This is a genomic window from Paenalcaligenes hominis (assembly GCF_041359055.1).
GTDB classification, from domain to species: domain Bacteria; phylum Pseudomonadota; class Gammaproteobacteria; order Burkholderiales; family Burkholderiaceae_B; genus Paenalcaligenes; species Paenalcaligenes hominis_A.
In genome coordinates, this window is the sequence record NZ_JBGJKZ010000002.1 from 460828 (window position 1) to 518498 (window position 57671).

The window sequence follows — 57671 nt, forward strand, 5'->3', positions numbered from 1 at the left end:
ATAAACCCTCACGTATAGCACTAGCAGGCACCACCAATTGGAAACGAAGCGCCTCTAGGGCCGCTAAAACCGCAGAAGCATTCAGTAGCTGATTCACACCACGCAATGCGGGGTAAGCCAACGCAGAGCGACGTTGCTCCCGACCTGCAAACCCCCATTGCTGCGCATCGCCCGAGTAATTAAAATCCACCCCAAATTGCCATAGGTCGGCACTAATTTGTTGAGCATATTGTTGAATGCTAGCAGGTGGCACTGGATCGGCACAGATAGCTGGTTTATTAGAACGAAAGATATGGGCTTTCTCCCAAGCAATCTGTTCACGATCATTACCTAGATACTCAATATGATCTATGTCTACGCTTGTAATGATACTGCAATCCGCATCTACTATATTGACTGCATCTAGCCGCCCCCCCAGACCCACCTCTAGCACCATCACATCCACTCTTGCGTCAGCAAATGCCAATAGAGCCGCTAAGGTAGAAAACTCAAAATAACTTAGGCTGATAGATCCGCGCGCGGCTTCAATACGGGCAAACTGCTGCGTGATGGTAGTGTCTTGTGCATTTGCACCATTGATACGAATACGTTCGTTGTAGCGCAATAAGTGGGGCGAAGTGTATAAACCCACTTTATAACCTGCAGCCAATAAAATTGCCTCTAGCATAGCGCAGGTAGAGCCTTTACCATTGGTACCACCCACAACAATTTTAATTCCTGGCAAAGCATCTAGATTCAAGCGGGCCGCTACAGCCTGCACACGATCAAGACCCAGATCAATTTCTTGTGGATGTAAAGCCTCTAAATGGCTAAGCCATTGAGCCAGACTGCAGTGTTGGTCTAAGACAAGTTGAGTCATAATATCGAAGTAAACAAAAAAAAGCGGTAGGCGCTCATAATAGCACCTACCGCACAGAATAAAACCACTTAACGCTATTTACGTCGAGCAGGAGGTATGTCAGTACATGCACCTAATGACGCCGCAGCGGCCATTCCGACGGATTCACCCAGTGTTGGATGCGGATGAATCGTGCTGGCAATATCAACTTGATCAGCACCCATCTCAATTGCCAAAGCAATTTCACTGATTAAGTCACCAGCCCCTACACCAACAATACCGCCACCCAAAATACGCTTGGTTTCGGCATCAAAGAGCAATTTTGTAAAACCTTCATCACGATTATTTGCAATCGCACGACCTGAGGCTTGCCAAGGGAATAGACCTTTTTCAATGGCTATGCCTTGTTTTTTGGCTTCGTCTTCGGTCAGACCTACCCACGCCACCTCTGGGTCGGTGTAGGCGACTGATGGAATAACACGTGCATCAAAGAAAGATTTTTGACCCGCAATAACTTCTGCCGCTACGTGAGCCTCATGAACCGCTTTATGCGCAAGCATAGGCTGACCGACAATATCACCAATGGCATAAATATGCGGTACGTTAGTACGCATTTGATTATCCACGGCAATAAACCCGCGCTCATCTACTTGTACACCTGCGGCATCCGCGCCAATTTTTTTGCCATTTGGAATACGCCCTACGGCTTGAAGCACTAAGTCGTAACGTTGTGGCTCTGTAGGTGCGCCCTCGCCTTCGAACTGAACCCAGATACCGTCCTCTTTAGCTTCGGCGGATACCGTTTTGGTATTTAGCATAATGGCATCAAAACGATGTTTATTCATGTTTTGCCAAACGCGAACCAGATCTCGGTCAGCACCTTGCATCAAACCGGGCTGCATTTCCACTACATCCAAGCGTGCGCCTAAACCAGAATACACTGTACCCATTTCTAGACCAATAATGCCACCACCAATAAGAAGCATACGCTCTGGTACGGCTTTTAACTCTAGCGCACCCGTGGAATCGACAATACGCTCATCCTCGGGTAAAAAGGGCAAATGCACGGCTTGGCTACCGGCTGCAATAATGGCTGACTTAAAGCTAAGCTCGGTCGCACCGTCACTGCTTTCAACACGTAATTGATGGGGGCTAGTAAAACGCCCTACACCAGTCACCACGTCCACCTTACGAGCTTTAGCCATACCTGCTAGGCCTGTTGTTAGCTTGCCGATGACTTTGTCTTTGTAGCCGCGCAATTGCTCTAAATCTACACTGGCATCACCAAAATGAATGCCTTGCTCTTTTAAGCTTTGCGCTGCTTCATAAACGCCAACCGTATGCAGTAATGCTTTAGAAGGAATACATCCCACATTTAAACACACACCGCCCAAAGTGCCATAACGCTCCACCAAAGCCACTCTTAGCCCTAGATCGGCAGCTCTAAAAGCTGCAGAGTAGCCGCCTGGGCCCGACCCTAGCACCACCACATCGTAAGCATCACTAGGGACATCCGCCGTAGCGGCTGTAGTACTAGCCGCTACGGGTGTGGCAGCACTGGTTTCAGCAGCTGCTTTGGGTTCGGATTTAGGTGTGGCCTCCGTTGCACTGCTTTCAAGGCGAACAATTACTGATCCTTCAGTAACGTGATCGCCAACGTTCACTAATACTTCTTTGACCGTACCCGCATGAGAGGATGGGATCTCCATTGAGGCCTTGTCAGACTCAACGGTAATTAAGCTTTGATCCACTGCTACCTCATCGCCCACCTGAACCAGCACCTCAATCACATCGACCTGATCGAAGTCACCAATGTTGGGTATCACAATATCTTGTGCACTCATAGTCTGCTCCTTTATAGGACGATGCGACGGAAATCAGCAAGCAATTGCCCTAGATAGGCGTTAAAACGTGCTGCTGCCGCTCCATCAATAACGCGATGGTCATAAGACAGAGACAAAGGCAACATTAAACGTGGCTCAAAGTCTTTACCATTCCAAATAGGCTGCATGCTAGAACGGGATACACCTAAAATAGCCACCTCGGGCGCATTAATAATAGGAGTAAAGTCCGTGCCACCTATACCCCCCAAGGAGGAAATAGTGAAGCACCCACCCTGCATTTGCGCAGCGGATAACTTACCATCACGAGCTAGTGCGGCAAGCTCGCCGGTTTCTTGGGCAATATCCATAATGCCTTTTTTATCCGCATCCTTAATAACAGGTACCACCAACCCATTAGGAGTATCGGCTGCAAAACCAATATGAAAGTATTTTTTCAGAACGAGATTATCGCCATCTAAAGAGGCATTGAACTCGGGGTATTTTTTTAGCGCGGCTACACATGCTTTGATAATAAATGCCAGCATGGTTAAGCGCGTTGCTGCACCCGACTTTTTCCCTTCTGCATTAAGTTGTTGGCGGAAGGCCTCTAAATCTGTGATATCTGCCAAATCGTTATTAGTAACATGAGGAATCATGACCCAATTACGATGCAAATTAGCACCAGAAATTTTCTTAATGCGGGATAAAGGCTGAGTTTCTACTTCGCCAAAGCGACTGAAATCAACCTTGGGCCATGGCAACACCTGAAAATCGCCAGAGACCGTTGCAGCGGCTGAGCTACTTGTGGCGGCTGCGCCACCTGCTAAAGCTTGTTTAACAAAGTTGCGCACGTCCTCGGGCTTAATACGCCCTTTGCTACCTGTACCCGATACCAGATTTAAATCTACCCCTAATTCACGGGCAAATTTACGCACTGATGGCGAAGCATGCGGCAAATTGCGTAAAGGCACATTTGCATCAGCAAATGACGAGGTGGGTGATTGACGTTGAGGTGGCACAGATGCCATTTCACCTGCAGTAGTGCTAACCACAGCAGGCGCTGCGGTCTTTGCTGTCTCGGCAGGTTTAGACTCAGTAGAGGCAGGCTCAGCTGTTTTAGACTCTGGAGCGGCAGCCGCTTTTGTGTCTGGGCTTGCAGCCTTGCCTGCCGCTGCGCTTATGGTCAGCTCAAGCAAATCTGCACCTTGTGATACCTTATCGCCCACCTTCACCAAGACTTTTTGTACTGTACCGGCGTGAGTGGAGGGAACCTCCATGGACGCTTTTTCGGTTTCAAGGGTAATAATGCTTTGGTCCACATCAATGTGATCACCAGTCTCTACCAGCACCTCGATCACATCCACATCGTGCGCATCGCCAATATCAGGCACTTGTACCACTATAGTCTGAGAGGATGCTTCAGTAGAGTCAGGCTCTTTAGGCTCAGGCGCTGCTGCCGCAGCCGGAGCAGCACCTTCTTCGGCCGATGCTTCTGTTGGGGCAGTACCGGCTGTAGCCGCCGCGCCTAGCTCAAGAATTAAGGAGCCTTCACGTACCTTGTCACCCAGCTTTACTTTAATGGATTGCACCACTCCAGCGTGAGAAGAGGGAATTTCCATTGAGGCTTTATCTGACTCAACGGTAATTAAGCTTTGATCGACCTCAACGCTGTCTCCCTCTTGGACTAGGATTTCAATAACATCTACATCCTCATCACTACCGATATCGGGAACAATGACTTGAATCGTTTCACTCATGATTATCTCCCCAATTAAACGTGATGTGGGTTGGGTTTATTTGGATCAATTCCGTATTTTTCCATGGCCTGGATGACTTTATCCATCTCGATCTTGCCCTCATCCGCCAACGCCCGTAACGCACCCAGCACCACAAAGTGACGATCTACCTCGAAGTGAGAACGTAGCTTGGAGCGGAAATCTGAACGACCATAGCCATCGGTACCCAATACACGATAAGTGCGACCCTCTGGCACAAAAGCACGAATTTGGTCGGCAAAGGTCTTGATGTAGTCTGTAGACGCCACAATAGGACCTTCAGTTTGCTGCAACTGCTGGGTTACGTATGGCACAGGGATATCTTTAGCTGTTGGATTCAATAGCGCATAGCGTTCGCAATCTAAGCCTTCTCGACGTAGCTCGGTAAAGCTCGTAACGCTCCAGACGTCGGAACCAATACCCCAGTCTTTGACTAGCAAGTCTTGCGCCGCAATCACTTCACGCAAAATCGTACCTGAGCCCATTAATTGAACGCGGTGCTCACCTTCGGTCGATTTAAATTTGTACATACCACGCAAGATGCCTTCCTCGTCTCCGTCTTTAAGACCTGGCTGTGCGTAGTTTTCATTCATCAGCGTTAGGTAAAAATACACATCCTCTTGGTTTTCAACCATGCGACGTAAGCCGTCACGCAAAATCACTGCGACCTCATGGGCAAAAGTAGGATCGTAGGATACGCAATTAGGTATAACGGAGGCTTGAATGTGACTTTGACCGTCTTCGTGCTGCAGCCCTTCACCATTTAATGTCGTACGACCCGCAGTGCCACCCAAGACAAAACCACGCGCTTGCATATCACCCGCTGCCCATGCTAGGTCGCCAAAACGCTGGAAACCAAACATGGAGTAGTAAATGAAAAACGGGATCATGATTCGATTGTTGCTGGAGTACGAGGTTGCTGCCGCAATCCATGAACTAAATGCACCTAATTCGTTAATGCCTTCTTGGAGCAATTGTCCATTTTCAACTTCGCGATAGTACATGACCTGATCTTTATCTACAGGTGTGTACTTCTGACCTTCGGGAGCATAAATACCAATTTGGCGGAATAAGCCCTCCATACCGAAAGTACGCGATTCATCGGCCAAAATAGGCACAACACGTGGACCAAGCTGCTTGTCACGCAACAATTGGTTAAGGAAACGGACAAAAGCCTGGGTGGTAGAGATTTCACGGCCTTCTGCTGTGGGTTCTAATATAGCTTTAAACGCGCCTAATTCGGGGGTTGGCAAATGCTCATCCGCTTTAACACGACGTTTTGGTAAATATCCCCCTAATGCTAAACGGTGCTCGTGCAAGTATTTCATCTCGGGAGAGTCTGGTGCGGGCTTAAAGTAAGGCACCTCTTCGAGACGATCGTCAGGAATAGGAATATTAAAACGATCGCGAAACTCGCGAATGGACTCCACATCTAGACTCTTTTGCTGATGTGTGGGGTTTTTTGCTTGTCCTACATGGCCCATACCGTAGCCTTTAATGGTCTTGGCTAAAATAACGGTAGGCTGGCCTTTGTGCTTGGTTGCGGAATCAAACGCAGCATACACCTTATAGGGATCATGACCGCCACGATTGAGACGCCAGATGTCTTCATCGCTCATACGACTGACCATCTCTAGCAATTTGGGGTGTTTACCAAAGAAATGTTCGCGCACATACGCCCCATCGTTGGCTTTGTAGGCTTGGTACTCGCCATCGATGGTGTCTTCCATGACCTGACGCAAAATACCTTCTTTATCGCGTGCTAAAAGTGGATCCCAATACCCACCCCAGATTAGCTTGATGACGTTCCAGCCACCACCGCGGAATACTCCCTCGAGTTCTTGAATGATCTTGCCATTACCACGCACAGGACCATCCAGACGTTGTAGGTTACAGTTCACTACAAAAATGAGGTTATCCAGGTTTTCACGCGCAGCTAAGCCGATGGCACCTAAAGACTCGGGCTCATCCATTTCGCCATCGCCTAAAAAAACCCACACTTTGCGATGAGAGGTATCAGCAATACCGCGCGCATGAATGTATTTTAAAAAGCGTGCTTGATAAATGCCCATCAAGGGGCCTAAGCCCATTGAAACAGTAGGAAACTGCCAAAAATCTGGCATTAATTTAGGATGTGGGTACGACGATAAGCCTTTGCCGTCGACTTCTTGACGGAAATTATCTAGTTGCTCTTCGTTAAGGCGGCCTTCTAGGTAGGCACGCGCATACATACCAGGTGAGGTATGACCTTGGAAATACACCAGATCACCGCCCTCGCCGTTTGCATCTGCTTTCCAGAAGTGGTTTTGACCACATTCAATCATAGTCGCTAATGATGCAAATGAAGCGATATGACCACCCAGTGAACCGCCATCGGGTGGTGTGACTTGGTTGGCTTTAACCACCATAGCCATGGCGTTCCAACGAATATAAGAACGAATGCGCTCCTCTACTACCGGATCCCCTGGGTATTTGGGTTCTAAACCCACAGGAATCGTGTTCACATAAGCGGTATAAGGAGAATAAGGAATTCTAGAGCCTGAGCGTCGCGCAATATCGGTCAAACGCTCAATAAGATAATGGGCTCGGGCTGGACCTTCACGGTCTAAGACTGCTTCTAAAGCCTCTAACCACTCTTGGGTTTCTAGGGCTTCATCATGACTTTCATTTGCCGAGTTGGGTGCTTGATCTAGAGAGGACATAAAGCGTGTCTCCATGAGAATGAATATGAAGTCCGTATCAACAAGTCTTAACTGATTATTTTCACTATACCTTGTTATGCGCCACGAACCGCAAAACACAAAACCACTAGCAGGATTATGTTTCAGTTATTCTAAGAAAGAAAACCTAAAGGCTCAAGCAAATTTTCATTTTATGATACGTGTTTTCATAATGTGAAAAAAACGTGGTAACCATTTAGCTCTAATTCCGCTTACAATACGTCTTGGTCTTTATTTATGCTGCTATGCCTAATCATTCTAAAAAGTCGTTAATTCCGACCACCTTCTACGAGCAAGCTCGACAAAGCCGGCGGGGCTTTTATTGGTTAACGCCAGTCATCGTACTCATCCTATACCTCTGTGTGATGGGTGCTTTTTTTTGGCTCCAGCGTTTACAAAATGACAGTGTCATGTTTGTCACCATCGATCAAGAAATACGACAGCAACGACTGTTCTTGGTGGTATTAGCACTGTCACTAGTAATTATTTTCAGTTTACTTGCGCTCTGGCGTTACACCCGATTTCGCTCTCACGCCGAAGCCGCACTTATTGCAGAAACAGGGTTTAGGCGCGCGATGGAAAACTCCATGTCCACAGGGATGCGCGTCTTTGATATGTATGGCCGTATTGCCTATGTTAACCCGGCCTTTTGTCGCATGATCGGCTGGAATGAAGCCGACTTAATTGGCCGTACCGCTCCTTTTCCTTATTGGCTAGCGGGTCGACATCAGCAACACGAAGACATTCTCGAATTGCTTATGTCGGGGCGCACGCCAAGCAGCGGACTCGAACTCGAGGCTCAACGCCGTGATGGTTCACGTTTTACGGCTCGTATGTATGTGTCCCCCCTACGCGCGCCCAATGGTGAGCAAATTGGCTGGATGACTTCCATGACCGATATCACCGAGCCCAAACGCATTCGCGAAGCGCTTACGGCTGCGCATGAGCGCTTTATGACAGTGCTAGAAGGTCTAGACGATGCCATTTCCGTGGTAGCTGACACCCCCGAAGGCTTAGAACTATTATTTGCAAATCGTACCTATAGACGCATATTTGGTGCTCAGGCAAACGGCCACGCCGAGCTAATGGGCGGACGTCTGGGACGATTTACTGACGAAACAGTAGAGCTTTTTTCCTTATCAGCACAACGTTGGTTTGAAGTACACCACCGTATGCTGGCATGGACCGATGGCCGCCGTGTTCGTCTTCAAGTTGCCCGCGACATTACCGAGCGGCGTGAACATGAAGAGGCTTCACGCATTCAACAAGAAAAAGCTCAACTAACCAGCCGTCTTACTACGATGGGTGAGATGGCCTCGTCTTTAGCGCACGAACTAAATCAACCGCTTACTGCTATTAGCAATTACAGTATGGGTGCAGTCGCTATGATAAAATCAGGACGTTACAATCCTGAAACACTGGTAGAGGCGTTAGAAAAAGCCGCTCATCAGGCCGAACGCGCAGGCAAAATCATCAGCCGAATCCGAGAATTCGTTAAACGCAGTGAACCGCGACGTCAACAGGTTCCATTCTTGCCTATTTTAGAAAATGCCGTTGCTTTTGCTGACATTGATGCCCGAAAACGCCAAATTAGTTTAGAGCTCAGCCTTCCTGACCCACTGCCTGATGTATTTGCTGACCCAATACTTATAGAGCAAGTATTACTAAACTTACTTAAAAACGGGATTGAAGCCATGGAAGACAGCGACTATCCTATTTTACACGTTTATGTTACTCCCCAAGAAGGTAACATTGTGGAGATAGCAGTGGTTGACCGTGGCTATGGCTTAAAAGATCCAGAGCGTCTTTTTGAGCCCTTTTACAGTACAAAAAGCGAAGGTTTAGGTATGGGGCTAAATATTTGTAGAACCATTATCGAGTCACATCATGGCCGATTATGGGCTACCGATAATCCAGAGGGTGGGACGGTTTTCCGTTTTACTCTCCCTTGCGCAAAGCCCGCAGACCCAAGCCATCTCACTACTCACAACGAGGAGATTTAAGCATGAGCAGTACCCAATTAGCTTGTACTATTTTTATCGTAGATGATGATGAGGCCGTCCGTGACTCCTTGCGCTGGTTGCTCGAGGCCAACGGCTACCGAGTGAAATGTTTTTCTTCGGCAGAGGAGTTCTTACAGCACTACGATTCCGACCAGATCGGTGTGCTTATTGTGGATGTGCGCATGCCAGGAATGAGCGGTCTTGAACTTCAAGAAACGCTCATTGCTCGTAAATCTACCCTACCCATGGTGTTTATTACAGGTCACGGCGATGTGCCCATGGCGGTCACCACAATGAAAAAAGGTGCCGTTGATTTCCTTGAAAAACCATTTAACGAAGCCGACTTACGTGCCATTGTGGCCCGCATGACCGAACAGGCCATTGAGCAAGCCTCACAAGCCGCTCAGTTACGTAACCACGAAGCTGTTTTATCTCGACTCACCGCTCGTGAACAGCAAGTACTAGAACGCATTGTTGCGGGCCGACTAAACAAACAAATCGCTGGTGATTTAAACATCAGTATCAAAACGGTCGAAGCCCATCGCGCCAATATTATGGAAAAACTCGAGGTCACCACGGTGGCCGATCTTATGAAAATAGCTTTAGCTAAAACTGGAGAAAACTAATATGAGTTCTAGCAGTGCGCGCCTAATTGATGGCAAAGCCTTAGCGCAGCGCGTTCGATCCGAAGTCGCCGAGCGTGTCACAAAACTCAAAGACCAAGGCATCACACCCGGCCTAACTGTCGTCCTAGTGGGCGATGATCCTGCCTCGCATGTATATGTGCGTAATAAAGCCCTTGCATGCGAGCAAGCCGGAATGAACTCGAACGTTATCCGCTTAGCGGCTGACACCACACAGGCAGACTTGCTCGAACTCATCACCCAGCTCAATCATGACACCACCGTGCATGGCATTTTGGTTCAACTGCCTCTACCAGCTGGACTCGATGAACACGCTGTAATTGAAGCCATTGATGCTAACAAAGATGTTGATGGTTTTCATATTAGCAATGCGGGCTTATTGCTTACCGGCAAACCGCTATTTCGGCCTTGCACGCCCTATGGCGTAATGAAAATGCTTGAAGACGAACAGGTCACGCTTCGAGGTGCCGAAGCAGTAGTTGTAGGTGCTAGCAATATTGTCGGCAAACCTATGGCACTGCTCTTACAAGCCGAAGGTGCCACTGTTACCCTCTGCAATAGCAAAACCAAAGACCTGCGTGCTCATACCTCACGTGCTGACATCCTTGTTGTTGCAGTAGGTCGTCCCCATATGATTACTGGGGACATGATTAAACCTGGTGCTACAGTTATTGATGTAGGCATTAATCGCCTGGAAACAGGCAAGCTAGCCGGGGATGTGGACTTCGAGTCAGCCTTGCCGGTAGCTGGTGCTATTACGCCAGTGCCTGGTGGTGTCGGCCCCATGACTATAGCCATGCTTTTGGTAAATACCGTCGAAGCGGCTGAGCGTCTTTTAACCCATTAAATTCAAACGAGTTGTAGATTATGACTAACCCCTTGTTAGCTCCTATTGACCAATTAATTGATTATGCTGCTATTGATGCTGCTCATATTGAACCGGCTATTAAACAATTGCTGGCACAAGCTCGCAGCGCCGTCGATACCATTGCACACCAATCAACGGCCACATGGGAGTCAACTGTACCGGCTCTGCACGATGCAACAGAACAGTTGTGGCGCGCTTGGACCATTGTTGGTCATCTCAACTCCGTTATTAACAGCCCAGCGTTACGCGAAGCCAAAACGCAATGCTTGCCATTAATCACCGAATTTTCAACGTGGTTAGGGCAGCATCACGGGCTATATCAACAGTACCTCTCTTTAGCCCAAGCCCCTGTTTTTGCTCAATACAATGCCGAACAAAAACGCACCATCGAGCTGGCTTTGCTCGATTTCCGTCTGGGCGGTGTAGAGCTACAAGGCCAAGATCGTGCACGGTACGGTGATATTTCCGAACAACAAGCTCAGGCCTCTCAACGCTTTTCTGAAAATGTGCTCGACAGTATGGATCAGTGGGCGCTCTATATTACCGATCCCGCACAACTGTCTGGTATTCCTAATGATGTACTTTCCGCTTTCGCTGAAGCTGCCGCCGCAGATAAAAAAGAAGGTTGGAAAATTACTCTAAAAATGCCCAGCTATTTACCGGTAATGCAATACGCTGACAACCGAGAGCTACGACATACCGTCTACAAAGCGTATGCCACTATTGCTTCCGATCAAGCTGACAAACCCGAGCTAGACAACTCCAGCGTCATTGAAAACCTCTTAGCGTTGCGTGCCGAAGAAGCCCAGCTTTTAGGCTACAACAGCTTTGCAGAGCTACGACTCGAAACTCGCATGGCAGATAATGCAGATGAGGTAGTCCACTTTTTACACGACTTGGCTCAACGGGCTTTGCCTTTTGCGCGTAAAGACCTAGAGCAACTCAGGACCTACGCCCAGACCCTTGGCATCCATTCCTTTGAACCGTGGGATGCTGCTTATGTGTCAGAAAAATTGCGTCAAGCTCAATACAACTACTCAGAAGACGAAATCAAGCAATACTTTACTGAGCCCCAAGTTTTAACCGGCCTCTTTGAGGTAGCTCACACCTTGTTTGGCGTACGTATTAAAGCGGCCAACCTTTCTACTTGGCACCCCGATGTACGTGCTTACGAAGTATTTAATGATCAAGAGCAGTGCATTGGCTATTTATACATAGATTTATATGCCCGAGCGGGCAAACAGGGCGGAGCTTGGGTAAATAGCGAGCGTAGCCGTCGTCGTACTGCTACCGGTTTGCACTTACCTGTCACCTATTTGATTTGTAACTTTAGCTCTCCCCAGGACAACAAGCCTGCTTTGCTAACGCACGACGATGTCATCACCCTATTCCATGAAAGCGGCCATGCTCTGCATAACTTACTCTCTACTGTGGATGAACCAGACGTATCCGCTTTTGCGGCCGTTGAGTGGGATGCCATCGAGTTACCGTCTCAATTTATGGAGAACTTCTGCTGGGAGTTCCCCGTATTAACTACGCTTTCCTCGCATATAGACACACACGAGTCATTGCCTTTTGAGCTTTACCAAAAACTATTAGCAGCCAAAAACTTCCAAAGCGGTATGCAAATGGTGCGTCAGGTTGAGTTTGCCTTATTCGATATGCTGGTACATCACCAAACTCAAGGCCTCACCATTACGCAAGTGCTTGCTACGCTGGATCAAGTACGCAGCGAAGTCGCAGTAATCTTACCCCCGACATGGCACCGTTTCCCACACGCCTTCTCTCATTTATTTGCCGGCGGTTACGGCGCAGGTTATTACAGCTATAAATGGGCCGAGGTCTTGTCAGCAGATGCGTATGCCGCTTTTGAGGAAAACGCCTCCACTCTAGAAGACGGCAGCCGCAACACCCTAGACAAAGCCACAGGGCGTTTATTTAGGGATCAGGTTTTGGCTATCGGAGGGGTGCGCCCTGCTGCTGAAAGCTTTTATGCATTCAGAGGTCGCCAGCCGTCACCTGATGCGCTCTTACGTCACAGTGGCCTAATTGAAACCGCCGCTTAACGATTATGAAACGCTTATTTGCTTCTATTTTTCTTTTAATCGGACTGGGCTTAGCTCAATTAAGTGTGGCGAGCTCTCAGATTCATACCGTGCGTGGCTTTATGCCCGATCTCAAGTTCAACTTGATTTCGGCGCATAAACCCGAGTTCACTGAAAAAGACGTGCGCGGTAAAGTGGTATTAATGTTCTTTGGTTACGCAAACTGCCCTGACATTTGCCCCACCTCTATGGCACAGCTTGCCGATGTAATGGAAAAATTAGGGGACGATGCAGAAAAAGTACGTATTTTATTTGTTAGCGTAGACCCACATCGTGATACCGCCCCTATGCTTCAAGAATACGTAGAAAATTTTGATGATCGCTATGCGGTGGGCTTAACGGGTACACCTCAACATATTGCCGAGCTGGCGCGGCGTTATCGGGTTGCCTATCAAATAGAAAAGCCACGGGGGCATAACCCAAACGCCTACGAGGTCTCACACAGCCGGGGCGTGTATTTCTTCGATGCTAAAGGCAAAGCTCGCTATTTGGCTTCAGACTCCGAAGAGGTAGAAGCCTTGGTAGAAAAAGTTCGTACTTTGCTTTAGGTTTTGCTCTGGGCTACATCACGCAATGCTGTGCGTAGCCCTTCTTCAATTACCGGATGGTAAAAAGGCATAGCTATCATTTGCTGAATGGTTAGCTCCATTTGCAAACACCATGCCAATAAATGCGCTAGGTGCTCGGCCGCTGGCCCCACCATTTCCGCCCCCAAAAAGCGATTGTTTTGTTTGTCCGCATAAACACGTAGCAAGCCTGAGTTTTTCAACATAATACGTGACCGCCCCTGATTGGCGAAGTCCACCGCACCAATTTGTATTTGCTCTGGATCAAGCTCGGCATAAGCTTGCCCTACTTTTAATATCTGCGGTTCGCTAAACACAATGGATAAAGGCGCACGCCGAGCAACAGCTTTAGGTGTCTGAGGCCAATGGGCCGCATTGGCTCCAGCCTGATAACCATCGTCTGTCGCTTCATGCAATAACGGATGCAAAGCATTTGCATCACCCGCGAAGAACAAAGGCGTATGGGAAATATGCAACGTACTTTTATCAAATTGCGGCATGCCTTTTTTATCAAGCTGTGCCGAAGTATTCTCTAAGCCTAAATTTGCCACATTAGGCCTGCGCCCTGCAGCACTTAGTACAAAATCAGCATGCACTTGGTGCGCTTGCCCTTTTTGCGTGTAATGCACAATGACTTGGTTGTTTTTAATCTCTGTGCCGGTTACCTGAGCATCAAATTCAAGCTGTACCGTCTGCCCAAAAACCTGCTGTGCATAGCTAAGCACTTTAGGGTCGCTAATACCTGCCATGCGCTGACCTCGGTTTAAGATCACTACCTCAACACCCAAATGCTGTAAGGCAATGCCTAATTCAAGACCTATCACACCCGCCCCTACCACCACAATACGTTTTGGTAAGTCTTGCCAGTAAAACACATCATCCGTTTGAATCAGCCTATCGCCCGCATTCAGAAGCTCATCAGGAACAAACGAAGATGAGCCAGTCGCCAAAACCACACTATTTGTGGTGATGCGAGTGTGATTGTCGACTTGCACAGTATGGTCATCAAGTAGCTTGGCCCAGCCTCGAATTTTGTCTGCAGCAGGAATAGAGTCGATGTCTTTAAGTACAAAGCCTACAAAACGATCACGCTCATCGCGCACGCGCTGCATTACCGCTTTACCATCAATATGCACCGATTTCACATTCACCCCAAACTCATGGCTTTGCGCAACTGCAGCGGCTGCGTTTGCAGCAGCAATAAGTAGTTTTGACGGCATGCACCCCACGCGAGCGCATGTTGTGCCGTAATGATCGGACTCAATCAGTACTACCTGTTTATCGGCTTTTTTAGCTGCCTTATAAGCCGTCATGCCTGCCGTGCCTGCACCAATAACGACGACATCTACCTCGCGTTGTTGCATATGCTTTACCTCGCTTGAGTTTGGGTCTATGGATTAGGTATTAAGCCAACTGCGGGTTAAAACCAGCCGCTTGCAGCTTCATCATGACTTCTTGTGCTTCGACTTTCTCTGCTTCCACCGTTAACCAATGAGTGGCCGTATCCGCGGTCACTTTAGCTTGGGGAGAGAACGCGTGAATGGCTTCAGTAATCGTTTTGACACAATGCCCACATGTCATATCAGGCACGATAAACTCTTTTTTCATTCTGGTATTTCCTTAATAAACGGGTAAATAAATAAACGTCTATATGGCTACGTCTTGGCGATTTTCATTTAGTCGTTTACTCTAGCCTAACATAACCATGTTTACTCGCCTCTATTCTAGAGACAACAAAAACCGTTAAATCGTAATTAATTGATAAAAATCATGAGCACCTATAGCATCAGTCAGGCAGCCGCTCATAGTGGCCTAAGCAATAAACAAATTCGTGACTACGAGAGCAAAGGCTTATTGCATGCCGCGCCACGGACTGATAATGGCTACCGCATTTATAATGAACAGGATTTACATACCTTGTTTTTTATTGCTCAAGCACGCAAACTTGGTTTTTCCTTAGAGCAAATCCGTAATTTATTAGCCTTGTGGCAAGACCACCATCGCTCTAGCGCTCATGTCAAACAACTGGCAGAGCAACATATTCACGAACTGGAGTCCAAAGCCTTACAACTTCAACAAATGGCAGCTATATTACGCGAGCTGACGCAGCAATGTCACGGCGATGATCGCCCTGAGTGCCCAATATTAAAGGGGCTCGAAAGCCCCTGATTACATATTAAACGTTAGGTTCCCAGACCGAAACATGGTCTGAGACGGCAGGTCGCTCTTTAGGCTTGAGCGGTTCCGACAAACTACCTATCACCACAAAACCCAAAAATTCGTATTCCAGCGCATCAAAACCCAATGCTTGGGGCACACCATGAGTATAGGTACCAATTCCGGTACTCCAGAAGGCTCCGTAACCCAACGCATGCACGGCATTCAAGATATTCATAACTGCAGCCCCAGTGGCTAACATACGTTCGTGCTGGGGGATGCGGTCATTGCTGTGATCCACATACGAAGCCACTGCTAGCACCAATGGTGCACGGCCTAGCCAGTCGCGCATCGTTTTTTCTTTAGTGGGATTCAGCGGCTTAGACTCTGCCTCTAAGGTTTTAACTGCCAACTCAGCCAATTGCGCAATGGCCTCGCCTTGGATGCGTTTAAAACGCCATGGGCGTAAACGACCATGATCGGGCGCGCACATTGCAGTAGCTAAAATCTGCTGAATTTCCTCTTCGGATGGACCCGGCCCTTGGATGAGCTTTGTCGAGCTACGGCTTAATAAAGTAGATAAAACAGACATAGCACCTCTTAGTAAGTGGCAGAGCGAATTAATGCTTTCATATCGCGGACGGCTTTATCCCAGCCATCGAAGATGGCCTGTGCAACCACCGCATGCCCAATATTGAGCTCAGCAACACCAGGAATGGCCGCAACAGCTTGTACATTGCCATAATGCAAGCCATGACCCGCATTAACACGCAAGCCCAGCTTTACACCGTGTGCAGCACCTGTTCGAATACGCTCCAATTCGTGTTGTGCGGTGGCCTCGTCTTTGGCATCAGCATAAGCACCAGTATGCAATTCAATAACTGTTGCACCCGCGCGGTGTGCGGCTTCGATTTGCTCTACACACGCATCGATAAATAATGAAACACGAATACCGTGCGCTTGCAGTTTTTTTACGGCTGCATGCACAGAGTCAAAATGTGTTATGACATCCAGCCCCCCTTCAGTGGTGAGCTCGTTACGTTTTTCAGGCACCAAACACACATCTTCGGGTTTAACATCGCATGCAATAGCAAGCATTTCGTCTGTAATGGCACACTCAAGATTCATACGTGTGCGAATGGCTTTACGCATAGCGTATACATCCGCATCTTGGATATGACGTCGGTCTTCGCGTAAATGTAATGTGATTAAATCCGCACCCGACTCCTCGGCACGCACTGCAGCCAGAATGGGATCAGGATAAGAAGTTAAACGTTGTTGCCTCAAGGTTGCAACATGATCGATATTGACACCTAATTCAATCATTAAAAGTCCTATTCAATACTATCCAATTGCCAACCGCCCCCAAGGGCTTTATACAACATAACACGGTTTAACAAAGATTCCATGCCGGTCTGCACAAATCGCTGTTGGGCAGCGTACAGATTGATCTCAGCTGTTTGGACTTGCAAGAAGCTATCTATGCCCGTTTCATAACGCAGGTTAGCTAAACGAACTGTTTCTGCCGCCGCTTTTTCTGTAGCACGTAATGCATTCAACTGCTCGGCATAGGTCTGCTCGCCTGCCAACGCATCAGCCACTTCTTTAAAAGCCGTTTGAATGGTCTTTTCGTAAGTGGAGACGGCAATGGATTGACGTGCTTTGGCTAAGTCTAAATTGCCGCGCAGGGCTCCCCCTGCAAAGATAGGCGTAGTGATTTGTGGAGAATACTGCCAAAACGTGCGGCCCGAATCAAATAAAGCACCGAGTGAAGGGCTAGCAAAACCTAGCATGCCAGTGATGGAGATGTTAGGAAAAAAAGCAGCCCGAGCCGCGCCAATATTCGCATACGCCGCTTTGAGCTGATGCTCAGCAGCTAAAATATCTGGGCGACGCTCCAGCAAGCTAGACGGCAAACCTACGGGAATATCTGCCACAACCTGCTCTCTACCAAATGCAGTGCCAGCTGGCAAATCGTCAGGAATAGGCGTACCAACTAATAACGTTAATGCATTAAAGGCTTGTTTTTGGGCTCGTTGCATTTGTTGCGCATCGGCCTTGGCGCTTTCTAGCTGCATTACCGCCTGATTAAGCTCTAAGTCAGATGCGCTGCCTACGTCATAACGCAATTTCACCAACTTGTAAGAACGCTCGCGACTGGCAAAAGTGGATTGCGTTAAGTCATACAGTTGCTCTGCCGTGCGCATACGAAAATAGGCTTCTGCTAACTGCGCAATAAGATTAATACGTACCGTACGCTGAGCTTGTTCTGTAGCCAAGTATTGCTCGTAAGCTGCTTCGCTAAGATTGCGTACACGCCCAAAAAAATCAAACTCAAACGAAGTCACCCCTACCCCTGCTTGGAAGTAACGACTAATCGCAGGAGAATCCGGCCCACCTTGGCGTAAATCAGCAGGGTTTCGTGTCACTTGCGCGTTTGCCCCCGCCCCAATGGACGGGAAACGCTCGCTTTGTACCACCCCAAACTGGGCTTGTGCTTCGCTAATACGATCTACCGCAATGCGCAAATCACGATTGTTAACCAAAGCCAATTGAATTAAGGCATGCAACTGGGGGTCGGTAAAAAAGGTTTGCCACCCTAACTGATCTAAAGCCGAGCTATCTGCCACGGGTGTGCTGGCATCAAACTGCTCAGCAACGGGTGCGGCAGGCCGCTCATACACAGGGGCAAATGAACACCCTGCTAACACCAACGCAGCAGGCAAAGCCGTCAAACTGGTTTTAATGCCTAAACTCATGCTTTATCTCCTGTGGACTCAAACTCTTTAGCTTGTGCTCCTAGTAATCGAGGCTTGGTTTTAAATACTTTAATCACCGCCACAAAGAATGCGGGCACAAACATCACTGCCAAAGGTGTTGCAGCAAGCATCCCGCCCACTACGCCCAATCCGACTGCGTTCTGACTAGCAGCCCCTGCCCCGGTTGAAAGCGCTAAGGGGGTTACGCCTAAGATAAATGCAAATGAGGTCATAATAATTGGACGGAAACGCATACGGGCTGCCTCGATGGTTGATTCAATTAAATCCCCACCACGCGCCACAGCGTCTTTAGCAAACTCAATAATCAAAATAGCGTTTTTAGCTGATAGACCAATAACGGTGACCATACCGACTTGGAAATACACGTCGTTAGCCATACCCATTGCAGACACTAACAACACCGCACCCAACATACCGAGCGGCACAGCCAGCATGACCCCCAATGGAATTGCCCAGCTCTCGTAGAGCGCGGAAAGCAGCATAAACACCACCAAGATAGCCAAACCCATCAGGATTAAGCTTTGGCCGGAGGCTTGAATTTCTTGATAAGACAAACCAGTCCAATCGTAACCAAACCCATCTGGCAGCTGCGCTACTAGACGCTCCATTTCCGCCATGGCTTCACCGGTGGTGTAACCAGGAGCCGCAGAACCGCCAATACGGATCGACTCATAGCTGTTGTAGCGTACCACTTGGACAGGAGCCAACTCGGACTGAGCCGTCACAAAAGTGCTTAGCGGAACCATTTCCCCTTGGTTGTTTTTTGCGTTGAGCTTTAAAACATCCTCGATATTCATGCGGAACCGGTCTTCGGCCTGCACCCAAATATTTTCTACCCAGCCTGCATTCGTGTATTTACCAATATAAGCACCACCTAATGCAGTAGATATAAGGTTGGCAGCCTCGTCAAAGTTAACCCCTTGTGCCGCGGCTTTTTCACGATCAATGGTAAGACTCCATTGACGGCCTGGGCTGAGTCCTGTAATACGAGTTTGTGTTAACACAGGACTTTGGGCAGCCAGCTGCAACAATTGTTGTGAAGCTTCAAGTAATTGAGCTTGACCTAAGCTTGCTCGGTCTTCGAGGCGCATATCAAAACCAGCAGCATTACCCAAAGAGCTAATTGCTGGAGGCACCAGAGCAAACACCATGGAGTCAGGCAAGCCATATAGCAGATTTTGCATGGCTTTATTGCCTATTGCTCCTGCGGAGTCATCTGCTCCTCGACGCTCACTAAAGTCTTTAAGTGTCACAAAAGCAATAGCCGAGTTCAGACCGTTACCGTTAAAGCTAAAGCCTTGAACCGCCACAATGTCTTTAACCTGTGGTTGATCTTTAAAGTATTGCTCGACGTGCTCAATGATCTCTACGGTTCGGTTTGCGGTAGAGCCGGCAGGCAATTCGATGTTAGCCAACACAAAACCCTGATCCTCTTCGGGCAAGAAAGCCGTGGGCATACGCATATAAGCCCAGCCCAATAGCACCACTAGAAGCAGGTACACCAACATCATGCGACCAACGCCTTTTAAGCTAACGCCTACAAAGCGCATGTAACCGTGCGTGATTTTGCCAAAAAAACGATTAAACAACCCGAAAAACCCACGCTTTTCTGCACCATGCTGCCCTTTAGGAATGGGTTTTAAAATAGTTACACATAAAGCTGGAGTAAAGGCCAGAGCTAAAAAGCCCGAAAACATAATAGAGACCGCCATAGCCACGGCAAACTGACGGTAAATAACCCCCACTGAGCCAGACATAAACGCCAGCGGCAAGAACACAACCGACAAAACCAAAGTAATACCAACAATAGCACCACTAATTTGTGGCATGGCTTTGATGGTTGCCTCTTTGGGACTGAGCCCCTCTTCGGCCATGATGCGCTCGACGTTTTCCACCACCACAATCGCATCATCCACCAAAATACCAATCGCTAATACCATAGCGAACATAGTCAGTACGTTAATGGAAAAGCCCAAAGCGTTCATTACAGCCAAAGCACCTAAAATAGCAACTGGTACGACTAAGGCTGGAATGACGGTGTAACGGATGTTTTGTAAAAACACATACATCACAATAAACACCAACACCAACGCTTCAATTAAGGTATGAACAACCTGTTCAATGGAGGTTTCAATATAAGGAGAGGTGTCGTAGGGAATATCGTAACGAATACCAGCAGGGAAGAATTCAGATAGCTCTTCCATTTTGGCTTGAATGCCTTTAGCTGTGGATAAGGCATTGGCATCAGGTGCTAAGGACACAGCAAACGCCGCAGTGGTGTGACCATTTAAACGCGCACCGAACTGATAGTTATCGGCACCCACCTCTACGCGCGCCACGTCTTTAAGGCGCACTGAGGAACCGTCTGGATTGGCACGCAAAACCACGTTACCAAACTCTTCTGCGGTACGTAACTGACCATTAACCACAATAGGTGCCGTAACACGTTGTGAGTTAGGGTTTGGAGGGGAGCCTAAGATACCTGCAGAGACCAATACGTTTTGTTGCGCTAAAGCGGCATTGATTTCAGCCATGCTGAGGTTATAGCTAACGAGCTGCTCGGGATCAACCCACACACGCATCGCACGCCCAGCAGCAAACAGTTGAAATTTACCTACGCCTGGTACACGAGATATGGCGTTTTGCACATTACGCTTAATGTAATCGGCCAACTCCGTTTGATCTAAAGTGCCGTCAGTCGAAGACACAGCCACTACCAGCAAAAAGCCAGTGTTACTTTTCTCGATTTTTAGACCCTGCTGCACCACTGCCGCAGGTAATGTTGACGTAATATTAGCCACGCGGTTTTGTACATCAACCTGAGCCATATCAGGATCTGTACCAGGCTCAAAAGTGGCAAGAATATTGGTCTGACCATATGAATCACTAACAGACTCGTAGTACAAAAGACCAGGGGAACCGTTTAGTTCATTTTCAATTACACTGGCTACGCTACTGGCAACGTCTTCAGCAGATGCGCCTGGGTAAGTGGCGGTAATGGAAATAGTCGGGGGTGCTACCTCGGGATACTGCGATATAGGCATATTGGGCAAGGATAACAAGCCCAATAAGCTGATGCCCAAAGCAACGACCCACGCAAAAATGGGACGATCAATAAAAAACTGTGGCATAAAATTTATCCGTTATCAGCAGTGGTAGAAGCCGCGGGTGTTTCTGAGTCAGCCCCGTCCTGCCATGGCATCGGTTGCACTGGTGCGCCAGGACGAATTTTTTGGAAACCCGCCACAATAACAGTCGCCCCTGGCTCTAGCCCTTCGGTCACCATAATACGACCGTCGACTTGGTTACCTAGTTTGACAGGTACAGCTTTAACCACCCCTTCTTCAACCACCATGAGTGAGGTGGCACCATTAGTCGCATATTGCACGGCCTGTGTTGGCACCAATAATGCATTCTCGCTAATTGCTTGCTCTAGGCGCACACGCACAAACATACCTGGCAGCAAGTCGTGATTGGGATTGGGGAACAAAGCACGCATGTTTAGCTGACCGGTTGATGGGTCGACGGCAACCCCAGAAAACAGCAGTTTGCCCTGCTCTGAGTACTCGCTGCGATCATCGAAAATTGCTTTAACAGGGGCTTGGCCTTGATCATCGGCTTTGAGTTTGCCCTCTGCTATGGCTTTACGTATGGCAAGCACTTCGCCAACGGGACGACTAATATCCACATATAGCTCGTCAATGCGTTGGATGGTTGCTAAATGGGTAGCTTGGGTAGCACTAACCAACGCGCCCTTAGTGATTTCAGCTTTACCTATACGACCACTGATTGGGGCTGTCACTTTGGTATAGCCCAAATTAATGTCTGCCGTTTTCAAGCCAGCTTTAGCTAATTCAATATTGGCCCGACTTTGTTGCACTTCAGCCATAGCATTGTCGTATTCTTGGCGGCTGATGGCGTTTTCGTTAATTAATTTGCCATAGCGCTGCGCTAAGGAGTTAGCTGTTTTGGCCGCTGCCTCTGCGTTTCTTACTTGTGCTAACGCTTGGTCTCGTGCAGCCACATACGGAGCAGAGTCAATAGTAAAGAGCAAATCACCTTCTTTGACTTCGGCACCTTGTTCAAAGTTAATGGCCTCTACCACCCCGTTAACACGGGCACGCACCTGGGCTTCCTCGATGGCTTCTACACGGCCTGGTAACTCGACAAAAATAGGAGTGACCTCAGGTTGTACCTGCACCACATTTACAGGTATTTTCATGCCCGCCATATCTTGCTGTTGTGGTTTTTCACCACACGCGGCCACTAAAAGCGTGGCCGAAATCAGAACTACGCGTAGCGGGTGCCACGCCACACGGCGAACATTAGACATGGATTAACTCCTGAGGTTTAGGTAAAACAACATAGTAATAACTTGAACACATACCCAAACTTGTTAATTAAAATTAATAACGCAGAAAAACATCGGCGCCGTTAAGGCGCCGATGCGAGTGGTAAGCAATTAACCGAGCAATAAAGCATCATCGGTAATTGTTTCCCCCCTCACTTTTTCAAACATAGCCAGTAAATCGGGGACTTGCAGTCCTTGGCGCTCGGGGCCGCTGACATCAAGAACAACCTGTCCTTGATGCAACATAACAGTTCGGTCACCCACTTCAAGGGCCTGCTTCATGCTATGAGTCACCATCATCGTGGTAAGTTGACCTTCGGTTACTATACGCTCAGTCAGCTCAAGTACAAAGTCGGCTGTGCGTGGATCTAGCGCAGCGGTATGTTCATCTAGCAGTAATATACGCGAAGGTCTTAGGGCCGCCATCAATAAACTAACGGCTTGACGCTGCCCACCTGATAATAACCCAATTCGATCTGTTAGACGATTTTCTAAGCCAAGTCCTAATATTTCCAAACGCTCGCGGAATTCGTCGCGCATAGAAATTTTGACTGCTCCGCTAAGACGCCTTGGGATGCCTCGGCATGATGCTAAGGCCATATTTTCTTCGATGGTGAGGTCTTCGCACGTTCCCGCCATGGGGTCTTGGAATACCCGCGCCACATACTGAGCCCGATTCCAAACAGGCATAGATGTTACATCTATATCATCAATTAGAATCTTACCCGAATCCACTTCCTGATCGCCAGATACCGCATTCAAAAATGTGGATTTTCCAGCGCCATTTGAACCAATCACTGTTACAAATTGACCACTCGGGATGTCTAAACTCATTCCACGCAAGGCTTTGGTCTCGATCGGGGTATCTGGATTAAACGTGAGTTTTAAATTTTGTGCGCTAAGCATGATTTTTATCCTTTTTTACCCGTACGTAAGCGTTTTTTCAGCAGAGGGATAACCAAAGCAATAGTGACCAATATAGCCGTAACCAAGTTGAGATCTTGAGCTTTTAAGCCAATAAAGTCTGCATTGAGCGCCAACGCAATAAAAAATCGATACAGCACTGCGCCAATAATTACCGCTAAGGTGGCATACACCAAACGACGTGAAGGTAAGATGCTTTCCCCTACAATTACAGCGGCCAAGCCAATTACAATCGTGCCGATCCCCATAGAGATATCAGCCCCTCCTTGGGATTGAGCAAATAATGCACCCGCTAAAGCTACCAACGCATTAGATATCGCCATGCCTAATAAGATCATGCTGCCCGTTGCTACGCCTTGTGAGCGAGCCATACGTGCATTGGACCCGGTGGCGCGCATAGCCAAGCCTTTTTGCGTACCAAAAAACCAATCTAAACCGAACTTAGCAATGATAACTACCACCAGTAAAATAAGCGGTCGCGCAATATAATCGCTAAGAGCATCCGGCTGTAATATGGAAAATACCGTGGGCTCCATGATGAGTGGCACATTTGGTTTACCCATGATGCGTAAATTGATGGAGTACAACGCAATCATCATCAAAATACTGGCCAATAAATCCATAATTTTCAAGCGCACGTTTAACCAACCGGTAACCATACCCGCACATGCACCAATCAAGGTAGCAATTGCAGTAGCGCTAAAAGGATCAAAGCCTTGGGTAATTAATGTGGCTGCAACAGCGCCGCCTAGTGGGAAGCTACCGTCAACCGTTAAATCAGGAAAACGCAATATACGAAACGAAATCAGCACACCTAATGCAACCAGGCCAAAAATCAACCCAATTTCTAGTGCACCCCAAATAGAATAGATGGACATTTTGTGTCAGCTCATAAAGAAACAGGCGAGCCCTGCATAAGGGTCGCCTGTGAAGCACATGCTTTTAATTACTCAATGATTTTAGTGGCGGATTGAATAAAGGCTTCATCTAAGGTTACGCCTTGCTTTGCCGCTGCACTGGGGTTCACAAATAACTCGAGCTGATCGCTGGTTTCCGAAGCGATATCACCTGGTTTTTCGCCTTTAAGAACGCGAACTACCATCTTGCCTGTTTGCACACCTAGGTCGTAATAGTTAACGCCTAATGCCGCAATAGCACCACGGCCTACACTGTCGGTATCCGAAGCAATAATAGGAATTTTAGAATCGTTACCTACCTTCACCAAAGCTTCAAATGCAGAAACCACATTGTTATCGGTATTGGTGTAGAACACATCTGCTTTGCCCACGAGGCTGCGAGCTGCTGCCCCCACATCTACTGTACGCGCTGCCGTGGCCTCGACTAAATTCATGTCATTAGCAGAAAGCAGTTCGCGCAGGCGCTCTACCACAACGACCGAATTGGCCTCGCCAGGGTTATAAACCATGCCTACCGTTTTCGCATCGGGGGCTACCTTTTTAATGAGATCGAGTTGCTTTTCAAGCACCAGCATGTCTGAGACACCGCTGACATTCGTTTTTGAAGGTTCCCAGGAAGGAACAAGTTGAGCAGCCACCGGGTCGGTTACCCCTGAATAAAGCACGGGAATGCTTTTGGTTGCAGCCACTACAGCCTGTGCAGAAGGCGTAGAAATAGCTACGATAACGTCCGACTTGTCTCCTACAAACTTACGTGCAATTTGAGAGGCAATAGCTGTATTGCCCTGTGCAGTTTGAAACTGCCACTTCAACCCCTTGTCTTCTGTGTAGCCAGCATCTGCTAAGGCTTGTTTTACACCATCACGAATTGAGTCCAATGCAGGGTGCTCAACAATAGAAGAAACGGACACCACCTGCGCTAATGCAGTGGTAGAGGCCAATATACTGGCACTCAAGGCCAAGCCCACTAAGGATTTAAGTGTTTTGTTGCGTTTCATAGTGAAGCTCCTAAACAATTTTGGGATGCAATAAATACAATTGCGGTCAAGTCTACCTGCTTTTCTATCGAGTAGCCTCGGGTAATAACCCTGTTACGCCAGCAAAGAGTCGCCATTATTAAATACATTTGGACTCAAGCGCTAAAATTGTATCTTTCACTGGCAAAATTATCACCTACTTTATTTAGGTTGAGCGGCAAGTATGGCTTTGGCCCACTGACGCGCAGGAATTTTATAAGCACTTTGAACCTGCTCTGCTTTTTGCATCAGTGAGGCAGCCGTGGTGTGGGCTAAGTGCCCTCCCTTAAAAGCTAAGGCAACGATATTGCCCTCATCTATTTCTGGCAACAACAATACCTGCCCATCAAACGCTGCCATAATATGGTCTATATTTTCATCATAGCTGTGATGCGCACCAAATAAATTGACGCTCATTATGCCGCGCTCAGCCAACACAGCATAACAATGCTGATAAAAGGCTAATGAAGAACACACAGGCCCTTGCGCATGCGCATCGTATAAGTCCACCATCAGCGCGGCATAACGCCCTTGATGTTCTGGTGCACACACCCACTGGGCCGCATCAGCGTGATAAATCGTCGAGCGAGCATGATCCGGCAAGCGAAAAAAGGTTTTACACATCGCTGTTACTCGCGGATTTAACTCCACGGTATGCAGACGCGACGGGGTGTATTTCATACAAAAACGTAACAGCGAGGCCGCCCCTAAGCCCAATATTGCTAAATCGTCTTGGGGTTCGGCATCTTGGAACATCAACCATGCCATCATTTGCTGCGTATACGTCAGCACTAAATCGTGGGGGCGGCTCATGCGCATAGCGCCTTGAATCCACTCCGTGCCAAAATGCAAATAACGAACGCCCTCTTCTTCAGACAGGGTCACATCATTATCATCAATCACAGAATTAGGCATGGCGTTAACAAGCTCCTTGTAGGCATATTTAAATACGTATTGTACTGAGCACAAAACAAAACGCGCAGGCTAAATGCCTGCGCGCTTATGTGTATGAAGACAAAAAACTTAGCTTTTGGCTGTTTTTTTGTTTTCCTGCTCTTGTTCATCAAGCTCGACACGCTCTTCTTGAGTAGCGCGTGCATCGGGTGCAACCCAGTTAAGGGGTTCAATTTCCAATTGCTGGCGACGACGTGTTGGTCGTTTTGTGGCCATGAAACACCTCCTGCTAAAAAATTAAGGGGGTAAGCCCTTTTACCCCCAGCAATAATCATTATAACCGAAATCAATTAAAAAAACCAATCGATACAATAGTTTAGATAAATATGAGCAATGATTCCTCTATATCAAATGCCATCAATAAGCCCTGCTAACTCGATATCGGTTATGATTTAGGTGCAGTTTTTTAACTATGAGTGTGTATTTTTAATAGGGCTTTAGCAGTGAAATTTGCAACATGGAATGTGAACTCTTTACGTGTACGACTCCCCCAAGTACTTGATTGGCTGACAACGCATCCTGTTGATGTACTGTGCCTGCAGGAACTTAAATTGCCCCAAGACAAATTTCCTCTCGAGGCCTTTGCAGAACTAGGCTACCAAGCCCAATGGGCGGGCCAGCCCACCTATAATGGAGTGGCACTAATTAGCAAACAAGCAGGGAGCGATATACAACGCAATATCCCCGGGTTCGAGGATCACCAACAACGTATTATTGCAGCGACCTATCCCAGCTCAGCGGGCCCGATACGGGTAATTAGTGCTTATTGCCCTAATGGTCAAGACCTTGAAAGCGATAAATACGTTTACAAACTAAACTGGTTTGCCGCCTTGCACGACTGGTTACAAGAACAACTTGAACTTTATCCCCTGCTTGCCATTTTAGGCGATTATAATGTGGCCCCAACCGATTTAGATGTGCATGATCCTAAAAAATGGGAAGGCAAGGTGCATGTATCTGCTCCAGAACGAGCTGCTTGGCAAAAACTGATCGACTTAGGTCTTCATGATGCGTATCGATTATTTGACCAAGAGTCCCCAGGTTTTTCTTGGTGGGACTATCGCCGTGGGGCATTTAGACGCGATGCGGGGTTACGTATTGACCATGCTTTGGTATCCAATGCGCTTAAACCACATAGCCAAGCATGCTATGTAGACAAAAACCCGCGTTCAAACGAGCAGCCTTCTGACCACACTCCGGTTATTGTGCAATTTAATTTATAACTACTACCAACGCCCACTACGCGGAGGCCTTATGAGCCCAACCAACCACCTTATTGCTACCTTTGATGAAGGCGCTGTACTTAACCTTTACTTAGACAACTGCCCTGTGCAAGCTTACGTGGTCGTTAGCGAGCCTAACATTGATCTTGTAGCTGACATCGTCCCCAAAGAACGTTTTGAAGCAGATGGCGACATTCATGTGATGGCAGTAGGTCAACCCCAAGACGCAGCAGCCATGATCGAAGATGTCAGCCAAAACATCAATCCGGATGATACGGTTGTTTTTTTATGCTTAGACAAAGCCACTAAAGATGAGGTTTTGGCACAGTTTGGTATTACTCCTGGGCATACCCAGCATCACTAAAGGATTGTTATGTCCACCACTTCTACCGGCCATATTTACCTCGTTGCAGCCCCAAGCGGTGCAGGAAAGTCCAGCTTGGTTAATGCGTTATTAGCAACCGATCCAGATATTATGCTGTCTATCTCTTGCACCACGCGCCCTATGCGCCCAGGCGAAGAAAATGGCAAGCATTACCACTTTATTTCTGTGGATGAGTATCACCGCTTGCGCGACAGCAACAACTTACTTGAGTCAGCCGAGGTGCATGGCAATTTTTACGGCACCCCAGCTCAGCCCGTGCAGCAAGCCTTACAAAACGGGCGTGATGTGTTGCTCGAAATTGACTGGCAAGGTGCCCGCCAAGTTCGTAAACACTTTCCAGAGGCAATTGGTATTTTTATCATACCGCCCTCTATCGAGGCCCTTGAGGAACGCTTACGTAAACGCGGACAAGACGAGGACAAAGTCATTGCACGCCGCTTATTGGCTGCGGGGGGCGAGATGGCACATGTGGGCGAGTTCCAATATGCTATTATCAATGATGACTTTGATGTTGCTCTAACTCAACTACAGTCCATCATTCAGTCAAGTCGGTTGCATACACCAGCTCAGGCACAACGCCATGCAGAGCTATTTAATCAGCTAGGTATTAGCGTTGCGGCCACAGCCGCCTTATAATAAAGATATACTCAATTTATTTACTTACATACAGGTAGACACTTATGGCTCGTATTACGGTCGAAGACTGCTTAAATCAAATTCCAAATCGCTTTAACTTAACCTTGGTTGCGGCTTATCGTGCCCGTGAACTCGCCCAAGGTCATGAGCCGCGCTTAGAAACCAAAAACAAACCTACAGTCACTGCTTTACGCGAAGTGGCCTCCGGCGCGACCGGCTTGGAAATGTTACGCAAAGTACCTACTTAAGTCGTTAGGGGGCTAGGCAATGGCGTTTTCTACTCTTAAAGGTGCTTCATCAGGTTTAATAGCCGTACTGAAAAAAAGCTCTCGTCTAGGCAGACGCAAAGCTGCTGTTTCAGTACCCAAGCTTGAACCCGCTAAAAATACTATTGCCTCATTAGCACCCCTGACCAAAATTATCAGCAAGTACCTAGATCCTGCTGATGTTGAACGTGTACGCGAGGCCTATCGCTTAGCCGACGAGGCACACTTAGGCCAGTTTCGCTCTAGCGGCGAACCTTACATTACCCACCCCATTGCCGTTACGGAAATTTGCGCCGGGTGGAAACTAGATGCCGACTCATTAATGGCTGCTTTGTTGCATGACGTTATCGAAGACCAAGACGTCAGCAAACAAGAGCTCGCCGAAAAATTTGGCACCGATGTGGCTGAAATTGTAGATGGCGTCTCCAAGCTCGAACGCCTCCAATTTGAAACCAAAAGCCAGCAACAAGCCGAAAGCTTTAGAAAAATGCTCTTGGCCATGTCACGCGACGTGCGCGTGATCTTAATTAAATTGGCCGATCGGCTGCATAACATGCGTACTTTAGACGCAGTCAGCCCAGAAAAACAACGCCGAATAGCCAAAGAAACTTTAGAGATTTATGCCCCTATTGCCCACCGTTTGGGACTGAATGCGCTATTTCGTGAACTTCAAGACCGCTGTTTTCAAGCCATCCATCCCAACCGTTATCGGGTGCTACGCAAAGCCCTTTTAGCGGCCCGTGGCAACCGGCGTGATGCTCTTGGTAAAATCAGCGATGCTATTAGCTCAGCCTTACCGGCAGCCGGCATAGAAGCAGAAATCTCAGGCCGTGAAAAATCGCTCTACAGCATTTTTGATAAAATGGTCGAGCAAAAAAAATCTTTTTCAGATGTGCTTGATATCTATGGCTTCCGAATCATTGTGCATACTTTGCCTGAATGCTATTTGGCACTTGGCACCTTGCACCAACTTTACAAGCCCGTCCCCGGCAAATTTAAAGACTATATTGCCATTCCCAAAATAAATGGCTATCAGTCATTGCATACCACTTTAATTGGGCCCTATGGTACGCCGGTAGAGTTTCAAATCCGCACCCGAGAAATGGACCATGTCGCTGAAGAAGGCGTTGCTTCACATTGGCTTTATAAAGACGAGGACGTTTCTTTAAACGAACTCCAAAAACGCACACACCGTTGGCTTCAATCCTTACTTGATATCCAAAGTCAAACCGGGGATTCCAGCGAGTTTCTAGATCACGTGAAAGTCGATCTCTTTCCCGACGCGGTCTATGTGAACACCCCGCATGGTAAAATTATTTCTTTACCACGCGGTGCTACGCCTATTGATTTTGCTTACACTATCCACTCGGATATTGGTAATCACGCCGTCGCAGCCAAAATTAACGACGAATACGTATCACTGCGTAGTGAACTCAAAAGCGGTGATATGGTGGAAATCATTACATCCCCCGCCGCACGACCTAGCGCACAATGGCTCAACCACGTTCGCACAGGGCGCGCGCGTTCAGAAATCCGTCATTATTTACGCACGGTACAGTACGAGGAATCCGTTGCTTTTGGCCGTCGTCTGCTAAAACAAGCACTCAGCGATTTAGGCATAGACATGCCTACCGACGACGACCCAACTTGGTCTGTGCTCATTAAAAGCTCTGGGGCTACAACACGCGAAGAAATCCTCGCTGATATTGGTTTAGGCAAACGCTTAGCCGCTGTGGTTGCACGCCGCTTTATTAATGACAACCCCTTACTCAAAACCACGGCAGCTGCTGTGGATGAGTTCACCTCAAATGCCCGAGCTCCTGTCGTAATCCAAGGCAACGAGGGCCAAGCAGTTCAATTAGCCCCCTGCTGTGGCCCGCTACCTGGCGACGCTATTATAGGTGGCATTCGTATGGGCCATGGTTTGGTGGTTCATATGGCTGACTGCGCCATAGCACAACGTCAACAAAGCAAAGAGCCCGAGCGCTGGATTCCCGTTATTTGGGACACTAAAACAGCACGCCATCTGTCCACACGCTTAGATGTTACCGTTCTAAATGAACGTGGTGTACTGGGTCGTCTGGCAGCCGCAGTCACTGATGCGGATTCCAATATCCTGCATTTAACCATGCCCGATGAAGACAGCAGTGCCACGGCCTTGTTGCACTTAACTCTTCAAGTCGATAGTCGCAACCATTTAGCTCAAGTCATTCGCACCATGCGTCAGGTACCTCAGGTGCAAAAAATAGCTCGCACCAAAGGTCAAACTTAAACTTAACTTTGCACCACAAGGACTAAGCCATAGCTCACCACCCCAATTAAGGTGGTGAGAATGGCGTTTTTCTGCCAAAGACGGCTTAGCATCATAGCGCCTAAAGCTAATCCAATACGCAACTCATCCGATTGCGCACTCCAACGGTGGGCTGAGTCAGTTAGCCCCACTAAAGACACCACCAATAACGCCACAATCGCAGCAGGGCCTAGCGCACTGAGAACATACCTAACTAACGGACGCTGAAACACAGTCTCTAGGCTTGCATACCACCGCATAGGCAAATAACGCAACAAATACGTGCCTAAGCCTGCCCCTATCAACAACATAATTAATGCATTATGACCCATGTCGGCCCCTTCTTGACTGACTCATAAAAGCCCAAATACAACCCACCACCATTCCTATAATTAAACTACTATGGGCGGCAAAGAAAAAACTGCTGAGCCAAGTGCTAATTGCTGCGGCAGCTAATAAACGCTTGTCTACACTGGTCATCATGTCCAGCAACAAGGCAAAGAATAAGGCGGGCAATACAAAAGCTAATGTTTGCTGCAATATAGGAAAATGGCTCAGCCAATCGCTAGCCAAATAAGCCCCTACAGCTGTACCTATAACCCAAGAGCTATACGCTCCCAGTTGCAAGCCCATATACCAATAAGCCTTAGGCGCTATGGTAAGCTGAGATAAACGTGCTCGCGCAGCAGCAAACACCTCGTCGGTTAAACCAAACGCCATCACTGCATACGGTTTGGGCTCTGGGTTATGGCTGCTAAACTGACTCAATAAAGCCGGTCCGTAAAACACATGACGCAAATTAACCGCAATAACAATAAGCACCATAGTCCAAACGTCGGTGTGCTGAGCAATTAAAAGCAATAAAATGAATTGGCTCGCACCTGCGTAAATGCACACAGAAATTAACACCGCCATCCACGGCGCTAAGCCTGCACTGATAGCCGCAACACCAAAAGACACCGCCACAGGAAAGTAGCCCAACATAATAGAGCTACTGTCCCAAAGCCCTCTGTTAAATGCCAATCGCATAAATAAACTCAAAAAAGCCCCTAACAGCAGAGCCGCTTAGGGGCTTAAAGATCAAAAATAAAACGAAGTTACTCTATTTCAGCTGCCATAGCGGTTTCTGCCGCTGGCAGTTGCTTGACATTCAACTGCTCACGTAAGGCTGCCATAAAGCTTTGTTCTTGGACGTCACTCCAGATTTGTTGGAGCTGAACGTGAATGGCTTCGGATACCATTGGATCAATTTGACCTTGTTCTTGACCAATGACCTTAATCAGCTGATAGCCTTGGGCCAAATCCACACCTACATAAGCAGGAAGTGTGGTTGTATCAACTGCCATTAGTGCATCAAGACTGCTTTTGGCTATTTGACCTGGCTCGATACGACTTACAGCCTGCTCATCGGAAAATTCAACCTGCGCCGCATCACCTGCTTGCAATGCAGCCAAGAACGTTTGTCCTGCATTTCGAGCTGCAGCCACCGCTTTTTCTTGGAGCAACATGTTTTCTACTTCGTCATGAACTTGAGCTAGTTCAGGCACATGCGCCGGCACAAACTCATTAACACGCACAGCAACAATAGTATCGGAAGCAATCTCAACTACGCCCGCATTTTGTTTGTCTTGGAGCGACTGTGGCGCATACAAAGCACGGCGTACCCGTGGATCCTCAAGCAAGTCTTTGTGTTCGGAAGCCTCGGTGCCTAGCTGTTTTGCATCTAGCACACGCTCACGCGCCACCCCTTGGGCTTGTAAAATAGGAAGACCTAACGCATCTGCGGCTGCTTGTAGGCTTTCTGGACTTTCATAAACCATATGGGTCAGCTTAGTAGCCATTTCCGCAAAGTTCTCGGCGGCTAATTGTTGGCGTACCTCGTTGGTAATTTCGTCTTTAACGGTTTCAAAAGCTTGACCATGTTGTGGTTGGTAGTCATTTGCTTTAAAAATATGATAGCCATCGGGGCCTTCAATTACACTAGACACCTCGCCTTTTTTCAAAGCAAAAACGGCGTCTTGAAGTACAGCAGGCCAGTTGCCATGAGTAATCCACCCTAGCTCGCCCCCACTATTTGCGCTGCCTTTGTCCTGGGAGTGCTCTTTGGCCAGTTCAGCAAACTGCGCTGGATTCGCTTGGGCTTGTTGAGCCAGCTCTTTAGCCTGTTGCTGCACAGACTGATGCTGGGCATTGTCTTTTCCTGGCTGCAACAAAATATGGCTCAGATGAATACGCGCAGGTGATACAAAACGTGCTTTATTTTGCTCGTAGTACGCTTTCAAATCGTCATCTTTGACCTCGGCCACACTTTTTACAGCCGCCGCTTCGTTTAACAGCACATAATCCACATTGACGTAATCGGGTAAACGCAGACTGTCTTGATTGGCCTCGTACCACGCTTTGATTTCGTCCTCGGAGACGGTTTGCTGACTAAGTAAGTCTTGAGCACGAATGGTATGTGTTTGTACTAAACGTGTTTCTACTAGTACATTTTCTAGCTCTTTCACAACAAACTCTGGCAAAACAGCACTTTGAACCACAGGGGTAATAACGCGGCTTAGGGCAAGCTCGGCCCGCTGAGACTGTTCAAAGTCTTTGCTGTTAATCCCTTGTTGAGCCAATAGCATGTTATAGAGTTCAGGTGAAAAAACGCCATTTTCCTGAAGATCTGGGTTGGCTGCAATGGCTTGACGTAAAGCCGTATCTGATACACTGAATCGGTCTTTAGTAGCAATTTCAATCAAAGCTCTACGATCAACCAATGAGTCGAGTAACTGCTGCTTTGCAACGGGCGTTTCTACCAGAGCAGGATCAAATCCGCCCCCCATTGAGCGTTGAAGCTGGCTAAGCTGATTACGACGGGCTAAATCGTATTCTTGGGCAGTTACGGCTTGATCGCCCACGATGACTAAGTCTTCGTCACCTGATACGTAGTTGGTATAGCCACTGACACCAATCAACACAAACGATGGCAAAATTAAAACCAATAACACCAACTGCATCAAACGTTGATGTTTACGAATAAAATTGAACATGAATCACCTATTAGGGGCAGGCTGCATACACACCCTTTGATTAGTTACTTAGCCAAAGAGTTTACCACTTTAGCTGTAATATGCAGCCCCTAAAATAGAGAGCAAGCAGTAAAATACGGTTATTCTACTGTAAACCTTTTATTAATGAACACGTTTTATGAGCCAAATCATGTCCCCGTGGCCTTATCCCACCCTTATTGCTCACCGCGGAGCCGGAAAGCACGCCCCAGAAAATACCCTAGCTGCTATGCGTTTAGGCGCTGAGCACGGTTTCACCATGATGGAATACGACGTCAAGCTTAGCCAAGACGGTGCCCCTATTTTATTGCACGATGACACCATCGACCGCACCTCAAACGCATCGGGCTTAGCCAGTTCGTATACCCTAGCTGAGCTCTTACAATTTGACTTTGGCGCTTGGTTAAAAGCGGAGTACGTGGCCGAGCCTATTGCTACCTTAGACGCCATTGCCGCTTTTACTATCGCACGAAACATTCATAGCAATATAGAAATTAAGCCTGAAACGGGCTTTGAAGCGGAAACGGGTGCCAAGATTGCTCGACTTGCTCTACAGTTGTGGCAAAACGCTACCTTGCCCCCGTTGCTGTCCTCTTTTTCCGAGGTAGCCCTCGCTGCTGCTAAGCTTAGCGCCCCTACCTTGCCCCGAGCTTTGCTAATTGAAGGCGAAGTGCCGACCGATGTATTTACACGCCTAGAGGCGCTGGAGTGCGTAGCGCTTAATCTAGATGACCGCTACACTACCCAGGCGCTGGTTACAGAGGCCAATGCCAAAGGCTATGCAGTCTGTGTTTGGACCGTAAATGATGCTGCACGCGCACGCGAGCTAATCAAATGGGGCTGCAAAGGCATTTTTACTGACGCCATTGATACCATAGCCCCTCAATACAATTTTTAATTTAGAAAAAGCGCTCACCGGGTTTAACGTAGCGCCATTGTCCTTCAGGCAAGTCCCCTAGCACTACGTTACCCATGCGCACACGCTTCAAACCAACCACACGCAAGCCTACCATCTCGCACATACGGCGAATTTGGCGTTTTTTCCCCTCACGTAATACAAAGCGCAATTGATCTTGATTCAACCAGCTTACCTTGGCAGGTCGTAACTCATCACCATCTAAAGTTAAGCCATGATTTAATAAGGCCAAACCTCTTTCATCCAAGCTTCCTGTTACGCGAACTAGATATTCCTTATCAATGGGGGAGTCTTCACCAATTAGCTGTCGTGCAATTCGGCCATCTTGCGTTAAGACCAAAAGGCCTTGCGAATCAATGTCCAAGCGTCCTGCTGGTGCTAAACCACGCAAATGCGCAGGATCAAAACGAGGCGCTTTTTTATCACGCCCTTTGAATTGATTGTGTGCCTGAATTAAAGACACAGCATTTTTATAGCCTTTTTCAGCTTGGCCTGACACATAACCAACAGGTTTGTTGAGCACAATGGTGACACGCTGCGTTTGTTTTTCACGCGCCGTGCGATGCAGCGTGATTTTAGCCAAGGGCGAGGCTTTTTGGCCCAGCACGGCCTTTTGACCATCTACACTGACCCAACCACGCTCAATGAATGCATCGGCTTCACGACGCGAGCACATGCCACGATCGGCCATGATTTTTGAAATGCGAATTTCCATAATTTACTTTTAATTGGCTAAACCAATTCATTAAACCTTGATTTAAGCACTATAGTGATGAGTTATAGCTTAGAGTTATAACTTTAATTCGAAGCCATTCATTAACCCAATAAGATTGCTATGAACACTTCACGTTTTACCGGCCCACGCCGTCAGAATGCAAAACTACTAGTGGGTCTACAAGCCCTAGGCGGTGCCAACCCAGCAGTAGTGGTTGCTTTGGGTGGGCTTGTAGGCAGCCAGCTTGCGACCAATCCCGAACACGCTACCATTCCTGTTAGTCTTTTTAATTTAGGCATGGCCTTAGGTATTTTACCTGCCGCTTTCTTTATGCGTAAGCTAGGGCGTCGCCGCGCTTATTTTATTGGCTCGCTATTAGGCATTGGAGGTGGCTTGGTCGCTTTTACAGGCATCACCCAAAGCTCGTTCCTTGTGTTTTGCTTGGGCACTATTTTAGCGGGTTTCTATTCATCATACGTACAAAATTATCGCTTTGCTGCCGCAGACAGCGTAGCGGCTCCGTGGCGTCCGAAAGTGATTGCATGGGTAATGCTAGGTGGCTTAGTAGCGGCTGTGCTTGCCACACAAGTTATATTAAACACTCGCGACCTCTGGCCTAACACGCCATTTGCTGCCACCTTTTTAGCACAGGCTGGCCTGGCTGCTTTGGCTCTGCCCTTGATTTTCTTTTTACGTGACGAGCTAATGAGCTCTAACACTGTGGTAAGTTCACATCAATCTAGCCCAGCGCGTCCTTTGTCGCAGATTTTAAAAAACCCACGCTTTATCATTGCGGTGCTAACTGGGATGGTGTCGTATAGTTTAATGAGCTTCATGATGACTGCTTCCCCCATAGCAATGGTTGGCTTTGGGCATAGCGTAGAAGACTCAACCTTGGGCGTGCAATGGCATATTCTAGCTATGTTTGCGCCTAGTTTTTTTACCTCAAAACTCATTGAGCGTTTTGGAAAAATCCCCGTCACTTTAAGCGGTATTGCCCTACTTGGCGGCGCCAGTATAGCTGCCCTAAGCGGCCTAAGCGTGATGCATTTTTGGCTAAGTCTCATTTTGTTGGGAATAGGCTGGAATTTCAGCTTTATCGGGGCCACTACCCTTGTCACCGACTGTTACGAGGCATCAGAAACCAGCAAAGTCCAAGCGCTCAACGACTTCTTAATTTTTGGCTCAGTCGCCTTGTCGTCTTTTTCCTCTGGAAATCTGCTAGCCCAATACGGTTGGACTCAGCTAAATATTTGGAGCTTTCCTGTTATAGGGCTAGTTAGCATGGCATTATTATTTCATTGGCACTTAGACCGGAGCCAGCCTACTGCCAGCTAACAGCAAAACTATATTGCCGCCACCCCAGTTTCGCCTGTACGAATACGAATTACTTGTTCTACAGGCGTAACAAAAATCTTGCCATCGCCAATTTTTCCTGTTTGTGCGGCACGGATAATAGCTTCAATTACAGCATCGCACCTATCTGCTGCCACAATAATATCAAGCCGAATTTTAGGCAGAAAATCGACAACATACTCGGCACCGCGGTAAAGCTCTGTGTGACCTTTTTGACGCCCAAACCCTTTGACCTCTGTAACCGTTAACCCACTGATATCAAGCTCGCTAAGCGCCTCGCGGACTTCATCCAGTTTAAAAGGTTTGATAATGGCGGTGACTTGCTTCATCTTTTCCTATAACAAAAATAAGTAATGGCATATAGTAGCATTAAGCGTCACGCAACATTTCTTTTGTGTGCTTTAAATGCTCTGAGTTGGATTGAAAACCATAACGAAAATCAGACCCAGCAGGTGCCTGGTAAAGACGTAGCCCCATTTCAGGCAAAATAGCTAATAAATGATCAAAAATATCGCCCTGCAAGCGCTCGTAGTTCACCCAAGCAGTATCTTGACTAAAACAATACACCTCAATAGGGATTCCTTCGGCGGAAGGCTCCATCATACGTACCATCATGATCATATCTGGGTGCACGCCTTGTTTTTGTTTAATATACGCATCGGCATAGGCCCTAAACGTGCCGATGTTTGTTAAACGACGCTCGTTTACTGGATCAGTGCCCTCTTCAAGCAACTCTTGATTAAATGCCTGCATGTCTTGTTCTTTTTGGCGCAAGTAACCGTCTAGTAAAGCAAAACGCTTTAGGTTTTCTAAATCGTCTGTATTCAAAAAACGCACCGTACTCGCATCAATACGTAGACTACGTTTAATACGACGCCCTCCTGACTCGAACATATGACGCCAGTTTTTATAGCTACCTGAAAATAACTGATACGTGGGAATAGTTGTGACGGTTTTATCCCAGTTTTGTACCTTTACGGTATGCAAAGCCATATCAATCACAAACCCATCTGCCCCTGTTTGTGGCATTTCGATCCAATCACCAATGCGCAACATATCGTTAGAGTTAAGTTGCGAGCTGGCCACCACAGAGAGCAGCGTATCTTTAAAAACCAATAGCAACACAGCAGACAAAGCCCCTAGCCCCGATATCATGAGCATAGGAGAACGATCCACTAAGATAGAAATAATTAAGATGCTTGCGACCCCCCAGACTGCTAGCCGCGCAACCTGAATATACCCTTTAGTCGACGCTTTACTTTGATCTTGGGATAGGTCTTTAATGTCTTGCCAACACAATAAAAGGCCACTGATCGCCTTAAAAAGGAAAAAACAGACAATACTTAATATGATTCGCACTAAAAAATGCAACATATCTGGGCTCAAAGGCATCATGCCAATGCCCGTGGCCGTAATAAGCAAAGGAATAGCAGTAGACAAGCTATTTATAATGCGCCGTGCCACCAGTAAATCCAGCCATTTCTTTTGCTTCATACGAATCAGAGCTTTTGTAACGACCGAACTTAAAACCCGCTGCGTCACAAGACGCAACAACACAAACAACACGCATAAAAACAATAAGCCAGCTACAACTTGCATCCATGTCTCGGGCAAATACCGATAAATCCAGTCTTTTACCGGCCACGTGCTTACATCTAATGTGTTTTCCATTAATGCTCTTCTTTTGGTGTACAAACTAAAAATCACAAAACGGGCAGAGGTAAAAAGGTTAACATAGAGTTATTGATCTGATCTCCACTTTACTTACACTCTATGTCTAATCAATCCAATAATCAAAACCAATTTGCGAACAAATCCCAAGCCTGGTCTGCACGTTTTACCGAACCTGTTTCGGACTTAGTAAAACGCTATACCGCTTCCGTAGATTTTGACAAGCGTCTGGCTCTTTTTGATATTCAAGGTTCTTTGGCTCATGCTCATATGCTAGCAACAGTAGGCGTGATCAGTAAGGAAGACCAACAAGATATCGAGCGTGGCATGCAACAAATTATCGGCGAAATTGAAGCCGGGCAATTTGAATGGCTGCTTGACCTAGAAGACGTTCACCTAAACATTGAAAAACGTTTAGTAGAAATTATTGGTGATGCAGGCAAGCGCTTACACACTGGGCGCTCGCGCAATGACCAAGTGGCCACGGATATTCGTCTTTGGTTGCGTGCCGAAATTGACCAAAGCACACAACTACTGGTGGAACTACAAAAAAACCTTGCTGCACTAGCCTTAGAGCATGCCGATACCATTTTACCCGGCTTTACTCATTTGCAAGTCGCTCAACCGGTTACTTTTGGGCACCACTTGTTGGCGTATGCTGAAATGTTTAACCGCGACCACGAACGTTTGCTGGACTGTCGCAAACGTGTAAACCGCCTTCCACTCGGCGCAGCTGCTTTAGCTGGTACCTCATATCCTATCGACCGCGAGCTCACCGCTCAACTGCTTGGCTTTGATGATGTGTGTCGCAACTCCTTAGATGCGGTGTCCGATCGAGATTTTGCTATCGAATTCTGTGCCGCTGCCGCTTTAATCATGACGCATATTTCGCGTTTATCCGAAGAGCTAATTATCTGGATGAGCCCACGTGTCGGCTTTATTGAGCTTGCTGATCGCTTTTGCACAGGCAGCTCCATCATGCCTCAAAAGAAAAACCCCGATGTACCTGAACTAGCACGGGGTAAAACTGGACGCGTAAATGGCCACCTCATTGCCTTGCTTACACTAATGAAAGGCCAGCCCTTAGCCTATAACAAAGACAACCAAGAAGACAAAGAGGGCTTGTTTGATGCTGCAGACACCATCCGTGACACCTTAACTATTTTTGTGGATATGGTATCGGGTATTCGAGTCAAAGCCGATGCAATGCGTGCCGCTGCTTTACAAGGTTATGCCACAGCGACGGACCTTGCTGATTACTTAGTAAAAAAAGGGCTTCCCTTCCGTGATGCTCATGAAACCGTTGCGTTAGCAGTGCGCGAATGCGAACAAAAAGGCTGCGACTTGGCTGACTTGTCATTAACAGAACTTCAAGCATTTCACCCTTCCATAGAAGAAGACATCTTTGGTGTGCTCACTCTAGAGGGTTCTGTGGCCGCTCGTAACCACTTAGGTGGCACGGCTCCTGAACGGGTACGCATTGAAGCGCAACGTATTTTAGAGAGCTAAATCTCTTGTTATGTTACAAAAATGCCCCGTTTTAATGACGGGGCGTTTTGTTTTTTAAAGCAAAAAGAGCTTATTGGGTGGAGTCGTCCTGAAACGGTTTTAGGGGGCCTGTTTGACCTGCTTCAAAAACCGCAATGGATTCAATATGACCCGTATGAGGAAACATATTAATCACACCCGCTGCTTTTAAATCGTAACCACCATGATGCACCAAAATACCCGCGTCTCTGGCTAAGGTTGCCGGGTTACAGGAAACATACACAATACGTTTGGGGCGTTCGGCCAAGCTAAGCTCTGAGTAAGCTTTAGCCACAGCAAAAGCGCCATCACGCGGCGGATCAATAAGCACTCGGTCAAAGTAACCCAACGCCCGTAACCAATGTGCATCCACCTCGAATAAATTTAAGGTGCTAAATTTGGCCTGCTCACTCATGTCGTGCAACGCAGCGGCCTCGGTGGCACGTTGAGTTAATGTACTACTGCCTTCGATACCCACCACCTCTTTGGCAAAACGCGCCATGGGTAAACTAAAATTACCTAAGCCACAAAACAAGTCAGCCACTCGATCTTGGGGCTCAATAGCCAACAACCGCAACGCACGACGAATTAACTCACGATTGATTTGATGATTGACTTGGGTAAAGTCTGCCGGTTTAAAGGGCATTTTTAAACCGTAATCAGGCAGCTCGTAGTACAAACACTCGGCATCCTCTGGATCTAGAGGGTGAGCCGTTTCGGGGCCTTTAGGTTGTAACCACCACACGATATGGTGCTGCTTGGCAAACTCACGTAATGTGTGCAAGTCTGATTCCGTTAGGGGCTCCATATGACGCAAAGTCAATACCGTGCAGTCGTCCCCCACTGCTAACTCAATTTGGGGAATACGGTCGGGCCTAGATAAGGTGCTTAGGCTGGTACGCAGAGGGCGTAATAGCTTGGATACATGTTTAGGAATTACCAAACATTGATCCATATCGACCACATAACGCCCATTTCGCTCTCTGAACCCCACTAACATGCCGCCTTTTTTTTGTACAAAACGGGCAGAAAAGCGTGCTCTAAAACGATAACCAAAATACGGTCCGTGCATAGCTGCCAAAAGCTGCTTAGGTCGGACTTTGCCTATATGATTAAAAGCATCCTCTAGGGCGCGCTGTTTAATAGCCACTTGAGCGGTGGGCTCTAGATGCTGCATTAAGCACCCCCCACACACACCAAAATTAGGACAGGGTGGTTCGACCCGTTGTGCTGACGGGCGTACCACTTCGATGAGTTTGGCTCGATTATAACTGGGCTTTTGGCGTGTTATTTGTGCGCGGACGAGTTCACCGGGCAAAGCCTCATCAATAAATACCACCTTACCATCGGCTTGGTGTGCTACACCTCGACCCTCAAGGTCTAAGGACTCTACTTCTAATAAATCGCTCATAGTCGGCGTCACAACTGAAATTTAACGTTCGGGTAAATAAGATAATGGGTTGACGGGTGTGCCACGACGACGGATCTCAAAATGCAAACGAGGCGATGTGGTATCACTTTGGCCTAGCGTAGCAATACGTTGACCTTTTTTAATTTCCTGTCCTGTTTTGACAATCAGCGAGTCATTATGCGCATAGGCGGTAATAAAACCGTTGCTATGACCTAATAAAATAAGATTACCTAAACCTCGTACACCGTTACCGGCATACATGACTTTGCCATCTGCAGCAGCGTTAACGGCATCACCGACATTGCCTTCTAGGTCTATACCTTTTGTGCTCGCGGTAAAGCTTTGGATGATTTTGCCATTGGTGGGCCATCCCCAATTGATTAAATTGGCATCACTTGCCCGTGGCGATTTGGTCGATACACTGGCAGAACTGGTTGGACTGGTACTGCTAGATGAGGTTACGGGAGATGAGGTTGCTGCGCCCGAATCTGAGCTGCTAGCAGGGGTGGTACTAGGACGCGATGTGGATGTGCTTGTTTGAGCAACCTGACCAGCGCCATTTACCACCAATACTTGACCAACCCGTAATTGAGAAGGATCTGTAATGTTATTTGCATTGGCAATTGCTTGAACCGTAGTACCATGCTGCTGCGCAATTTTATAAAGCGTATCCCCGACTTGCACCGTGTAATTACCGCCTGTAGTGGACTGAGGCGCACTAGGCGTAGAAGAATGAATATCGGTAATAGGAGCCGGTGTGTTAGTGCTACACCCCGATAGCACCAAAGACATTACCATCGTCCCAGCGACCAACCAACGAGTAGGTTGTCGTATCGATAAAATCGAAGCAGCGGGAGACATAGTCGTACCAGCTTGCTGCATGTTGCTCTCCTAAAATTAAATTTGCGTTCCCGATTTTAATGGAACAAAACGCACAGTTTCGAGTTCGTGACGCTGCCAACGGCTGACGGCGTATCGTCTAATGTAGACCAAACGTTGAGATAAATCACCCTCGGGGGCGACTAAACAGCCCCCGACGGCAAGTTGCTGCAGTAACTGTTCGGGTATTTGCGAGCCTGCTGCTGCCACAATAATGGCATCAAAAGGTGCCGCATCCGCCCAACCCTGTATACCGTCCCCGAATTTTAAACGAACTTGGTCTATTACGCCTAATTCTTGAAGATTCTTGTAAGTGAGGTCATAAAGCGCAGCAATGCGTTCTATCGCATAAACCTCTGGCACTAGGTGCGTTAATACTGCCGTTTGATAGCCGCAGCCAGCGCCTATCTCTAGAACTCGTTTAGGCGTGTGTTCCGACAATAATAATGCGGACATGCGGGCTACCATCCACGGTTGTGAAATAGTTTGCCCGTAACCTATAGGCAAAGCCTCATTCTCATAAGCGCGACTAGCCAGCCCTTGGTCCACAAATAAATGACGCGGCACTTGGCGCATCGCATTCAGTACACGTTGATCTTTGATGCCTGCTAGCTCTAGACGACGAAGCAAATGCTCTTGTGCTCGCTTGGATGTTAAGCCTAAATTTTGATTTGCTGCAGGATTCTGCACCACTTCACTTTGCGTAGTGGCAGGCGACAAAGAAAGAATTTTAGTATTGCTGTTTTTGGACGAAAACAAGGGCTCAGACCGAGTGCGGCCAAATCGATTTAGCTCTCTGCTTGCATTCATTACATACCGATGAGCCCTTGTTTTTTTCATTTTAACTGTGCATCCATGCCTTGGTGCTAGCAAGCTGCTGGTAATCGGTTAAGTCAAAACGCAACGGTGTCACTGAAACCTGTAAATTTTGGGTAGCCCCAAAATCGGTCTCTAGGGCAAAGTCTACGGCTTTGCCTACTGGACCAATCCAATAAATGGGATCGCCATAAGGGGTGGTGCTTTTTACTACGGGCTCAGCGGGATGACGCTTGCCTAGACGCGTTACGGCGTAGCCGTTAAGAGCGGAAAGCGGAACGGCTGGGATATTAATATTTAATAATGTGCCCGCCTCAAGTGGATGTTCACGCGTTTTAAGCACCAGTTCGCGAGCCACCTGAGCTGCAGTATCTAAATGCGCCCACCCTTTTTCGACCAAAGAAAAAGCCAACGCCGGTATTCCAAAAAGATGGCCCTCCATGGCGGCAGCTACTGTGCCTGAATATAAGGTATCGTCACCCATATTGGCCCCGTTATTGATACCCGACACGATTAAATCGGGCTTGAAGTCAAGCAAGCCGGTTAAAGCAATATGAATGCAATCCGATGGCGTACCATTGACATAATAAAAATCATTATGCGCTTTATGTACAGTCAAAGGGCGGGTGAGGGTTAATGAATTTGAAGAGCCACTACAATTGCTTTCAGGGGCAATCACTGTTAAATCGCCTAAATCTGCTAGAGCATGATAAAGCGCTTCGATGCCTGGCGCGTTGTAACCATCATCATTTGCAATTAATATTTTCATTAGTTAACTCATTATTATCCAATACAACTAATTGTACCTGTTTTATTTTGACTCTTAGTTCACTTCAAGTAGAATCGCCACTCTTAGTCTTCTTTTTATGGGTCTAGTTATGCTCTGGTTAATTGCTTTACTTACTATAGGCTGCGCGTATGTGCTTGGGTCTTTGCCCTTTGCAGTAATTGTAAGTCGTTTAATGGGCCTAGCCGATCCACGAAGCTTTGGTTCGAACAACCCCGGCGCAACCAATGTATTGCGTAGTGGCAATAAAAAAGCGGCTGCTTTGACCTTGCTGGGCGATCTACTCAAGGGCACAGTCGCTGTTTGCTTGGCTAAATGGATCAGCGCCTACTTTGATATAAGCAGCGCAGTGGTAGCAGCCAGTGCAATAGCCGTGTTTCTTGGGCATGTTTTCCCATTTACTCTAGGCTTTAAAGGCGGCAAAGGGGTAGCTACCGCCATAGGAATATTAATTGCCCTGCAACCACTGCTTGCTTTGGCATGCGTATTAACTTGGTTAACCGTCGCCTATATTTTTAAGTATTCCTCTTTGGCTGCCATTGTGGCGGCTTTATTGGCACCCCTGTATTACTTTCTAGGAGCTAACGCTCTTTGGTCATTAGATAAACCCGAGGCCTTGGCTATTTGTGCATTAAGTGTGCTGTTGCTATGGCGTCATGCGGCAAACATACAGCGTCTACTGCTAGGCCAAGAAACACGTATTGGGCAAAAAAAGCGCTAAATGGCGACCTCTTCAAGGTCCCAGCGCGGACGCACTTTAAAGCTAGGGTCGATTTCAGGTTTCTGGATCCCTGCTTTAATACGCTGAGCCGCCGCAAAAGCAATCATGGCACCGTTATCCGTACACAAACTAACAGGTGGAAAATACACATGTGCCCCCAAACGCCGAGTTTCATTAAGCAAATGGTCGCGTAATCGCTGATTTGCCCCCACCCCCCCTGCGACCACCAGTCGTTTCAACCCACTTTGCTTTAAAGCACGCAACGATTTAATTGCAAGCACATCAACAATGGCTGCTTGAGTAGCAGCGGCTAAATCAGCCTGATCTTGATAACTAACACTACCCTGCTCTTTTTCTAGCTTGCGCAGTGCGGTCAGTACGGCTGTTTTAAGCCCACTAAAGCTAAAATCTAAATCCCCGCTATGAATCATTGGTCGTGGCAAAACAATACGTTCGGGATCGCCATCTTGTGCTAATGCAGCTAAAGCCGGGCCACCAGGGTAAGGCAACCCCAGTAATTTAGCGCTTTTATCAAAAGCTTCGCCCGCCGCATCGTCAAGAGTTTCACCAAGTAGCTTATACTGCCCTACACCATCTACTTGCATAATTTGTGTATGCCCACCTGAGACCAGCAAGGCCACAAATGGAAACGTAGGCGCAGGGTCGGCGAGCAAAGGAGACAGCAAATGCCCCTCAAGATGATGAATAGGAACAGTAGGGATGCCACGCGCCCAAGCCAATGCATTAGCAAAACTGGCTCCGACCAATAAAGCTCCATTTAACCCAGGACCAGCCGTATATGCTACAGCGTCTATATCATCCAGCGACATACCAGCCTCTTGTAGCACCTGCTGTGTCAGAGGTAAGACACGGCGAATGTGATCCCGCGAGGCCAACTCGGGCACCACACCACCAAACGCACGATGCATAGCGATTTGGCTATGCAAACCATGGGCAATCAGCCCTTGCTCGGTGCATACAATTGCAACCCCTGTCTCGTCACACGAGCTTTCGTATCCAAGTATCTTCATGTTGTTTCTACATTGTGCCATAGCGCTAAAGTGTATTTATGGCATAAAATTGCGTGGTTATTCATTTACGTTTATTTCTAAACAGGAAGCCTTATGTTTGAGCGTTTTTTTAAGCTTAACGAACATGGTACCAATGTTAAAACCGAGGTCATGGCGGGTATAACGACCTTTTTAACCATGTCCTACATTATCATTGTGAACCCCAATATTCTGGCCTCTACGGGCATGGATCACGGGGCTATTTTCGTAGCGACATGTTTAGCTGCCATCGTAGGTACGTTAATCATGGCCTTTGTAGCCAACTGGCCAATTGGTATGGCTCCTGGTATGGGCTTAAACGCCTTTTTTGCATTTACGGTCGTGGCCTCGTTGGGTGCGACCTGGCAAGTGGCACTGGGTGCCGTTTTCATTTCCGGCATTATCTTTTTAATTTTAACAGCCACAGGCATTCGTGGGTGGATTATTGCAGGCATCCCTCGCTCGTTGCGTGCCGCTATTGCAGCAGGTATTGGCTTGTTTTTAGCTATTATTGCCATGATGAATGCTGGCATTGTAGTCGAACACCCTGCTACCAAAATTGGTATTGGCGACTTAACCCAGCCCGCCGCGATTTTTGCTATTTTGGGTTTTTTCATTATTACAGCACTGGACGCTTTAAAGGTGCGTGGTGCTATTTTAATTGGTATTTTAGCCATTACCGCCTTATCTACGCTTACGGGCCATAATGAATACCTAGGCATTTTTTCTTTGCCCCCCAGCATTGCTCCTACCTTTTTGCAACTTGATATTGTGGGTGCTTTGCACATGGGTTTGGCTCATGTGATTTTAGTTTTAGTACTTGTTGAGGTTTTTGATGCAACGGGTACGATGCTTGGCGTGGCTAAACGCGCTCGACTTATCTCTGACACCAACACCGGACGTCTAGGTCGCGCTTTATTTGCCGATAGCACAGCTATTGTGGCTGGCTCATTAATTGGTACGAGCAGCACCACCGCTTATGTAGAGAGCGCCTCAGGCGTTCAAGCTGGGGGTCGCACCGGTCTTACGGCCCTAACCATTGCCGCGTGTTTTTTATTAGCTCTGCTCTTTGCTCCCTTAGCTAAAATGGTTCCTGCCTACGCTACAGCACCTGCTCTGCTCTATGTGGCAGGGTTAATGCTACGTGAGGTGGCTGAAATTGACTGGGACGACATGACCGAAGCCGCTCCTGCTGCTATTACTGCTATTACTATGCCATTCACCTATTCCATTGCGAATGGTTTGGCATTTGGTTTTATTAGTTATGTGGTCATTAAACTATTAACAGGTCAGTTCCGCTCTATCCACCCTGCCACAGCAATAGTGGCTATTTTGTTCATCATTAAATACGCGTTTTATCCCGATTAAGCCTGTATTTATTTATAAAACACGGTACACTGTCTGTAGGTAGACATCTATACACAAAAAGGCGGCCTTATCAGCCGCCTTTTCATATTCAAGGAAGAATTATGAGCACCGTTGATCTTACTCAAGACACCTTCCAAGCCGCTGTTGAAGGCGATAAAACGTTAATTATCGATTTCTGGGCCCCTTGGTGCGGTCCTTGCCAACAATTTGCCCCTACTTACGAAGCCGCCGCCGCTAAACACAGCGATATCGTCTTTGCCAAAGTAAACACCGAAGAGGAAGAGGAACTCGCCGCTGCTATGCGTATTCGTTCTATTCCTACCATTATGGTGTTCCGTGAACGCGTTTTGCTATTCCAACACTCCGGTGCTTTAGCCGAGTCTCAGCTTGAAGAGCTAATCGAACAAGTTAAAGCCGTCAATATGGAAGAAGTTCACGCTGAAATTGCAGCTCAGCAAAACAACCAAGCCTAAGCATCTACATATAGCATAGGCCCAAAGCCCAGTCCTAAACTGGGCTTTTTTACGCCTATACATCCTCTGACCTCAAAAAAACAAAAACCCCAAAAAGGTTGGATCGGTGTCCAACTTCTTGGGGCCAGTTCAAAAAACAGGGCTTTTAAGTATCAGACAAAGTTTTTATTTATGTAGCGCAGGCTTTGCAAAATAGATTTTTGCTAACTTAAAGACCACTGGGCTTAATAACAACAAAGCAATTAAGTTAGGAATAGCCATTAACGCATTCAACGTATCTGCTACTAACCATAAGCTACCTAAATCTATGCCAGGCCACGTACCGATCGGGATCACCACCACCCAAATTAAACGGAACGGAAAATTAGAGCGCTCACCAAATAAAAATTGAGCACATTTTTCGCTGTAAAAACTCCAGCCGATAATTGTGGTAAATGCAAATAAGGCAACACCGATGCTCACTATATAACGTCCGGTTGGCCCTAAACCCTGAGAAAAAGCATGGGCAGACAAGGTCGCGCCATTTTCCCCACTTTGCCATGCGCCCGTCACCACAATTACTAAGGCAGTAATCGTGCAAACCACAATAGTATCTAAAAAAGTGCCCAACATAGCTACGGTGCCCTGACGAATTGGACTATCTGTCTGAGCCGTAGCGTGAGCTATAGGCGCACTACCTAAGCCAGCTTCATTAGAAAAAATACCGCGCGCCACGCCAAAACGAATGGCAGCCCATACCGTAGCCCCAGCAAAGCCCCCCGCTGCAGCGGTAGGATTAAACGCATGATAAAAAATAAGCGAAATCGCTTGGGGAATGCGATCAATATGTAGAGCCAAAACTAATAAACCGCCCCCTACATAAAACACAGCCATTAAAGGCACCAGCTTGCCCGCTACCTCTCCAATGCGTTTAATACCACCCAACAGCACCATGCCCACAAGCAAAGCAATAATAACCCCAGTCAATAAAGGTGGCACACTAAAGGCGGACTGCATCACATCTGCTACTGAATGGGCTTGAATACTATTGCCAATACCAAAGCCTGCCAACATACCAAAAACAGCAAAGATCACTCCTAACCATTTCCAGTTAGCACCTAAGCCATTGCGAATGTAATACATAGGGCCACCCACATAATGACCATTCGCATCTACTTCGCGAAAATGTACAGCAAGAGTGGCTTCACAGAATTTGGTTGCCATCCCTATCAGAGCAATTAACCACATCCAAAAAATGGCGCCTGGGCCACCATAGAATATAGCTGTTGCCACCCCTGCAATATTTCCAGTACCAATAGTGGCCGATAAAGCCGTCATTAAGGCATTAAAAGGACTGATGTCTCCTTTTTCTGTGCTACTGCGACCTTGCCAAAGCATCTTAAACCCATAGCCAAGCTTACGCTGTGGTATGAATCGTAAGCCTAAGGTTAAGAACACTCCAGTACCAGCTAACAAAAGCAGCATGAGAGGCCCCCATGCGATAGCATTAATTGCATTAATCCACTCTATTATTTTTTCCATTCCGGACCCTTTGAGCTTATAAAAAAAGATCACTTTACAGTGATCTTAAATAAAACGACAAGCCTTAATAGAGAAATCATCACGTTTTGCAGTCTTAAAGCGACTGGCTATCTGTTTTTTCCAAAGTTGACCAAAACCCCTGGCCCCGCGTCCAGTTGGAAAACCCTTCTTCAAAGGCCTGAACTTGATCTAAGGGTAAAGCCAACGTCCATTCCACTCCTGTTGCGCCAAAGACCTCGGTTAGCACTTGGGCTTGATATTGGCTAAAGCGTGATCGCACTAAGTCGCTATCGCTGTAGTCACAGGAGCACTGCACCGTTTGCAAGGGCACAATAGGACTTTTGGGCGCTAAACGCAAACAGGAGGCCGCCACGCCACCATACGCCCGCATCAAGCCTCCTGTGCCTAGTTTCACACCACCAAACCAGCGGATTACTAATACCACGACACGATCGCAGTCTTGGCCCTCGATGGCTTGTAGCATGGGCCGACCAGCGGTCCCCCCTGGCTCTCCATCATCATTAAAGCGGTATTCATCACCTAGCTTGTATGCCCAACAATTATGTGTGGCATCGGGTACGCTATGTGCCTGCAAAAAATCCATCGCTTCCTCTGCACTATTAACTGGTGCGGCCAAAGCCAAAAAACGACTTTTTTTGATGTCTTCTTCGTAGTGATAAATACCGTTTAATTGATAAAGCATAATAATTTAAGCGTGCTGACTATCGCGATAAGCTAAATAATCGTCATAAGAACCCACATAGTCGACAAGCTTACCATCTGGGAATATTTCAATAATACGTCCGGCTACCCCCGAAACAAACTCGCGGTCATGGGAAACAAACACTAAGGTACCGGGATATTTCTCGAGTGCAATTTGCAGCGATTCGATGGACTCCATATCTAAGTGGTTGGTGGGTTCGTCCATTAATAAGACATTATTACGTGTCAACATCAAGCGACCAAAGCTTAAACGGTTTTTTTCACCCCCTGACAACACAGGTACGGATTTCTTGATGTCATCATTAGAAAACAATAAACGGCCTAGTACAGAACGCAATGCTTGATCATCGTCGCCTGGCTGACGATGCTCTAAAAGCCAATCAAACAAATTAACGTCTTGCTCAAACTGCTCAGACACATCCTGCGCCATGTAGCCTACATCCGCATTTTCGGCCCAAGTCACCTTGCCTGCATCGGCAGCCAAGTCGCCATACAGCAAACGCAATAGTGTGGTTTTACCTACCCCATTTGCACCCACAATAGCAATGCGCTCACCGGCCTCTACAGTGAGATTCAAATTATGAATAATAGGACGATCAAACTGCTTGCTAAGCGCCTCGGTGCTTACGGCTAAACGATGTAAAGGCTTGCTTTGCTCGAACCGAATATATGGGTTTTGGCGTGAGGAAGGTTTTACCTCTACGGTCTCTGCTTTTATGCGATCAATTTGTTTAATACGCGAGGTTGCCTGACGTGCTTTGGACTTATTAGCAGAGAATCGACGTACAAAGTCTTGAAGCTCGCCAATGCGCTCTTTGGCTTTAGCGTTGGCCTGCGTTAAACGCTCTCGAGCTTGGGCTGAAGCGAGCATGTAATCGTCGTAGTTACCTGGGTACACACGTAGCTCGCCATAATCCAAATCAGCCATATGCGTACACACTTGATTTAAAAAATGACGGTCATGACTAATGATAATCATGGTGCTATCGTAAGAGTTCAAAACGTCTTCAAGCCAACGAATGGTATTAATATCCAAGTTGTTGGTGGGTTCATCAAGCAACAACACATCGGGATTAGAAAACAACGCTTGCGCTAACAACACACGCAGTTTCCAACCTGGGGCTAACTCACTCATTAAGAGCTGATGTTGCTCGGTGGGGATTTCCAGACCCAACAGTAGCTCACCTGCACGCGACTGTGCTGTATAGCCATCGTACTCAGCAAACACCCCTTCTAGATCTGCTGCACGCATGTAGTCTTCTTCGGTGGCCTCTAGGTTGGCATAAATGGCATCACGCTCTGTCATAGCTTGCCACATTTCAGTATGGCCCATCATGACCACATCCAACACTGTGTTGTCTTCAAACGCAAACTGATCTTGACGCAGTTTGCCTAGTCTTAGACCTGGATCTAGGGTGACGCTGCCAGAAGAAGGCTCTAGGTCGCCCCCAATAATTTTCATTAGCGTCGATTTACCGGAACCATTAGCACCGATCAACCCGTATCGGTTGCCGCCGCCAAACTTCGCGTTCACATTTTCAAATAAGGGTTTTGGACCAAACTGAATGGTCAAATTGGATGTAGTAATCACAACAAAGCGTCTTTCAAAATTAATTAAACCACTCAAAGCCAACGCTTTAGTGATGTTCTTCAATAACCAAATAAGCCATATCGCTTTCAGTGGCTATACCTATTTTTTTGCCAATGGGCAAGGTCACTTTGACTTGGGTGTGCCCATACGGCAACCCATGCACCACAGGCACCTTAACGGTGTGCCGCAACCACGCGATCACTTGGTTTAAATCGAAACCATTGTCTCGCGGTGTTAATTGATATTCCGTAAAATGCCCCAACACAATAGCCTGCTGACGTTGCAGCACCCCCGCTTGCCAAAGCTGCATCAGCATACGCTCTATGCGATAAGGGTGCTCGCCCACGTCCTCTAAAAACAAAATGCCTTGATCAATATGAGGAAAATACGGTGTGCCCAATAGGGAGCACAGCATTGCTAAATTGCCCCCCCACAGCACGCCCCGCGCATCAACCGCATCAGAGCCTTCTGACTCAAAACTAAGTATTTCCAGCTGATCGGTCATGGATTCATGGAATAAATCCAATGTGAGATCATCCGGCTCAGACACACCAAAGTCAAATGCTGCACACGGGCCGGCATAACTAATAGCACCCGTTTGAGCTAATAAGGCATTGTTAAACGCAGTAAAATCACTGTGTCCAACAAAACGCTTGTGACTCTCTGCCACAGCGCGCCAATTGATAGCAGGCAGTAAACGGCTAAGACCATAACCGCCGCGGCTGGATAAAATCACTTGATGGGGTTGCTCTAACGCACGATGAATTGCATTAAGGCGCTGTTCGTCGGTGCCTGCAAAACGTTGAAATCGTGCTAACGCATCAGGGTCCAAGTCTACCGTCCAACCCAAAGCACGTAAATGATGCTGTGCTAGCTCAAGCTGCTCTGCTTTTTCAACCGCATTGGATGAGGAAATAATATAAATACCATGGGGCTCGTGCCTGCAATGGGCATCGCAAGCATGGTGTGACGTCATTGTCATAATTCACGCTTTTTTTGTTTGGCGAGCAAACGTCGCTCTTTGAAAAAATCTCGCAAGAGTTGAGAGGCCTGATCTTGTAATAGGCCGGCTTGCACCAGAGTTTGATGATTTAATGTAGGGTGCTCGTGCAGACATAGTACGCTGCCACATGCCCCTGTTTTAGGATCGGGTGCCGCATACACCACACGCTCGACTCGAGCATGCAATAGTGCCCCAAAACACATCAGGCAAGGCTCTAGAGTGACAAACAACTGGCTACCAGGTAGTCGGTAATTGGAGGCTAAAGCAGTGGCTTGACGCAATGCAACCACCTCGGCATGTTGAGTAGGATCCGAGCGCGTAATAACTTGATTATAGCCTTGACCTAGAAGTTGACCGTCTGCATCGACCAACACGGCCCCGACAGGCACCTCGCCCTGCTGCCAAGCTACATCGGCTAATTGTAGCGCTAGTTGCATAGCCTGAATATCAGAGGCAGAAAATTCACTCATCCTACTGCTGTCCTTCTGTGGATCTCTGCCACACTGCGCAGCAAAAACACAAATCTATACCTAAACCGGTAATTATAACGAAGCTTGATGCTACTCGGTAGTTTTACTAAAGCCCAACGCTTGTACTAGGTACGGCAAGGCGGTGGCAGCAGACTGACGTATATTATAATCGCTGACCTCATCAATAGCACTTTCGTGCGGGTTAATTTGTATCACTTGCGCCCCTTTCTCTTTAGCCCAATAAGGAATTAATGCCGCAGGCTGCACCACCCCCGATGTGCCTACTGCAATCACTAAATCACAATTTTCTGCCGCATAAATAGCCGCACGCAAATCGGCTTCTATTAGGGGCTCACCAAACCAAACCACCCCTGGCCGCACCATACCCTGACAGAGCGTACAAGCCGGAGGCGATAAACGGCTTCCTTCTGTAGCAGGCGTTGCCGTCGGATAAAGAGGATGAGGCGTTTTACAATCGATGCAATACGCTGTATGCAAATTACCATGCATATGAATTACGTTGTAGCTACCCGCACGCTCGTGTAAGTTGTCCACATTTTGTGTCACTATAGTTAATGGGTAATGCGCCTGCCACTGTGCAATAGCAATATGCCCTGCATTGGGTGGCGCTAATTCCACACGAGCCCGACGCCACTCATACCAGCCCCAAACCAACTCAGGGTCTTTGGTAAATGCCTCGGCAGTTGCCAGCTCTTTGGGGTCATACTGTTGCCATAAACCGACTAAATCATCCCTAAATGTAGGGATACCACTTTCGGCTGACATACCCGCACCACTAAATACCACAATTCGACGTGCTTGTTTAATCGTACTAATAATGGGTTCACTAATCATGCTGATTCTCGTTATGATGTAAGCTATTTAGGTATTACACATTTAAACAATAACAATAAGGGGGCAGGTTGCTAAATAGTGGCGTTCTTTTTGTCGCTCTAGGCGGAGCATGTGGTGCCGTTCTACGTTGGTTTATAGGCCTTAGCCTAAATCACCTTTCGCCCGTCTTAGCCATTGGCACCCTCACAGCAAACCTCGTGGGTGCTTTTTTAATGGGCTTAATTGTGGGCGCGCTGCATAAAGCCATTGCCGTATCACCTGCTTTGCAACTATTCATCATGACGGGATTTCTAGGTGGGCTTACCACCTTTTCGTCATTTACCTCTGAAAGCTTCACTTTGCTACATCAGGGCCAATATTTCTATTTTTTCCTTCATTTACTACTACATTTAGTAGGTAGTTTGTTGTGTTTTAGCCTTGGTTGGTTCATTTTTAAATCTTTTAGCTCATAGGTTTCCACGATGTATGCCAAATTACGTCTTATTTTTGATAACTTCACGCTTATTTTAATAGGCGTAGTCATTGCTGCGACGGTGCTTCCCGCCGAAGGCAGCGGGGCCGTTTTTTTTGAGTGGCTGACCCGCTTTGCCATTGCATTACTTTTCTTTATGCACGGTGCCAAATTATCTCGTGAAGCCATTATTGCGGGTATGACGCACTGGCGCTTACATATTTTGGTTTTTGGTTTTACGTTTATTATTTTCCCATTAATTGGATGGCTCTCTAAGCCTTTGCTTATTCCATTATTGGGCGTGCCTTTGACTATAGGTATGCTGTATTTATGTGCGCTACCTGGCACAGTGCAATCTGCTATTGCTTTTACCTCTATCGCCAAGGGTAATATTCCAGCAGCCGTTTGTAGCGCCTCGGCTTCTAGCATTATCGGTATTGTAGCCACACCAGTGATTCTTAATATTATGCTAGATGCCAACGCCGGCACAGCAGGTATGGTCGATGCCATTATTGATATTAGCTTGCAGTTACTTTTACCTTTTGTAGTGGGTCATCTTTCCCGTCCGTTAACGGCCAATTTTATTACTCGCAACTCCAGCTGGTTAAAAAACGTAGACCAAAGCTCCATTTTATTAGTGGTGTACACCGCTTTTAGCTCCTCAGTCGTTAGCGGCCTATGGTCAGAGGTACCACCCAATGCGCTATTGGCTTTATTTGTGGTGTGTATGGTGTTGTTGCTTATTGTGCTATGGTTGACTCGTTTTTTAGCTCAGCGCCTAGGTTTTAATCGCGCTGATGAAATCACCATTATCTTTTGTGCTTCAAAGAAAAGCTTAGCCACTGGTGTGCCTATGGCCCAAGTCTTATTTAGTGGTGCTATGTTGGGGCCCGTCTTACTGCCTATTATGGTTTTCCATCAAATTCAATTGATGGCCTGTGCCATGATCGCAAACCAATATGCTCTTAAAGCATCCGATACCGAACCCTCATATAGTTAATTTTTAGCCCTCGTATGAGGGCTTTTTCATTAACGCAAACGCTTTAAATACGCGGCTAGACTTGCTTGAGACAACTCGCCCATACGCACATCTACTACGTGACCTTGGGTAGTAATGAATAAGGTAGTAGGTAAGGCACGCCCTTGTATGCTGTGCAATAAGGTGGAGCTAATATCGCTTAGCACATGTTCTAGCTCAAGGTTTTGCGATTGTAAAAACTGTTCAATCACTTGCACGCTTTCCCCTTGATTCACAAAAACAAAATGTAAATCCGGGTTTTGCTTTTGTGCTTCTGCCATAACAGGCATTTCAGCACGGCATGGTGGACACCAGCTCGCCCATAAATTAAGCACCATGGGTTTATCGCTAAACTCTGCTAGGCTGACTAGCTGCCCTTGAAGCTGGGTAAGCGCTAGCTCGCTTGTATTTATTTGTTGTGGCGCAGGAAAAAAATGGGCAGCTAAACTAGCAGTAAGCACACTAAACACAAGACTAAAGCCAACTAGCTGTGCCATAGCACGACGTTGTGGTTTGTGTTTATATGCTTGATAAATTAATGCAATAAACAGCACGCTCAGGGCAGCAACCAAGTGAAAGCCTCCGTCTTGGATGCCAACTACCCCCCAGAGGTTGTACTTATAGTCATGCCAATACTGCGCCACAAAAACGGCTCTGCCCACCACCAATGCAGCCAGTACCATCCACCATAGGCGACGCTCTAGGTCAAGCTGATAACGCTTATCCAAATACGCGGCAAGCACAAACATAAAGATAGCGCTTAAAAAACCAACAGCCACCGTAGTGGAAAGCGCTAACGGCCCTATGCTGATCATCGTCTCACCTTTTTTATTATTAAAAGTAATAAGACTAGCGTAACCGTTAGAAGTTCAACGCTTGCATTAGTTGCTGCATTTTAGCGGCATTTTTAATACCTGGGCTGTCTTCGATAGCGCTACTAACGTCTATAGCATAGGGATGAACCTGTGTAATTAACTGAGCAAGACGATCTGGCGCGACGCCGCCTGCCAAAACCATTTCAGGGTCATCTGCAGTACGATGGGCTACTACTTGCTCTAAGAGTCTCAAATCAAACTGCGTACCGCTGCCACCGTAGGCGGGTGAAAAACTGTCAAATAGCCAAGCCTGGGCGGTATCATAAAGACGACACTGCCTAAGGACCTGCTCTGCCGTTTCCAAGCCTGGCGCACCCACACGAAAAGCACGAATATACGGGTGTTGGAACGATTCACAATAAGCCCGACTTTCCTCGCCATGAAACTGCAACAGATCTGGTTTCATTATTTGAATAACTTGCTCTACAAAAGCAGGGCTTGCGTTCACAAACAGAGCCACACTTTGCACAAAAGCGGGTATCTGAGAACGCAAATGAGCCGCTTGCGCAATGGAAACATAACGCTTACTTTTTTGATAGAACACAAAGCCCAAGGCATCAGCCCCGGCTTGCACGGCCGCTTTAATGTCTTGGGAACGGGTAAAGCCACACATCTTTACTCGAGTACGCATAGTCACCTCTATGAACAATTAAAAACAGGCTGGGATACCAGCCTGTTTAGCATCAGACAGCCATGTTATTGGAATGGATTACTGTCACCATATCCATAACCATCATCCCCATACATACTTTCTGTGCCGAACTGCACTTCGGATGGATCAATTTGGCTTTCTGCTGCTTTGTAATGCGTGACCATTTGGGGGAATGCCAAGACGGCAGCAACCATAATTAGCTGAATCACAATAAAAGGTACCGAGCCCCAATAGATATCCCCTGTAGTGACCCGACGGATAGGCTTGCCTGTTACGTGATCCACGTAGTCTTCTTTAGCCGCTACTGAGCGTAAGAAGAACAAGGCAAAACCAAACGGTGGGTGCATGAACGAAGTCTGCATATTGACCGCTAACAATACCCCAAACCAAATCAGATCAATTCCCATTTTATCGGCAACTGGCCCAAGCAATGGCACGATAATAAATGCTAGCTCGAAGAAATCCAAAAAGAACGCTAGGACAAAGGTCAAAATACTGACAGCAATCAGAAAACCGAGCTCCCCACCTG

General features: G+C 47.3%; 55 protein-coding genes (2 of these 55 only partly in view). 19 read left to right on the forward strand and 36 right to left on the reverse strand.

The features are described from left to right. From folC to aceE, 4 genes are all read right to left on the reverse strand, one after another. Positions 1-859, reverse strand: the 5' portion of a protein-coding gene (folC, locus tag ACBP46_RS06110; RefSeq protein ID WP_371015851.1) for a bifunctional tetrahydrofolate synthase/dihydrofolate synthase. It extends 512 nt beyond the left edge of the window; the window shows 859 of its 1371 coding nt (coding positions 1-859); it begins with the start codon at positions 857-859; its stop codon lies off the left edge, out of view. A 74-nt stretch (positions 860-933) separates the two neighbouring features. Next, entirely contained in the window at positions 934-2682 is a 1749-nt protein-coding gene (gene lpdA, locus ACBP46_RS06115) for a dihydrolipoyl dehydrogenase (protein WP_371015852.1), read from the reverse strand. A gap of 11 nt (positions 2683-2693) precedes the next feature. After that, the gene (aceF, locus tag ACBP46_RS06120; RefSeq protein ID WP_371015853.1) at positions 2694-4418 is read right to left on the reverse strand and encodes a dihydrolipoyllysine-residue acetyltransferase; all 1725 of its coding nucleotides are present in this window, start codon (positions 4416-4418) and stop codon (positions 2694-2696) included. 14 nt (positions 4419-4432) lie between these two features. Further along, positions 4433-7138 (reverse strand): pyruvate dehydrogenase (acetyl-transferring), homodimeric type, encoded by a 2706-nt coding sequence (gene aceE / locus ACBP46_RS06125; RefSeq protein WP_371015854.1) that lies wholly within the window; start codon positions 7136-7138, stop codon positions 4433-4435. A 263-nt stretch (positions 7139-7401) separates the two neighbouring features. On the opposite strand from aceE, the gene ACBP46_RS06130 reads away from it, so the two are divergent. Genes ACBP46_RS06130 through ACBP46_RS06150 form a run of 5 tightly spaced genes read left to right on the forward strand, consistent with a single transcriptional unit; the run spans position 7402 to position 13324 of the window. Next, a complete protein-coding gene (locus ACBP46_RS06130; protein WP_371015855.1) occupies positions 7402-9159 on the forward strand; it encodes a PAS domain-containing sensor histidine kinase in 1758 nt (585 codons plus the stop codon). Between the two features lie 2 nt (positions 9160-9161). After that, positions 9162-9785 carry a response regulator transcription factor gene (locus ACBP46_RS06135; protein WP_371015856.1) on the forward strand — a complete coding sequence of 208 codons (624 nt, stop codon included), beginning with the start codon at positions 9162-9164 and terminating at the stop codon, positions 9783-9785. Position 9786: 1 nt separating this feature from the next. After that, positions 9787-10650 (forward strand): bifunctional methylenetetrahydrofolate dehydrogenase/methenyltetrahydrofolate cyclohydrolase FolD, encoded by an 864-nt coding sequence (gene folD, locus ACBP46_RS06140; RefSeq protein ID WP_371015857.1) that lies wholly within the window; start codon positions 9787-9789, stop codon positions 10648-10650. A gap of 20 nt (positions 10651-10670) precedes the next feature. Beyond that, positions 10671-12737, forward strand: a complete 2067-nt coding sequence (locus ACBP46_RS06145) for a M3 family metallopeptidase (RefSeq protein ID WP_371015858.1) — start codon at positions 10671-10673, stop codon at positions 12735-12737. Between the two features lie 5 nt (positions 12738-12742). Further along, complete coding sequence (locus ACBP46_RS06150) at positions 12743-13324, forward strand: SCO family protein (protein ID WP_371015859.1); 582 nt, start codon at positions 12743-12745, stop codon at positions 13322-13324. Here ACBP46_RS06150 and ACBP46_RS06155 read toward each other — a convergent pair. Both ACBP46_RS06155 and ACBP46_RS06160 read right to left on the reverse strand, forming a co-directional pair. Then, positions 13321-14706 (reverse strand): dihydrolipoyl dehydrogenase, encoded by a 1386-nt coding sequence (locus tag ACBP46_RS06155; protein ID WP_371015860.1) that lies wholly within the window; start codon positions 14704-14706, stop codon positions 13321-13323. The genes ACBP46_RS06150 and ACBP46_RS06155 overlap by 4 nt on opposite strands. A 40-nt stretch (positions 14707-14746) precedes the next feature. Further along, complete coding sequence (locus ACBP46_RS06160) at positions 14747-14950, reverse strand: heavy-metal-associated domain-containing protein (RefSeq protein WP_371015861.1); 204 nt, start codon at positions 14948-14950, stop codon at positions 14747-14749. A gap of 162 nt (positions 14951-15112) precedes the next feature. Between ACBP46_RS06160 and cueR the strand changes: the two genes are divergently transcribed. Continuing rightward, positions 15113-15511, forward strand: a complete 399-nt coding sequence (gene cueR, locus ACBP46_RS06165) for a Cu(I)-responsive transcriptional regulator (protein WP_371015862.1) — start codon at positions 15113-15115, stop codon at positions 15509-15511. Positions 15512-15518: 7 nt separating this feature from the next. Here cueR and ACBP46_RS06170 read toward each other — a convergent pair whose 3' ends face one another. The 10 genes from ACBP46_RS06170 to ACBP46_RS06215 all read right to left on the reverse strand — a co-directional run bounded on the left by ACBP46_RS06170 (position 15519) and on the right by ACBP46_RS06215 (position 26657). Then, complete coding sequence (locus ACBP46_RS06170; protein ID WP_371015863.1) at positions 15519-16091, reverse strand: nitroreductase family protein; 573 nt, start codon at positions 16089-16091, stop codon at positions 15519-15521. Positions 16092-16099: 8 nt separating this feature from the next. Next, the gene (locus tag ACBP46_RS06175) at positions 16100-16825 is read right to left on the reverse strand and encodes a pyridoxine 5'-phosphate synthase (protein ID WP_371015864.1); all 726 of its coding nucleotides are present in this window, start codon (positions 16823-16825) and stop codon (positions 16100-16102) included. 8 nt (positions 16826-16833) lie between these two features. Further along, the gene (locus ACBP46_RS06180) at positions 16834-18258 is read right to left on the reverse strand and encodes an efflux transporter outer membrane subunit (RefSeq protein ID WP_371015865.1); all 1425 of its coding nucleotides are present in this window, start codon (positions 18256-18258) and stop codon (positions 16834-16836) included. After that, entirely contained in the window at positions 18255-21410 is a 3156-nt protein-coding gene (locus tag ACBP46_RS06185) for a multidrug efflux RND transporter permease subunit (protein WP_371015866.1), read from the reverse strand. The genes ACBP46_RS06180 and ACBP46_RS06185 overlap by 4 nt, the downstream gene beginning before the upstream one ends. Positions 21411-21415: 5 nt before the next feature. Continuing rightward, positions 21416-22612, reverse strand: a complete 1197-nt coding sequence (locus ACBP46_RS06190) for an efflux RND transporter periplasmic adaptor subunit (RefSeq protein WP_371015867.1) — start codon at positions 22610-22612, stop codon at positions 21416-21418. Between the two features lie 129 nt (positions 22613-22741). After that, the gene (locus tag ACBP46_RS06195; RefSeq protein WP_371015868.1) at positions 22742-23536 is read right to left on the reverse strand and encodes an ABC transporter ATP-binding protein; all 795 of its coding nucleotides are present in this window, start codon (positions 23534-23536) and stop codon (positions 22742-22744) included. A gap of 5 nt (positions 23537-23541) precedes the next feature. Next, positions 23542-24432 carry an ABC transporter permease gene (locus ACBP46_RS06200; RefSeq protein WP_371015869.1) on the reverse strand — a complete coding sequence of 297 codons (891 nt, stop codon included), beginning with the start codon at positions 24430-24432 and terminating at the stop codon, positions 23542-23544. A 68-nt stretch (positions 24433-24500) separates the two neighbouring features. After that, a complete protein-coding gene (locus ACBP46_RS06205; RefSeq protein WP_371015870.1) occupies positions 24501-25469 on the reverse strand; it encodes an ABC transporter substrate-binding protein in 969 nt (322 codons plus the stop codon). A 180-nt stretch (positions 25470-25649) separates the two neighbouring features. Continuing rightward, entirely contained in the window at positions 25650-26402 is a 753-nt protein-coding gene (locus ACBP46_RS06210) for a spermidine synthase (RefSeq protein WP_371015871.1), read from the reverse strand. 108 nt (positions 26403-26510) lie between these two features. Beyond that, the gene (locus tag ACBP46_RS06215) at positions 26511-26657 is read right to left on the reverse strand and encodes a hypothetical protein (protein WP_159436808.1); all 147 of its coding nucleotides are present in this window, start codon (positions 26655-26657) and stop codon (positions 26511-26513) included. 227 nt (positions 26658-26884) lie between these two features. Between ACBP46_RS06215 and xth the strand changes: the two genes are divergently transcribed. From xth to ACBP46_RS06240, 5 genes are read left to right on the forward strand one after another with little or no spacing between them, the layout of a single operon-like run. Then, positions 26885-27664: an exodeoxyribonuclease III gene (gene xth / locus ACBP46_RS06220; RefSeq protein WP_371015872.1), complete on the forward strand. Its 780-nt coding sequence runs from the start codon at positions 26885-26887 to the stop codon at positions 27662-27664. 31 nt (positions 27665-27695) lie between these two features. Continuing rightward, complete coding sequence (locus tag ACBP46_RS06225) at positions 27696-28028, forward strand: hypothetical protein (protein WP_371015873.1); 333 nt, start codon at positions 27696-27698, stop codon at positions 28026-28028. A gap of 9 nt (positions 28029-28037) precedes the next feature. Continuing rightward, positions 28038-28685, forward strand: a complete 648-nt coding sequence (gmk, locus tag ACBP46_RS06230; protein WP_371015874.1) for a guanylate kinase — start codon at positions 28038-28040, stop codon at positions 28683-28685. A 44-nt stretch (positions 28686-28729) separates the two neighbouring features. Further along, entirely contained in the window at positions 28730-28933 is a 204-nt protein-coding gene (rpoZ, locus tag ACBP46_RS06235; protein WP_077733207.1) for a DNA-directed RNA polymerase subunit omega, read from the forward strand. A gap of 19 nt (positions 28934-28952) precedes the next feature. Continuing rightward, entirely contained in the window at positions 28953-31223 is a 2271-nt protein-coding gene (locus ACBP46_RS06240) for a RelA/SpoT family protein (RefSeq protein ID WP_371015875.1), read from the forward strand. Between the two features lie 2 nt (positions 31224-31225). On the opposite strand, the gene ACBP46_RS06245 is transcribed toward ACBP46_RS06240, so the two are convergent. The 3 genes from ACBP46_RS06245 to ACBP46_RS06255 are packed head-to-tail and all read right to left on the reverse strand — an operon-like array spanning position 31226 to position 34276. Next, positions 31226-31573 carry an AzlD domain-containing protein gene (locus ACBP46_RS06245; RefSeq protein WP_371015876.1) on the reverse strand — a complete coding sequence of 116 codons (348 nt, stop codon included), beginning with the start codon at positions 31571-31573 and terminating at the stop codon, positions 31226-31228. Next, positions 31563-32282: an AzlC family ABC transporter permease gene (locus ACBP46_RS06250; protein ID WP_371015877.1), complete on the reverse strand. Its 720-nt coding sequence runs from the start codon at positions 32280-32282 to the stop codon at positions 31563-31565. Before ACBP46_RS06250 ends, ACBP46_RS06245 begins: the two co-directional genes overlap by 11 nt. Positions 32283-32338: 56 nt before the next feature. Next, on the reverse strand, positions 32339-34276 hold the full coding sequence (locus ACBP46_RS06255) for a SurA N-terminal domain-containing protein (protein ID WP_371015878.1): 1938 nt from the start codon (positions 34274-34276) through the stop codon (positions 32339-32341). Positions 34277-34433: 157 nt separating this feature from the next. Between ACBP46_RS06255 and ugpQ the strand changes: the two genes are divergently transcribed. Continuing rightward, complete coding sequence (gene ugpQ / locus ACBP46_RS06260) at positions 34434-35192, forward strand: glycerophosphodiester phosphodiesterase (protein ID WP_371015879.1); 759 nt, start codon at positions 34434-34436, stop codon at positions 35190-35192. A 1-nt stretch (position 35193) separates the two neighbouring features. Here the strand turns inward: ugpQ and ACBP46_RS06265 are convergent, their stop codons facing one another. After that, positions 35194-35928, reverse strand: coding sequence for a pseudouridine synthase (locus tag ACBP46_RS06265; protein WP_371016055.1), 735 nt, complete (start codon positions 35926-35928; stop codon positions 35194-35196). 117 nt (positions 35929-36045) lie between these two features. On the opposite strand from ACBP46_RS06265, the gene ACBP46_RS06270 reads away from it, so the two are divergent. After that, entirely contained in the window at positions 36046-37263 is a 1218-nt protein-coding gene (locus ACBP46_RS06270; RefSeq protein WP_371015880.1) for an MFS transporter, read from the forward strand. A gap of 8 nt (positions 37264-37271) precedes the next feature. On the opposite strand, the gene ACBP46_RS06275 is transcribed toward ACBP46_RS06270, so the two are convergent. Together ACBP46_RS06275 and ACBP46_RS06280 are read right to left on the reverse strand one after the other, a co-directional pair. Continuing rightward, on the reverse strand, positions 37272-37610 hold the full coding sequence (locus ACBP46_RS06275) for a P-II family nitrogen regulator (RefSeq protein WP_371015881.1): 339 nt from the start codon (positions 37608-37610) through the stop codon (positions 37272-37274). A gap of 40 nt (positions 37611-37650) precedes the next feature. Beyond that, positions 37651-38952, reverse strand: coding sequence for a mechanosensitive ion channel family protein (locus ACBP46_RS06280; protein ID WP_371015882.1), 1302 nt, complete (start codon positions 38950-38952; stop codon positions 37651-37653). 102 nt (positions 38953-39054) lie between these two features. Here ACBP46_RS06280 and argH point away from each other — a divergent pair, with 102 nt between their 5' ends. Next, positions 39055-40461, forward strand: coding sequence for an argininosuccinate lyase (argH, locus tag ACBP46_RS06285; RefSeq protein ID WP_371015883.1), 1407 nt, complete (start codon positions 39055-39057; stop codon positions 40459-40461). Positions 40462-40531: 70 nt separating this feature from the next. Here the strand turns inward: argH and rlmD are convergent, their stop codons facing one another. From rlmD to surE, 4 genes are read right to left on the reverse strand one after another with little or no spacing between them, the layout of a single operon-like run. After that, positions 40532-41890: a 23S rRNA (uracil(1939)-C(5))-methyltransferase RlmD gene (rlmD, locus tag ACBP46_RS06290; RefSeq protein WP_371015884.1), complete on the reverse strand. Its 1359-nt coding sequence runs from the start codon at positions 41888-41890 to the stop codon at positions 40532-40534. A gap of 21 nt (positions 41891-41911) precedes the next feature. Then, positions 41912-42772, reverse strand: a complete 861-nt coding sequence (locus ACBP46_RS06295; RefSeq protein WP_371015885.1) for a peptidoglycan DD-metalloendopeptidase family protein — start codon at positions 42770-42772, stop codon at positions 41912-41914. 15 nt (positions 42773-42787) lie between these two features. Continuing rightward, a complete protein-coding gene (locus tag ACBP46_RS06300; protein ID WP_371016056.1) occupies positions 42788-43579 on the reverse strand; it encodes a protein-L-isoaspartate(D-aspartate) O-methyltransferase in 792 nt (263 codons plus the stop codon). A 31-nt stretch (positions 43580-43610) separates the two neighbouring features. Continuing rightward, entirely contained in the window at positions 43611-44354 is a 744-nt protein-coding gene (gene surE, locus ACBP46_RS06305; protein WP_371015886.1) for a 5'/3'-nucleotidase SurE, read from the reverse strand. 109 nt (positions 44355-44463) lie between these two features. Here surE and plsY point away from each other — a divergent pair, with 109 nt between their 5' ends. Beyond that, positions 44464-45093 (forward strand): glycerol-3-phosphate 1-O-acyltransferase PlsY, encoded by a 630-nt coding sequence (plsY, locus tag ACBP46_RS06310; RefSeq protein ID WP_371015887.1) that lies wholly within the window; start codon positions 44464-44466, stop codon positions 45091-45093. On the opposite strand, the gene tsaD is transcribed toward plsY, so the two are convergent. After that, positions 45090-46124, reverse strand: coding sequence for a tRNA (adenosine(37)-N6)-threonylcarbamoyltransferase complex transferase subunit TsaD (gene tsaD / locus ACBP46_RS06315; RefSeq protein ID WP_371015888.1), 1035 nt, complete (start codon positions 46122-46124; stop codon positions 45090-45092). The genes plsY and tsaD overlap by 4 nt on opposite strands. 93 nt (positions 46125-46217) lie before the next feature. Between tsaD and ACBP46_RS06320 the strand changes: the two genes are divergently transcribed. Continuing rightward, on the forward strand, positions 46218-47510 hold the full coding sequence (locus ACBP46_RS06320) for an NCS2 family permease (RefSeq protein ID WP_371015889.1): 1293 nt from the start codon (positions 46218-46220) through the stop codon (positions 47508-47510). A 101-nt stretch (positions 47511-47611) separates the two neighbouring features. Next, the gene (gene trxA / locus ACBP46_RS06325) at positions 47612-47983 is read left to right on the forward strand and encodes a thioredoxin (RefSeq protein WP_371015890.1); all 372 of its coding nucleotides are present in this window, start codon (positions 47612-47614) and stop codon (positions 47981-47983) included. A gap of 165 nt (positions 47984-48148) precedes the next feature. On the opposite strand, the gene ACBP46_RS06330 is transcribed toward trxA, so the two are convergent. From ACBP46_RS06330 to ACBP46_RS06355, 6 genes are all read right to left on the reverse strand, one after another. Next, a complete protein-coding gene (locus ACBP46_RS06330) occupies positions 48149-49504 on the reverse strand; it encodes an alanine/glycine:cation symporter family protein (protein ID WP_371015891.1) in 1356 nt (451 codons plus the stop codon). A gap of 94 nt (positions 49505-49598) precedes the next feature. After that, the gene (locus tag ACBP46_RS06335; RefSeq protein WP_371015892.1) at positions 49599-50207 is read right to left on the reverse strand and encodes an IMPACT family protein; all 609 of its coding nucleotides are present in this window, start codon (positions 50205-50207) and stop codon (positions 49599-49601) included. Positions 50208-50213: 6 nt separating this feature from the next. Then, on the reverse strand, positions 50214-51818 hold the full coding sequence (locus ACBP46_RS06340; protein WP_371015893.1) for an ABC-F family ATPase: 1605 nt from the start codon (positions 51816-51818) through the stop codon (positions 50214-50216). 46 nt (positions 51819-51864) lie between these two features. After that, positions 51865-52800 carry an LD-carboxypeptidase gene (locus tag ACBP46_RS06345; RefSeq protein WP_371015894.1) on the reverse strand — a complete coding sequence of 312 codons (936 nt, stop codon included), beginning with the start codon at positions 52798-52800 and terminating at the stop codon, positions 51865-51867. Continuing rightward, positions 52797-53291 (reverse strand): tRNA adenosine(34) deaminase TadA, encoded by a 495-nt coding sequence (tadA, locus tag ACBP46_RS06350; RefSeq protein WP_371015895.1) that lies wholly within the window; start codon positions 53289-53291, stop codon positions 52797-52799. Before tadA ends, ACBP46_RS06345 begins: the two co-directional genes overlap by 4 nt. A gap of 90 nt (positions 53292-53381) precedes the next feature. Next, positions 53382-54146 carry an SIR2 family NAD-dependent protein deacylase gene (locus ACBP46_RS06355; protein ID WP_371015896.1) on the reverse strand — a complete coding sequence of 255 codons (765 nt, stop codon included), beginning with the start codon at positions 54144-54146 and terminating at the stop codon, positions 53382-53384. 68 nt (positions 54147-54214) lie between these two features. Here ACBP46_RS06355 and crcB point away from each other — a divergent pair, with 68 nt between their 5' ends. Both crcB and ACBP46_RS06365 read left to right on the forward strand, forming a co-directional pair. Continuing rightward, positions 54215-54598 carry a fluoride efflux transporter CrcB gene (gene crcB / locus ACBP46_RS06360; RefSeq protein ID WP_371015897.1) on the forward strand — a complete coding sequence of 128 codons (384 nt, stop codon included), beginning with the start codon at positions 54215-54217 and terminating at the stop codon, positions 54596-54598. Between the two features lie 9 nt (positions 54599-54607). Then, entirely contained in the window at positions 54608-55597 is a 990-nt protein-coding gene (locus ACBP46_RS06365) for a bile acid:sodium symporter family protein (protein ID WP_371015898.1), read from the forward strand. 29 nt (positions 55598-55626) lie between these two features. Here ACBP46_RS06365 and ACBP46_RS06370 read toward each other — a convergent pair whose 3' ends face one another. The 3 genes from ACBP46_RS06370 to ACBP46_RS06380 all read right to left on the reverse strand — a co-directional run. Continuing rightward, positions 55627-56430 (reverse strand): redoxin domain-containing protein, encoded by an 804-nt coding sequence (locus ACBP46_RS06370; RefSeq protein WP_371015899.1) that lies wholly within the window; start codon positions 56428-56430, stop codon positions 55627-55629. Positions 56431-56476: 46 nt separating this feature from the next. After that, entirely contained in the window at positions 56477-57121 is a 645-nt protein-coding gene (locus ACBP46_RS06375) for a phosphoribosylanthranilate isomerase (RefSeq protein WP_371015900.1), read from the reverse strand. A gap of 65 nt (positions 57122-57186) precedes the next feature. After that, positions 57187-57671, reverse strand: the final stretch of a protein-coding gene (locus tag ACBP46_RS06380) for a TRAP transporter large permease (RefSeq protein ID WP_371016057.1). Its footprint extends 1180 nt past the window's final position; 485 of the gene's 1665 nt are visible here — the last part of the coding sequence; its start codon lies off the right edge, out of view; its stop codon occupies positions 57187-57189.

Bases quoted from the DNA above. Each gene is read 5' to 3' on its own strand.
- lpdA (WP_371015852.1), bottom strand. From the start codon at position 2,682: ATGAGTGCACAAGATATTGTGATACCCAACATTGGTGACTTCGATCAG.
- aceF (WP_371015853.1), bottom strand. From the start codon at position 4,418: ATGAGTGAAACGATTCAAGTCATTGTTCCCGATATCGGTAGTGATGAG.
- aceE (WP_371015854.1), bottom strand. From the start codon at position 7,138: ATGTCCTCTCTAGATCAAGCACCCAACTCGGCAAATGAAAGTCATGAT.
- ACBP46_RS06130 (WP_371015855.1), top strand. From the start codon at position 7,402: ATGCCTAATCATTCTAAAAAGTCGTTAATTCCGACCACCTTCTACGAG.
- ACBP46_RS06135 (WP_371015856.1), top strand. From the start codon at position 9,162: ATGAGCAGTACCCAATTAGCTTGTACTATTTTTATCGTAGATGATGAT.
- folD (WP_371015857.1), top strand. From the start codon at position 9,787: ATGAGTTCTAGCAGTGCGCGCCTAATTGATGGCAAAGCCTTAGCGCAG.
- ACBP46_RS06145 (WP_371015858.1), top strand. From the start codon at position 10,671: ATGACTAACCCCTTGTTAGCTCCTATTGACCAATTAATTGATTATGCT.
- ACBP46_RS06150 (WP_371015859.1), top strand. From the start codon at position 12,743: ATGAAACGCTTATTTGCTTCTATTTTTCTTTTAATCGGACTGGGCTTA.
- ACBP46_RS06155 (WP_371015860.1), bottom strand. From the start codon at position 14,706: ATGCAACAACGCGAGGTAGATGTCGTCGTTATTGGTGCAGGCACGGCA.
- ACBP46_RS06160 (WP_371015861.1), bottom strand. From the start codon at position 14,950: ATGAAAAAAGAGTTTATCGTGCCTGATATGACATGTGGGCATTGTGTC.
- cueR (WP_371015862.1), top strand. From the start codon at position 15,113: ATGAGCACCTATAGCATCAGTCAGGCAGCCGCTCATAGTGGCCTAAGC.
- ACBP46_RS06170 (WP_371015863.1), bottom strand. From the start codon at position 16,091: ATGTCTGTTTTATCTACTTTATTAAGCCGTAGCTCGACAAAGCTCATC.
- ACBP46_RS06175 (WP_371015864.1), bottom strand. From the start codon at position 16,825: ATGATTGAATTAGGTGTCAATATCGATCATGTTGCAACCTTGAGGCAA.
- ACBP46_RS06180 (WP_371015865.1), bottom strand. From the start codon at position 18,258: ATGAGTTTAGGCATTAAAACCAGTTTGACGGCTTTGCCTGCTGCGTTG.
- ACBP46_RS06185 (WP_371015866.1), bottom strand. From the start codon at position 21,410: ATGCCACAGTTTTTTATTGATCGTCCCATTTTTGCGTGGGTCGTTGCT.
- ACBP46_RS06190 (WP_371015867.1), bottom strand. From the start codon at position 22,612: ATGTCTAATGTTCGCCGTGTGGCGTGGCACCCGCTACGCGTAGTTCTG.
- ACBP46_RS06195 (WP_371015868.1), bottom strand. From the start codon at position 23,536: ATGCTTAGCGCACAAAATTTAAAACTCACGTTTAATCCAGATACCCCG.
- ACBP46_RS06200 (WP_371015869.1), bottom strand. From the start codon at position 24,432: ATGTCCATCTATTCTATTTGGGGTGCACTAGAAATTGGGTTGATTTTT.
- ACBP46_RS06205 (WP_371015870.1), bottom strand. From the start codon at position 25,469: ATGAAACGCAACAAAACACTTAAATCCTTAGTGGGCTTGGCCTTGAGT.
- ACBP46_RS06210 (WP_371015871.1), bottom strand. From the start codon at position 26,402: ATGCCTAATTCTGTGATTGATGATAATGATGTGACCCTGTCTGAAGAA.
- ACBP46_RS06215 (WP_159436808.1), bottom strand. From the start codon at position 26,657: ATGGCCACAAAACGACCAACACGTCGTCGCCAGCAATTGGAAATTGAA.
- ACBP46_RS06225 (WP_371015873.1), top strand. From the start codon at position 27,696: ATGAGCCCAACCAACCACCTTATTGCTACCTTTGATGAAGGCGCTGTA.
- gmk (WP_371015874.1), top strand. From the start codon at position 28,038: ATGTCCACCACTTCTACCGGCCATATTTACCTCGTTGCAGCCCCAAGC.
- rpoZ (WP_077733207.1), top strand. From the start codon at position 28,730: ATGGCTCGTATTACGGTCGAAGACTGCTTAAATCAAATTCCAAATCGC.
- ACBP46_RS06240 (WP_371015875.1), top strand. From the start codon at position 28,953: ATGGCGTTTTCTACTCTTAAAGGTGCTTCATCAGGTTTAATAGCCGTA.
- ACBP46_RS06245 (WP_371015876.1), bottom strand. From the start codon at position 31,573: ATGGGTCATAATGCATTAATTATGTTGTTGATAGGGGCAGGCTTAGGC.
- ACBP46_RS06255 (WP_371015878.1), bottom strand. From the start codon at position 34,276: ATGTTCAATTTTATTCGTAAACATCAACGTTTGATGCAGTTGGTGTTA.
- ugpQ (WP_371015879.1), top strand. From the start codon at position 34,434: ATGAGCCAAATCATGTCCCCGTGGCCTTATCCCACCCTTATTGCTCAC.
- ACBP46_RS06270 (WP_371015880.1), top strand. From the start codon at position 36,046: ATGAACACTTCACGTTTTACCGGCCCACGCCGTCAGAATGCAAAACTA.
- ACBP46_RS06275 (WP_371015881.1), bottom strand. From the start codon at position 37,610: ATGAAGCAAGTCACCGCCATTATCAAACCTTTTAAACTGGATGAAGTC.
- ACBP46_RS06280 (WP_371015882.1), bottom strand. From the start codon at position 38,952: ATGGAAAACACATTAGATGTAAGCACGTGGCCGGTAAAAGACTGGATT.
- argH (WP_371015883.1), top strand. From the start codon at position 39,055: ATGTCTAATCAATCCAATAATCAAAACCAATTTGCGAACAAATCCCAA.
- rlmD (WP_371015884.1), bottom strand. From the start codon at position 41,890: ATGAGCGATTTATTAGAAGTAGAGTCCTTAGACCTTGAGGGTCGAGGT.
- ACBP46_RS06295 (WP_371015885.1), bottom strand. From the start codon at position 42,772: ATGCAGCAAGCTGGTACGACTATGTCTCCCGCTGCTTCGATTTTATCG.
- ACBP46_RS06300 (WP_371016056.1), bottom strand. From the start codon at position 43,579: ATGAATGCAAGCAGAGAGCTAAATCGATTTGGCCGCACTCGGTCTGAG.
- surE (WP_371015886.1), bottom strand. From the start codon at position 44,354: ATGAAAATATTAATTGCAAATGATGATGGTTACAACGCGCCAGGCATC.
- plsY (WP_371015887.1), top strand. From the start codon at position 44,464: ATGCTCTGGTTAATTGCTTTACTTACTATAGGCTGCGCGTATGTGCTT.
- tsaD (WP_371015888.1), bottom strand. From the start codon at position 46,124: ATGAAGATACTTGGATACGAAAGCTCGTGTGACGAGACAGGGGTTGCA.
- ACBP46_RS06320 (WP_371015889.1), top strand. From the start codon at position 46,218: ATGTTTGAGCGTTTTTTTAAGCTTAACGAACATGGTACCAATGTTAAA.
- trxA (WP_371015890.1), top strand. From the start codon at position 47,612: ATGAGCACCGTTGATCTTACTCAAGACACCTTCCAAGCCGCTGTTGAA.
- ACBP46_RS06330 (WP_371015891.1), bottom strand. From the start codon at position 49,504: ATGGAAAAAATAATAGAGTGGATTAATGCAATTAATGCTATCGCATGG.
- ACBP46_RS06335 (WP_371015892.1), bottom strand. From the start codon at position 50,207: ATGCTTTATCAATTAAACGGTATTTATCACTACGAAGAAGACATCAAA.
- ACBP46_RS06345 (WP_371015894.1), bottom strand. From the start codon at position 52,800: ATGACAATGACGTCACACCATGCTTGCGATGCCCATTGCAGGCACGAG.
- tadA (WP_371015895.1), bottom strand. From the start codon at position 53,291: ATGAGTGAATTTTCTGCCTCTGATATTCAGGCTATGCAACTAGCGCTA.
- ACBP46_RS06355 (WP_371015896.1), bottom strand. From the start codon at position 54,146: ATGATTAGTGAACCCATTATTAGTACGATTAAACAAGCACGTCGAATT.
- ACBP46_RS06365 (WP_371015898.1), top strand. From the start codon at position 54,608: ATGTATGCCAAATTACGTCTTATTTTTGATAACTTCACGCTTATTTTA.
- ACBP46_RS06370 (WP_371015899.1), bottom strand. From the start codon at position 56,430: ATGATCAGCATAGGGCCGTTAGCGCTTTCCACTACGGTGGCTGTTGGT.
- ACBP46_RS06375 (WP_371015900.1), bottom strand. From the start codon at position 57,121: ATGCGTACTCGAGTAAAGATGTGTGGCTTTACCCGTTCCCAAGACATT.